We start from the raw sequence: 57,671 nt of genomic DNA, 5'->3' as shown, positions 1-57,671 counted from the left end.
AGAACTTGGTTATTCTTGAAAAACGTAAATTATATACAATATTAACCTCTTTATTGCAGCGTAATTTTACATTTGTCAATGAGATTTAGTTGTATATTCTAAAATAAGGAGTTGCCAATCTTATTTTGCGGAGTAAATATAGATATAAAGTATCAAAATACAATAAATATACTATAATATTTTTAAATACTAATTTCTACTTTTTCCCCTTCGGCAATTAACACCCACCAGAATCCCTATAGAAGTGCCTGTAATGTATCCAAGAACTGAGTTCTAAGAGAACTTAGCTTATATGTTTTTCTACTCGCCCAAGATGGGTTTGAGATGTATATGTCATTTCTCCGATTAACTTCAGCCATAAGGTTTGATCACTATTTACAAGTAAAAGTTCTATCCATACTTAAAAGCTTAGAAAAGATTCCTTATTTCTTTTTTGAATATAAAACCAATATTTATTTACTAACTACGAAAAACAATCAATAGATTTCTACCCAAACAGGATATTACAAATGTAATATCTAACCGAAATCAAATATTATAGCAAATATGACAGTCAAATATAGCTATCAGACTTTCTTTAATTGACCAGACAACCTACAGAAAATAGGCATCTAACTTGAGGAAAGGGCAAAAAAACAAGGACCGCCCCGGTTTACACCGGGAACGGTCCTTATCCACTCTATAACAATACAACTTTTAAACGTTATGCCGGTTCTTCACATCTTTCTACATAAGCCAATGCATCTCCCTTATTGACCAAAGCACCCTGTTTGGCACACACCTCAATGATACGTCCGCTAAAGTTGGCCAATACCCTGTCATAAGTATGCCACGGAGTGGCAATATAACAGAATACATCATCCGGCTCATACTTATGCCCTACTTCCGGAGGCATAGAAGGTGACTCCACATCAATTTCCCAAATGATTCTTCCTTTTTCCATCGCGGTTATTGGTTCCGCCTTGGCACGCTTCATTCTCTTCACGTCTTCTTCAGAGAAACCTTGTTTGACTAATGCCGCATCTTTGGCACGTTGCAAATCCTCTTCAAACCTTTTTTTAGCTACCCCCGACTTATAGTCACGATATTGCCTGTCATGCATAGCCAGTTCAAAAAGTTCTTCGTCGTCAGGTCCGAATTCCCATCCGTTCTCCAGCATTTCTTTCCGGTACTCTTCAAGCTGATCAGGGTAATTCTTCTGTGGATCTTCATCCGTAAATTCATATCCTTTTTCTTTTGCCAAAGCTATAATTTCGGGATCCAAAGGTCCGGGCAAACGTCCGCTTTTCCCCAGAATCATCCCCCAGGTATTATTATCTATCATACTCCAACGCTCCTCACCCTTCACATGTGCCATTACGTTCATCAATGCCACGTTCTTCACGTACTGGCTGAATGGAGTCACCAACGGAGGATAGCCCAACTTGGGCCACACATATTCTACTTCGTCGAACAGCATCACAAGCAGATCGTCGATGCTGAGCTCAGGTTGATTATTATTCCGAAGTATCATATTGATACCGGCATGTACTCCTTTCAGATCGGCCATCATAGACCCCATCATCCCACCCGGTAAACCACATTTCAACAATAATGAAGACATATGCTTGTTGGTCGGATCCATGAAATAGCCGAGGAAATCATCAATGAATTCCTGTGTCATGGCACGTGCTTTCATATATGCTTTCATGTTGATCTCAGGAACACGGAAACCGGCATCTTTCAACATGGCCTGTACGGAGATCACATCCGGATGAACTTTACCCCAGGATATGGGTTCCATGGCTACGTCAATAATATCAGCACCATTCTCGCAAACTTCAAGAATGGAAGCCATTGATAATCCGGGACCACTATGCCCGTGATATTGAATCAAGACTTCAGGATGACGCTCTTTTATAGCTTTCGTCAATCGCCCTAACATGACAGGACGTCCTACTCCCGCCATATCTTTCAGGCAGATTTCAGGAGCACCGGCCTCAATCAGTTTGTCGGCAATGGCTGTGTAATACTCCACCGTATGTACCGGCGAGAAGGTAATACACAAAGTCGCTTGTGGAATCATTCCCCCCTCAAGCGCATAGTGTATAGAAGGAATAATATTCCTCACTTCATTCAATCCACAAAAAATACGGGTTATATCTACCCCTTGAGCATGCTTGACTTTATACATCAACCGACGGACATCGGCAGGAACGGGATACATCCGCAAACCATTTAGTCCCCTGTCGAGCATATGGGTTTGTATTCCGGCATCATTGAAGGGTTTGGTAAAAGCCCGTACTGCTTTGTTAGGATTTTCACCATAGAGCAGGTTGACTTGCTCAAAAGCTCCTCCATTGGTTTCCACACGGGCAAAACATCCCATTTCAATAATCAAAGGTGCAATTCGTACTAACTGGTCGACACGGGGTTGGTATTTACCGGACGACTGCCACATGTCCCGATATACGAGACTGAATTTAATTTCCTTTTTCATTGCCGTAAGTTATAAGTGATTTCACATTCATAGGTTAACTTGTCATTACAAATATACTGAGATATCTGACATAAAGACAAAAATCAACCTTAAAAAGTTTCCATAAAAGATATGTTATATATCATATTGTCACAAAAACAAAGGAGCAAGGAGGGGTTCCCTCGCTTACTCCTTCTTTTGCACAACTAAAAATCTACACTAAATCAGTATCTAAAAATCAATCTTTCTAATTATAATCAGTATCACCTTAATTAAACGAAGTCCTTCAATTCCTGTTGCAGTCTCTGCCGGGTAAAAAAGATCCGGCTCTTAACCGTACCGAGTGGCAATTCTAATTTTTCAGCTATTTCACGATATTTAAATCCGGAAACATGCATTGAAAACGGTACTTTATATTCTTTAGGCAACGCATTTACTACACGGTGCATTTCTTTCAAGTCATAGGCTCCTTCGGTACTTTCAAATCCGGAGTCTTGCGGGAGATTCAGATGGAAGAGGTTGTCGGTTTGGTCTACATAAGTTTGGTCACGCACAACTTTGCGGTAATTATTAATAAAGATGTTGCGCATGATTGTATACATCCAGCCTTTAAAATTAGTATCCGGCATAAATTTATCTTCATTATCTAATGCTTTCAATGAAGTTTCTTGTAACAGGTCATTGGCTTCTTCGCGATTGGCTGTGAGTTTATAAGCAAAACGGAGTAACTCTTCTTGTACTCCTATCAGGTCTTTTCTAAAACTTAAACTTTTCATACGTTGCGGTTTTTAAGCGGTTAATATTTCGTTTCTTTCTCGATGATGCAAGTTTAAGGCTTATTTTAGATTTCAGTAGGGTAAATTTCACCAATCTTTGGGGTAAAAACTATCATTTGATAGTTTTTGGGTGCTATTTGACAGTTTTTGGGTGTTATTTCAGGAAGGATTCAATACACTTCGAGAGGTTTGTTTGATAATTAATGTTTTTTATTATGCGCTTTTTGTAAATAGAGACTGAATCACATACCTTTGGATCAAGTTTAACAACGTTAAGAATCAAAAGAATTATGAACTTACTTATCATTTTGGGGATTGTAGTCATCCTCGCCATTATCATTGCTTCCATGTACAACTCGCTGGTAAAACTGAGAAACAACCGTGAAAATGCATTTGCCGACATCGATGTACAGTTAAAGCAACGTCACGACCTTATCCCGCAATTAGTAGATACAGTAAAGGGATATGCATCTCACGAAAAGGATACACTTGAACGCGTCATTCAGGCTCGCAACGGAGCTGTCAGTGCCCGAACAATCGATGAAAAGATTACAGCAGAGAATCAACTTAGTTCCGCCCTCGCGGGATTGAAAATCACCTTGGAAGCTTACCCCGATTTAAAGGCTAACCAAAACTTCCTCCAGTTGCAGGAAGAGATTTCGGACGTAGAAAACAAACTGGCTGCAGTACGCCGCTACTTTAACTCAGCTACCAAAGAACTGAACAATGCAGTACAGACATTCCCTTCCAACTTGATAGCCAACATGTTCGGCTTTCATAAAGAAATGATGTTCGATTTGGGTACTGAACAACGTGCCAATCTGGAAGAAGCCCCGAAAATCAAATTCTAATCCCCAGGAAAGTATATACACATGCAATACGTCGGAATACAGACACAACAGAGCCGGAATAACCTACGTTCCGGCATCTTACTGTTCCTTTTCCCTTGCCTGGTGGCAGTACTGACTTATTTGTTCAGCTACCTGCTCATCACTTTTACCGTGACAGATGATTACGGGCAATACGACACATTGGCAATGACCAATCAAATGTTTATTAACCTGATTCCTTATATTATAGGAGGCGTTCTGGTCTGGTTTATTATTGCCTACTTTGCCAATTCCAGTATTATCAAAGCAGCTACAGGGGCACGACCATTGGAACGTAAAGAAAATAAACGCATCTACAATTTAGTGGAGAATCTCTGTATGTCGCAAGGGATGAAAATGCCTAAAATCAACATAATCGATGACAATTCACTCAATGCGTATGCCAGCGGAATTAACGAACGTACTTATACGGTCACCTTATCAAAAGGAATCATCGAGAAACTCAATGACGAAGAACTCGAAGGGGTCATTGCACACGAGTTGACACATATCCGTAATCACGATGTCCGACTGCTGATTATCTCCATTGTATTCGTAGGCATCTTTTCGATGTTGGCACAAATAGCACTGCGCTCCGTTTATTACTCTTCGTGGACACGCAGCCGGAATGATAAAAACAATGGTGCCATCCTCATCTTGGTTTTAGCCATGATTGTAGCCGCCATCGGCTATTTCTTTGCCACGCTGATGCGCTTTGCCATCTCCCGCAAACGTGAATACATGGCCGATGCAGGAGCAGCAGAAATGACAAAGAACCCATTGGCTCTGGCCAGTGCTTTAAGAAAGATATCTGCAGATCCCGATATAGAAGCTGTGGAGCGCGAAGATGTAGCGCAGTTATTCATACAACATCCTGGCAAACAGGCTAAAAGCGCATTGAGCGGGCTAAGCGGGCTCTTCGCCACCCATCCGCCAATCGAAAAACGAATTGCCATTCTGGAACAGTTCTAACAGAAATATCCTCCCCATATAGACTCAAAAGTCTTCTTCGCCACAGGTTATACAGATTAAGCATTATGTAAACGACGATTTAAAATTCATTCTGTGTTAATCAGTGCAATCTGTGGTAAGTTTTGACATGCCCTCCTTTTTTATTCTTTGTGAAATCCCATCCGGTAAACACGAAATAATATTAAATCATTTGTCTGCTTTATACATTTTATCTCTTCCGACCGTTATCTTTATGTAAACATCCGAAAAACAACCATTGATATGAAAACAAGCAAATGTATCATCCTTCTGATGTTGCTCATCATCGGAACAGGAGTTTGCCCGCTTCAGGCCCAAAGCCGGAAAGAAAAGAAAGAGCAAAAAGAGCAAACAGTAAAAGAGCTGATCGAATCGGAAAACTACCGGATTGACGTATCTACAGCATACCCACGCCGAGGGCATATGATTCCACTGACCTCAGTTTATTCTGTGGTAGTTCGAAACGATTCGGTCTTTTCACAACTACCCTATTTCGGGCGTGCTTATTCTATTCCCTATGGAGGAGGGCAAGGACTGATGTTCAAGGCTCCGATTGACAAATATAATATGGTCATGGGCAAACGCGGAGCAGCAAAGATAAACTTCACCGCCAGAAACTCCGAAGATCAGTTCAAGTTTAGAATCACTATCTATTCTAATGGTTCGTCCAGCATAGATGTCGATATGCAGAATCGTGAATCGATCAGCTTCTCCGGTGATCTGATACTGCCGGACTAAAATTAGTATAAGTCTACTCCCCTTTCAGGATAGGCAAACAGATCTGATATTTCACAGCCAATGCGCGTACCACAAAAATGCAACAGCCACTGATGACCTGTGTTAAAGCAGCATCAACACCCAGACGGTCGAGTCCCCAATAAATGACTCCGCCAATAACGCATGCCATGGCATAAATCTCTTTACGGAAAATCAACGGAATCTCGTTGATAAACACATCGCGGATTACGCCACCGGCCGCTCCGGTCATTGTGCCCATAATGATGGCCACCCAAAAGGCATAGCCCAAATCGATCGTTTTGCTGATACCAACTACCGTAAATAATGCAAGCCCAATGCTATCGAAGATAAAAAACGTGTTGTGCATATGAATCAGATGCTTCCGGAAAAAGATAACCCACAGAAGGGCCAGCGCCGAACAGATAAGATAAATGGGATTCGTCATCCAGAACGGAGTAACGTCCAGCAATACGTCACGTATAGTACCACCGCCAATGGCAACAGCCACACCGGCTACATAAGCACCAAACCAGTCAAACTGTTTGGCAGATGCAAGACGAATGCCACTAATGGCAAAAGCAAATGTCCCGATAAACTCCAGAATCTGGATAAAGGTCGGAATCTGAAAGATTGTTGGCATATATCAAGTTTTTTGTGTGCAAAGAAACAAATAATTCCGCAAGAAAGTGTACATTTGTTCCTTGAAAATTGTAAGAATACGAAGATGAAGATAACGATTGTTGCCGGGGCTCGCCCTAACTTTATGAAAATCGCCCCTATCACCCGGGCTATCGATGCCGCTAAGGCACAAGGTAAACGCATTTCTTATCGCCTGGTTTACACAGGGATAGAGAATGACACCAGTCTGGATGCATCCTTATTTGCAGATCTGCATATGAAAGCTCCCGATGCCTATCTGGGCGTAAACGGCAATAACCCTACAGAACTTACTGCGGGAATAATGATCGCCTTTGAACGTGAACTGACGGAAAACCCTACGCACGTAGTTCTGGTAGTCGATGACCTCACTGCAACTATGAGTTGTGCGATCGTAGCCAAAAAACAAAATATAAAAGTGGCACATCTCGTAGCCGGCACCCGTTCGTTCGATATGTCCATGCCCAAAGAAGTCAATCGTATGATAACAGACGGACTTTCCGACTATCTGTTCACAGCCGGCATGGTGGCCAATCGCAACCTGAATCAGACAGGAACAGAAAATGAAACAGTCTACTATGTAGGCAACATCCTGATCGATACAATACGGTATAACCGCAACCGCCTGATAAAGCCAATATGGTTCTCTGTCCTGGGACTGAAAGAGCATGAGTACATCCTGCTGACCCTCAACCGCCATGTGCTGCTGAACAACAAAGAAAATCTGCGGAATTTGATAGAGACCTTACTTGAAAAGGCAAACGGCATGCCGATTGTGGCACCACTGCACACTTATGTACGCAATGCGATCAAAACTCTCGATATCACAGCTCCTAACCTGCACATCATGCCCACACAAAGCTATCTCTCTTTCGGGTATCTGATGAACCAGGCAAAAGCCATTATAACAGATTCAGGCAATGTGGCGGAAGAAGCGACCTTCCTGGGAATTCCCTGCATCACCCTCAACACCTATGCCGAGCATCCGGAAACCTGGCGCACAGGCACCAACGAACTGGTTGGTGAAGATCCGGCAGCATTGGCTGCCAGTATGGATAAACTGATGAACGGAGAATGGAAACAAGGCACCCTGCCCGAACGCTGGGACGGACGGACCGCAGAACGAATTGTACAAATATTATTGGGGGAATAATGCCGGATTCCCCCTCCTTACAGGACTCAAAAGATACACAAAAAAGGTTATATAGTCCGTTCAATCAAAAGGAATTTATTACCTTTGCAGTCTCACGATGAGATGAAGTGTGTATGAAACAACAATATTCTAAACTATTAATAGTAGTCTTCCTTATACTCTCTGCACCACAGGCTTTTGCACAGTTGAAGGGAGTAATCACTGATTCTATTTCACATGAGCCGCTAATGTACATTTCCGTTTTCTATGAAGGAAAAGGCGTAGGCGGTATATCCAATGCTAACGGAGAATATCAGGTAGAAACCCGCAAAGGTTGGAACGAACTGACCTTCTCTGCAGTGGGGTATATCACCAAGAAAGTGAAAATTCCGGCAGGTGCCAAAGAACTGAATGTGGTGCTCTCACCAGATGATGTCATGCTGGACGAGGTGGTGATAAAACCTAAAAAAGAAAAGTATTCCCGGAAAAACAATCCCGCTGTGGAGTTCATGCGAAAGGTCATCGACCACAAGAAAGCTCAGAAGCTGGAAACCAACGACTATTATCAGTACAACAAGTATCAGAAGATGAAGATGTCACTCAATGACGTGACACCCGAAAGCCTTGAAAAAGGAATCTATAAAAAGTTTTCTTTCCTCAAAGACCAGGTTGAGGTTTCGCCTGAAACCAACAAACTGATTCTGCCTATCTCAGTGCAGGAAACGTCTTCCAAAACCATTTACCGGAAGGACCCGGAAAGCAAAAAGACCATAATCGAAGGTATGAACTCCAATGGCGTGGAAGAATTCTTCTCAACAGGTGATATGCTGGGTACCATCCTCAATGATGTATTTGCCGATATCAATATCTATGATGATGATATCCGCCTGTTGCAACGCCGTTTCGTAAGTCCAATCGGAAGCGGAGCCATCTCTTTCTATAAATTCTACCTGATGGACACTGTGATGGTGGATAAAGATAAATGCGTGCATCTCACCTTCGTCCCACAGAACTCTCAGGACTTCGGATTCACCGGACACCTGTATGTACTGGACGACTCTACCTATGCAGTGAAAAAGTGCACCATGAATCTGCCTAAAAAGACAGGAGTAAACTTTGTAGAAAATCTGGACGTCGTACAACAATATGAACAGCTTCCCAATGGCAACTGGGTGCTGACAGACGACGATATGACTGTGGATCTTTTAGTCATGAAAGCTATTCAGGGCATCCAGGTAAAACGAACAACCAAATATAGCAATTATGTCTTCGACCCCATCGAACCACGACTTTTCCGTTTGAAAGGAAGTGTGATCAAAGAGGCGGACATGCTGACCAAAAGTGACGAATATTGGGCCGGAGTACGCCAGGTGCCTCTAACAAAGACCGAGAGTAGCATGGATCTTTTCATGAACCGGCTGGAACAAATACCCGGATTCAAATATGTGATATTCGGAGCAAAAGCGTTGATAGAAAACTATGTGGAAACCGGAACCAAAGAACATCCGAGTAAGTTTGACTTCGGACCGATCAACACCATGATATCGAGCAATTATGTGGATGGTACCCGTTTCCGTCTCAGCGGCATGACTACCGCCAAGCTGAATCCCCACTGGTTCTTCAATGGATACGGAGCGTACGGACTCAAAGATAAAAAATGGAAATATGAAGGCAATGTGACCTACTCTTTCCGCAAATGCGAATTCTTCCCCTGGGAATTCCCGAAGCATTACATCTCGGCCTCCTACCGCTACGACGTCATGTCGCCAATGGATAAATTCCTCGACACGGATAAGGATAACGTATTCGTAGCGTGGAAAACCACGACCGTCGACCAGATGTCATACGTACGGGACGCCACACTGAGATATGAAATGGAGACTTTGTCGGGTTTCTCGGTTGCGGCCATGGCGCGACACCGGGAAGATACTCCGGCAGGCAAGTTGCAATACATCCGCAATGACGCAGCCAAAACCATCGTACCCGATATAACTACCGCCGAATTGGGGCTGACCTTACGTTATGCGCCGGGCGAGACCTTCGTCAATACAAAGCAACGCCGTCGTCCGGTATCGCTGGATGCTCCCATCTTCACCCTCTCCCACACTACCGGATTTAAAGGTGTTTTAGGAGGAGAATATAATTTCAACCTGACGGAGGCAAGTATCTGGAAGCGCTTCTGGCTCTCGTCCTGGGGTAAAGTAGATGTTACCTTAAAAGGAGGTGCACAATGGAATACCGTTCCGTTCCCATTACTTATTTTGCCAGCCGCCAACCTATCGTATATCACACAGAAAGAAACGTTCAACCTGATCAATAATATGGAGTTCCTCAACGACCGTTATGCATCGCTGGCACTCACATATGACATGAATGGTAAACTTTTCAACCGCATCCCGCTGATTAAGAAACTGAAGTGGAGAGAGGTATTCCGTTTCCGCGCTCTATACGGCAACCTGACGGATAAGAATAACCCGTTTAAGAGCAATAATCCGGAACTGTTTGATTTCCCGCAACGGGACGGCAGCTACACCAGCTATGTGATGGATCCGAAAGTACCTTACCTGGAAGCCAGCGTGGGCATTTACAACATCTTTAAATTGTTGCATATCGAATACGTACGCCGTCTGACTTACCTGAACCACCCGGGAATCAATAAACAAGGTATCCGGTTTATGATTCAGGTAGTATTCTGATCCGCCTATCATTCACACTATAAAACCCAATACGATGAATTTCACAGTACACACCTGCAATGGCATGAAGCTATGGTTGGTTTTTCTTATGTTAAGCAGTGCAATCCATGTTTGCCGGGCGGATTCTCCACGACAAACCATCAACTTCAACCGGGAATGGAAATATTGCCGGGGAGACTTCAAGAGTGCTTCCCGACCGGATTTTGACGACTCCGGCTGGGAAAGGACGGGACTTCCCCACTCTTTCAGTACTCCATACTTCATGTCGAAAGATTTTTATGTAGGTTACGGATGGTACCGTAAAGCCTTTCCGATAAAGAAAGAAGTGCTTGGCAAAAGGAGCTTTCTTGAATTCGACGGTGTATTTCAGGAAGCAGAAGTTTTTGTGAACGGACATCGGGCAGGAACCCACCAAGGAGGATATACCGGATTTTCCATTGATATATCGAACTATCTGAAAGAAGGAAAAAACCAGATAGCGGTTCGGGTTAACAACTGCTGGCGGCCTGACCTCGCTCCACGTGCAGGCGAACATATATTCAGCGGAGGCATTTACAGGAACGTACGCTTAGTGATCAAAGAACCGACCTATATCGATTGGTATGGCACATTGGTCACCACACCGGACTTAGGAGAAAAAAAGGGAAAGTCAGGGAGCGTCCACATACGGACAGATGTATGCAATCGTTCCGGAAAAACAGAAACTTACCGACTTCTGACCACTGTTATCGATTCCCGAGGCAAAGAAGCGGCTTCTGTTTCTACATCACAATCATTGCCGGACAACGCAACCTACACATTTGAGCAGCAAACCCGCGAAATTCAAGCACCGGAGCTGTGGCATCCCGATCATCCTGCACTTTACAAGGTGGTCAGCTCGCTTTACCACGGAGAAAAATTGATAGACCGCTATGAAACGTCTTTCGGATTCCGCTGGTTTGAATGGACACCGGACCGGGGATTCTTCCTGAACGGGGAACATTATTATTTTAAGGGAGCCAATGTTCATCAGGATCATGCCGGATGGGGAGATGCCGTGACCGAAACCGGTATGCGAAGAGATATCCGTCTGGTAAAAGAAGCCGGCTTCAACCTGATACGAGGTTCGCATTACCCCCATTCACCGGCTTTCTCACAAGCATGCGATGAAATAGGTATGCTATCCTGGGCAGAGAATGTATTTTGGGGAATCGGAGGTCACAAAGGAGATGGCTACTGGAACGCAAGTGCATATCCCGTAAATGAAGCAGACAGGGCAGGATTTGAGAGTAGTGTAAAAGCCCAACTGAAAGAATTGATCCGCATCCACCGCAACCATCCTTCTATTGTTGTATGGAGTATGAGTAACGAACCGTTCTTTACCGCACCCGAAACGATCGACCCGATGCGCAAGTTACTGTCAGAAACCGTCAAACTCTCCAAGCAACTCGATCCAACCCGTCCGGCGGCCATTGGCGGTGCTCAACGTCCGTTGGGAGAGAAACGAATTGACAAGTTGGGTGATATAGCCGGATATAACGGCGATGGCAGCTACATCCCCGAGTTCCAGCAACCGGGCATACCGACGGTAGTTTCAGAGTATGGCAGCACGACAGCCGACCGTCCGGGAGAGTACGATCCGGGCTGGGGAGACTTGGCAAAGAATAATGCGCAAAATGGCTTTGCCTGGCGTAGCGGACAAGCCATCTGGTGCGCATTCGACCACGGGAGTATAGCCGGAAGTGCTCTTGGGAAAATGGGAATTATCGATTACTTCCGGATTCCCAAACGTGCCTGGTATTGGTACCGCAATGCCTACAAAGGGATTGCTCCGCCGGAGTGGCCAGAGGCAGGAACACCTGCACGCATTGCCCTGACAGCCGATCAAACGAACCAGATAAAGACAGACGGGACAGATGACGTTATGTTGTCGGTAACCATTCTGGATGCAGACGGTAAACCGGTCAACAATTCTCCGGCAGTCAGCCTCAACATCATATCCGGTCCGGGAGAGTTTCCTACCGGTACCTCGATCCTATTTGAAAAAGAGAGTGATATCCGTATTCTCGATGGAAAAGCTGCGATTGAATTCCGGTCGTACTATGCCGGAGAAACCGTGATACGGGCTACCTCGCCGGGACTCGAGCCTGCCGAGATCACACTCCGGTTCATCGGAAGCACTCCCTATACCGAAGCCTTCAAAGTGAAAGACCGACCTTATACACGTTTTGAGGTTCAGGATAAAACAGATAACCTGCAAACCTTCGGGCCCAATAATCCGACCTTCTGCAGTTCATCGGCCGACGGACACTCGTCCGCATTTGCTGCCGATGGAGATGGAGCCACCTATTGGCAAGCTGCCGGCAACGACCCGGAACGCTCCTGGACATTGGACACAGAGAAAGGCTTGTCCATACGCCACATCCGAATCGCATTTCCGGATACGGACCATTACCAATACAAAGTGGAGGCATCGATGGATAGAGAACACTGGACACTTATTCCGGATCAGACCAACCATAAACAAAACGAGAACATTCGGATGATCCAGGTTGTTCCGGGTATACAGGGACGTTTCATACGTATCAGTTTCATCGGAGAAAAAGCCGCTATCACAGATGTACAGGTGATGGGGACGGTGATCGACTAATAAACAGATTCATTACAAATAGATATGCAACCATTAGCGGAAAGGCTACGGCCAAAGACATTAGATGATTATATCGGTCAGAAACACCTTGTGGGACCGGGTGCTATCTTGCGCAAGATGATTGATGCAGGACGTATCTCTTCATTTATCCTGTGGGGGCCTCCGGGAGTCGGTAAAACAACACTGGCCCAGATAATAGCCAACAAGCTGGAAACCCCCTTTTATACACTGAGTGCCGTAACATCGGGCGTGAAAGACGTACGCGAAGTGATAGATCGCGCCAAAAGCAACAAATTCTTCACTCAGTCCAGTCCCATCTTGTTTATCGACGAAATACACCGATTCAGCAAATCTCAACAGGACTCGTTGCTGGGAGCTGTCGAGCACGGAACAGTTACTCTGATAGGTGCCACCACGGAGAACCCGTCTTTTGAGGTAATCCGTCCACTCCTCTCCCGTTGCCAGCTCTATACACTGAAGTCTCTGGAGAAAGAGGACCTGCTTGAATTGCTTCAACGTGCCATCACTACCGATACCGTACTGAAAGAACGTAAAATAAAACTGAAAGAAACCAGTGCCATGCTTCGTTTTTCGGGAGGCGATGCCCGCAAGCTGCTGAATATACTGGAACTCGTAGTAGAGTCGGAAACGGAAGAGACCGTAGTTATCACTGACGATCTGGTAACCGAACGCTTACAGCAGAATCCGCTGGCTTATGATAAAGACGGCGAGATGCATTACGATATTATTTCGGCATTTATCAAATCGATCCGGGGCAGCGATCCCGACGGTGCCATTTACTGGCTGGCACGTATGGTAGAAGGAGGAGAAGACCCGGCATTCATTGCCAGGCGTCTGGTCATCTCGGCTTCGGAAGACATTGGCCTGGCCAATCCGAATGCACTGCTATTGGCTAATGCCTGTTTTGACACGTTGATGAAAATAGGCTGGCCGGAAGGAAGAATCCCATTGGCGGAAACCACCATTTATCTGGCAACCAGCCCTAAAAGCAACTCAGCCTACAATGCTATCAACGATGCACTGGCATTGGTGCGTGAAACCGGTAGCCTGCCTGTACCTCTGCACCTGCGCAATGCTCCCACCAAACTGATGAAGCAGTTAGGATATGGCCAGGAATATAAATATGCCCATAATTATGAAGGTAATTTCGTAAAACAGCAATTCCTGCCGGACGAAATCAAGAATAAGCAAATATGGCAGCCCCAACACAACCCGGCTGAACAGAAACATGCCGAACGAATGAAACAACTCTGGGGGAATGAAAAGAACTATTAAACATCTGTAATTGTTTTATTAGATAAAGAGTTATTAATTCAGTATTCAAGTACACAAACTTAATACTTAACACCTAATAATTTATGAAAATAGTAGTTTTAGACGGTTATGCCGCCAACCCCGGAGATCTGAACTGGGATGAATTGAGAACTTTAGGTGAGTGTGAAATCTATGATCGCACAGCCCCCGAAGAGGTGCTTACACATGCGAAGGACGCCGAGGCCATCCTTACCAACAAAGCCGTGATCACCGCAGAGCACATGGCCTCTTTGCCTAACCTGAAGTATATCGGCGTAATAGCCACCGGATATAACATTATTGATATTGCGGCAGCCAAAGAACGCGGTATTGTGGTTACCAACATCCCGGCTTACAGCACTCCATCCGTCGGACAGATGGTTTTTGCCCATATCCTGAATATCACTCAGCGAGTGCAACACTATGCAGACGAAGTGCGTGGAGGGCAGTGGACCCGGAATCAGGATTTTTGTTACTGGGATACCCCGCTTATAGAGCTGTTAGGAAAGAAAATCGGTCTTATCGGACTGGGACAGACCGGATATAATACAGCCCGTATCGCAATCGGGTTCGGAATGAAAGTATGGGCCTATACCTCCAAGTCACGGCTTCAGTTGCCTCCCGAAATCAGAAAAGCGGAACTCGACCAGATTTTCCGTGAATGTGACATCGTCAGTCTGCATTGTCCGTTAACGGAATCAACCCGTGATCTGGTTAATGCCCGCCGCCTTGAACTGATGAAACCAAACGCCATCTTAATCAACACCAGTCGCGGCCCTTTGATCAATGAACAAGACCTGGCAGACGCCCTGAATAATTATAAGATTTATGCTGCCGGATTGGATGTACTCTCCACCGAGCCTCCACGTGCGGACAACCCATTGCTGACTGCCAGAAATTGCTATATCACCCCGCATATAGCCTGGGCTACTTCCGCCGCCCGTGAACGTCTGATGACCATTCTGGTTGACAACCTGAAAGCATACATCGGTGGAAAACCCATAAACAACGTAGCCAAATAAAGTCAGATATCAAAAAAGACAGGAATACTATCGGGATTCAGAATATATCCCGATAGTTTCTTCAACTCTTCTTCCGCATCCATCACTGCACAAGAATAACCGGCAACTGACATCATCGGCCAATCGTGCATCGTATTACCTACCACCAGAATCTCCCGCAAAGAGATTCCCAACCTCGAACATAGAGTCATCAGTCCATTCTTTTTTCCCGCCCTGCTGTCCACCACTGTCAGCAACCGGCCTTCCTGATACAGTTGATATGCCTCCCCCTCCAATCCGGCCGACAGCCGAGTAGCTTCCCGGACAGTAGGCGCAAGCACGGCATACTTAAAGATTTCCCCTTTCCAAGTATAACGAGTGATCCGGCAACCGGGGAAATCAAGAGCCACAGGATGTTCAACCGGAACACATTCAACGGTATCTTCATAACACAGAAAGCCCCCATCGGCAAAAACCCCTCCCGAAAACAAGTCGAACACATCACCAAGCCGCTTCTTGGCGTGTGCCATCGGCAAGGCAGTACTCAGGTACAGAGGTAAGCGACCGGACATATATTTTAGTGCAGAAACGGTACGCCCCGGAATCCTCCCCTGCACATCTGTCAATGTACCGTCAATATCAAAGAATACAGCCCTGACCTTTTTCCTCTCCGGTATACGCCACAATGCCCCTTCTCCCATCATTCTCCTCAGAGGCGTATCCCGCAGATTGCTGAAAGCAATATAGCAATCGCATACTTTACGGAGACAAGAAGGCTGAAGGAGCGAAGCAGAATCATCGTAGAAATTCCCTGTCCGCACCCCACTTCTCGGGCAGGCATACATCCCCCCTTCCCGATCAACAAACAGACTCTCTCTACCTCCGGAACAATTATTCAAACATGCTTTTGCGTTCCGCCGATCATAATCGAACAGATTATCCATCTCGTTAAAAAAGCGGACATCTTCCTCCGAAAGCGGCTTCCGTAAACCTTGCATTGCGTTCACAAACAAGTAAACCGACGGATCCAGCAGCAGTCTCAACCTCCGGATCTGTTCCTTTGCCGAAGGATCACCAACCACTCCTGCACAGACCTCAATACCAGCCGCATGCAGTTTTTCTATTTTAGACGCAAAATCTGTGACATCCGCCATCTCAGGATGGTAGCTCGCCCAGAATTTGATTTTGGTGACATCTGCCCGAGCCTCTTCAACTTCATCCAGAAAACGGGAAACTGAAAAGGACAGGTTGGTCTGACAAGAAACCCCGGCCACATGGGGCATGGCAGCCAGACGAATGATACCTTCTCTGTAATACCGATGTATCATCGCTTCTCCATAAGGGATAATCAGAATACGCAACGCCCCATGCTTCCACTGACCGATACGTGAAATAAAACGGTGCAGCGCTTCCCGGTCACCGTCCGTATCGGCAGATGCGGATTTCCTGCCAAACGGACAATACGAACATGTATAATTGCAATATTCCAGACTGCCCCTATAATAGATATTCCGGATAGTACTCAAAGCCCCCATCGTGCAAAGTTGATCAAGGATATATATACTCGGACATCAGTCTCCTTACGGCAGGTGAAACAAAAGACTGGCCGATGTAATCGGAGTAGGCCATTCCTTCTTCCGTAAGAAGCAGAACCCGGTTTTTCTCTTCAATCCACCCCCGGTCTGTAAATTCCCGGAAGAGCGTTCTGTCCGGCACCTTACCAAAACGTCGTTCATACTCCGCCGTGTCCAGCCCCCGATAATACATCAGGTTCTTTATAATAAACCTTATTTGTACCTCTTCCGCGGAAAGCAAATAACCATTGGTTACCGTCAAAAAATCAGCAGTCCGGATATAACGGTCTATCTCTCCGGCTATGGCTTCCTGCCGCACAGCGTATGGAGTGGCATAATGTAAATCTCCCAGATAGCTCCGTCCCCCGGAACCACAGGACAGCATGGTTTCATCGCCACAGGAGAACTCCAGTTCCACTGTTTTCCGTTTAACAAAGCGACGCATGGAAGTCTGCACAAATCCCTGCTCCACCAACAGTTCACGAGCTGACCTGTAAATAGCATAGCACATGTCATCCGTTGAACGTACATCGATACGTGTACCCGGCCGGACATAAAGAGGATAAATAAATAATTCGTCGGGGCGATAAGTAAGCGCAGTGGTAAGCGAGTAAATAAAGCTATCCACCGTCTGTCCCTCAATGCCATAAATCAGGTCGAGGTTCAACTGCGGGAAGTCCGCTTCCCGAATATTTTGAAGTGCATCGATCACGGTAGCAAGCACAGGCCTCCTTTTCAGTTTTTTCAACTCCGCATCATTGAAACTCTGTACACCCATGCTCAACCGTTCCACCCCCCTCGTCCGCAATTGCCGCAAAACTTTCTTGTCGGCATACTCCGGTGAAGTTTCGATGGAAGTGAATACCTCCGAAGGACGTACGCCGAACAGCTCGGCTATGCAAAACAGTTCATCCAACTGTTTTTCGTTCAGAATAAGCGGAGTACCTCCCCCAACTGCAAACGAAGTAAATTTCAGATCTTGTGCCGCCACGGACAACTGTTCTGCCTGACGGCGCATCGTACGGAGATATGCCGAGATACGCCCTCCATCACAGCTCTGCTGTGAAAACAGATTGCAATAACCGCACTTATGGGCACAGAAAGGGATATGAAAATATAGACTTGCCTGCCCCCCTGCCAACCGTTCAAAATAAGGGGCAAGAGAGACCGGAGGATTAAAAGTACGGTAAGCCGTCTTATGCGGATAACTGTACATATAGCTGATATATCGTGAAATCTGCTGCTGATCGTTCATTTTCTGAGAATAAAATGTTTATAAGGCACCGTATATACCTTCTCGTGGGAAATGCAGTGATACTCGTAACCGTCCTCACCATAACAGGTGCCATGATCGGACAAAGCAATGACCAATGTATCCGAACGTCTTCTGAAAGCCTCGAACAAGCGGGGCAACTGACTGTCAACGTATCGTAAAGCCGCAGCATGCGACTCTTTGTCGTCTTTCTTCTTACCCTCTACATAATGGCAGTTGGGATAATGGATGGCCGAGAAATTGATATACATGAATACTCTCCGGTCCGCCGGATACTTTTCCAGTTTACTGACAGCAAAGTCCACCTGATTGGCGGCACTGTTCTTATCCGTGCAGCCAAAAGCAGGCAGCCAGTAACTTTTATTGAAATAACCGGGAAATACCCTTCCGATGTCATTCCGTTTACTGAAAAAGCTGACTCCGCCGATACAGATGGTTTCATAACCGATATTGGACAGGCTCTGTACGAATGTAGCTTCTTTAAAAGCATAACTGCCCTCCGGAGGTATGCGCCCCGTGCCGGCCTGAAAAGGGAAAAAAAGCCACTTCCGGCTGCGCAACACATGGGGTTCGGCAGGTGAAGGCAAGAATCCGGCAAAAATGGCGAAATGCGAGGGATAGGTAAAATTGCCGGGAGCATGCCTCTTCTCCCAGCCACTGCCATAGCTATTCAGTACGGGAGTTCCCCCGGAAGCCTCTTCGGCCACACTGACGTCATAGCGCAAGGTGTCGAAACAGAGCATCAGTATGTCATGCGTGCCCACAATTCCATTCATATCTATATCCGGTTTCCGGTCTTGCTTACCGGATGGCAGTTCATCTATTTCCATTGAAAAGTGATTCTATCGTTCTTATCTGATTGGTGTATATCTTATTCTCCGTAAACATATCCTGATAGATATGATCTCCCTGTCCGTTCACCTCTATAATATAAGGTGTATCCGTGTTCCGTGCAATCAGCACATCTATGCCTGCATACCGCAGTCCCAGAGCCCGCGTGGCGGCAATGCTCCGGCAAAAAAGCTCCTCACGGACGGAAGGTGCAAGCGAAAGCTCTCCGAACAGCCTTGCTTTGTTGTTCAGATGAAGATTGGTTATGGTACCTTTGCTACAACGTACCACGACATAGTCGACTTCATCTTCCCTACAAACAACACGCAAGTCATAATTCTCCCCTTCCAGTTTTTCTTTTACCATCCACTCTTCAAGGACAGCTCCGCATCGCATGACTTCTTCTGCCAGCACGGCAATCTCTTTCCGGTTTGTCAACCGGCAGATACGTTTTTCATTACAAGCATGATTTCCCGCCCAACGCATGGTCGTATAAGCCACCCATTCGTCCCGGCGATGATTGTATCTGACAGCCATTACCCCTCCGGCTCCGGAGCCATAGCGAGGTTTAAGAAACCCTCCCCTCTTCTGCCGGTAAAGCAGTTCGGCCAGTTCATCAAAAGTGCGTAGTGCCGCCGAGAACAACGGGGTTGTTTTCAAGCCTGCCCCGGCCAGTTTCTGCTGAGTGCGGACCTTATCCAAAGCACAGAGAATTGCACTCGGCTCGTTCAGAAAATGCACGCCCTCCGGTCTATCCACAGCGGCTAAGCGCCTCAACATTTCCCTGTAATCCCGGCAAAGCAAATTGTATTTCCGGAAGTCCGTTTCCTGAAACACCGGAGGTTCCAGCTTCACAACCGTATCACGATACTCCGGAAGAGTAGCCATCAACTCATCGTATGTGACAAAGCAGGTATCCGCCCCAAGGCTTCTACCCGCTTTGATAAAGTAGTCCGTACGTTTTGAAGTCGAATTACTGACAACACATATCTTCATTCATTTACTCCGTAATCATTGGGAAACTGTAATCATCATCATACTCCTGTGAGTCGGAAACGTCGATCTTCACCGGCAGTGCCTTCTGCAACTCCTTTTTCATCTCGTCACTTAGGTAATTGTATTTCATATTGATAAACTTCAAGTGGCTGATCTTGTCCACATGATCCAGCAACAGTTGTGCTCCCTCGTCTGTCAATACTCCGGCAGAAATATCCATCGTCTCCAGTTGCGGAAGAATATCCGATTCGAGGAACATCTCCACAACAGCATCTTGTTCTTCCGCATCGACAATGCCCAGCCATTTCAGTTTAGGAAAACGGTCTTTGGAGAAGAGAGGCTTGAATACAGCCAGATCACCCTCAAATCCGTAGTCTTCCACTCCTACATAAAGGACCAGCTTTTCAAGGTTAAAGAGGTCGGACCCCAGAATGTCCTCCACCACCGAATCGGGCAGGCCACCACTGATAATCTCAAGTGACTTCAGGTTGGGACGAGGTTTCTTGCCAATGCTCAGATTATTGGTGCCTTTAATCTTGAGATTGTTCAGCAAGGGCATCACGTCCAACACCGGACCTAAATCCACCTGCTCAATCCAGGAGATCTCCTGTTCTTCAGAATCCATGTCTCCCCAGAACAGGCCCTCAAGATGGGCAAACTTTTCCTTATTCGCCACAATGCCGTCGGCAATAGCCGAGCAGTCCTCTCCGTCGTACCCCCAACAGCCGATCGTGATCTGCCTGAGCGACGGCAGCTTTTTATCCTTCAATATCCTATCCATCAAGTTCACGCCCTCTTCTGCCTCGTCATAGCTCAGCGCATACTTTTTAGCTTCCACCTTCATTTCCTTGGCAACCTCTTCCCGGGTTTCCACATATCCTTTCTTCGTCTTCTCCGCCACTAATTTGGCAGCGGCCTTTTCGGCCTCTTCGACCGACGAGAAATTCTTTACTTGTGTTTGTCCGTCTGTTCCCAACTTGCCATAGTTCACAACAACATCGGTTCCCCGAACATCGATGCTCCAGAACTTCTGAGACTTAAAGTCTTGAAATACAAATACTCGTTTCATAGTATGTCTGTTTAATTACTGATAAAAACAATGCTTATCCGCCTTCGTTTGTCAAGAGCAGATAAGCATCGCTACAAAAGTAATAAAATTCCGATATCCTGTACTTCTATCTGATAAAAATCTTAGTAGGCATGTCCGCCTTCGTCCATTTCCTTTGCATCGATCTTACGATTGTCGATGCTGCGCCAGGCGTAGAAGATGTAGGCGATGACAAACGGAACCAAGATAGAAACGTAAGCCATGGTTTTCAGCGTAAACTGGCTGGAACAACTGTTGGCAAGGGTGAGAGAGCTTTGTATATCCGTGTAAGACGGATAATAAGCTGTATTGTTATATCCGGCAGTAAGCAACAGTGCCAGGACGGTGAGTACCGTACCAATGCCGGCAAACCAGATCCCTTTATCGAATGTCTTCTTCAACATTGTTTTGCCAATGCCGAACAGCACCAGCACAACCCCTGCAAGGAATATAATCAGCACTACCGGCATTTCGATAAAGTTATTGAAATACTTATAAGGTTCCATATAGATCTCCTTTGTTTCCGGATTGACAGCATATCCGTCGGCCAACAAAGTGCGGATCACAAAAGTTAGGAAGAACACCAGAAACAGAGCTGTATTCGCAATCAACGAACGACGGCACTTGCCGACGAGTTCCTTATCGGCTATGTTATTGATGAAATAGAGAGCTCCCAGGATGCGTGCCAGAAAAAACACGGCCAGTCCCAGAATCACATTCCAGATATTGGTCAGCGCATCGAGCCCATGCCAGCCGTTGCCCCAATGGCTGATGACAGGCATAATCTCGTTCACCATATTGCCCTTATTGATATAAAAATCGGACCCTGTGAAGAAGGTAGCTACCGCACCTCCCAAGAGCAGAGGGCCGACCACACCGTTGATCACCAGAAAAGTCCGGTAAGTCTTCTTCCCGAGCAGGTTGCCCGCTTTGCTCTGAAATTCGTAGCTGACAGCCTGCAATACGAAGCTGAAAAGAATGATCATCCAAAGCCAATAGGCGCCACCGAAACTGGTACTGTAGAACAGAGGAAATGAAGCAAAAAACGCGCCACCGAAAGTGACCAGTGTGGTAAACGTAAATTCCCACTTACGTCCGGTGGAATTTACCATCATCTTGCGATGCTCCTCCGTTTTACCCAAACAAAACAGCAGAGAGTTGCCACCCTGCACAAACAGCAAGAATACGAGTATAGCCCCGAGCAGTGAGACTACCAGCCACCAATATTGTTGTAGAAAAATGTATGTACCCATAGTTTAAATGATTAATGGTTCGTGATTAATGATTAGCCGCCGGTCCCTTCTTGATCTCCCGGACCATGATGCCGATTTCCGCAATCAGCATTACCGTAAACAGAATAAGGAATATGAAGAATGTGGCCTGTACAGAGCCTACATCCAACTTTGAGATGGCTGCCGACGTGGGCAGCATGTCCCGTATCGCCCAAGGCTGGCGACCACATTCGGCCACTACCCATCCTGCCTGTCCGGCAATGTAAGCAAACGGAATGGTCCATAGTCCGATGTATTGCATCCATCGCATTTGCGACAGGTCTTTCTTATAGACAAAGAAGAGAATCGCAATGAAGAACAGGATAAAGTATCCACCCAAGATCACCATCACGCGGAAGGCATAAAAGTTGAGCGGCACATTGGGAACCAATTGGTTCACATCCTTAATATAACCATAACCAAAATAGGCAACATTCTCTTTCAGCGTGGCGGATGCCTGCTGCATAGCAGCCTCGTCACCGTCTTTTTTAGCCGCACGATAGGTGCCCAATGCAGTAATCGCTTTTTTACCCCGTTCTATTTTCTCGGCAGCCGAAAGCGCTTTCGTGCCGTCTTTCAGTTCGTATCCCCCCTCAATGATATTTTTGATGCCCGGCACAAAAGCATCTGCTTTACGCTCGGCCAGGAAGGAGAGCATCTTTGGAATCTCTATACGGAACAAAAACGGATTCTGACCGTCGTCATAAGTCTTCTTATCAGGATTCAGCACCCCGACAGCTACCAGCCCGGCTCCGTTCTGTCCTTCGTAATATCCTTCTACCGCTGCCAGTTTCATCGGCTGTGTTTGCGCAACGGCATAACCGGAACCGTCGCCGGTCCACACCGTCAGCACCGAAGCTACCAACCCGAAGATGGCACCAATCTTAATGCTGGCTATGGCAAACTCCTTGTCTCTCTTCTTCAGCAAGAACCAGCAACTGATGCCTATCACGAAAACAGCTCCCAGCACCCAACTCGAGAGCACCGTGTGGCAAAATTTATTAACGGCGACAGGCGAAAAGGCAACTGCCATGAAATCGACCATCTCGTTGCGCACTGTATCGGGATTGAACTCCATACCTACCGGATGCTGCATCCAGGCATTGGCTACCAGAATCCACCAGGCGGAGATCGTAGCTCCCAGTCCTGTGAGCCAGGTAGAAGTCAGGTGGAAACCTTTGCTGACCTTATCCCACCCGAAAAACATGACGGCAATAAACGTGGCCTCCATAAAGAAAGCCAAAATGCCCTCGATGGCAAGCGGCGCGCCAAAAATATCACCTACAAACCAGGAATAGTTACTCCAGTTGGTTCCGAACTCAAACTCAAGGATCAGTCCCGTGGCTACACCTACGGCAAAGTTGATACCGAAAATCTTCATCCAAAACTTGGCTGTCCGTTTCCAGAACTCATTGCCTGTTTTATAATAAAGGGTTTCCATGATACCCATAACGACTGCCAAGCCGAGAGTGAGCGGCACAAAAATCCAATGGTACATGGCTGTCAGAGCAAATTGGGCTCTCGACCAGTCAATAAGTGAAGTGTCAATACTTTCAATCATATCATTAGTAGTTAGAGTTAAACTTCAGCCGTTTATTGCCCGCGTTGTATCAGTTCGCCTGCAACGTATTCTTCCTTGTCCTTGTCGGTAGGCTGGCTGCTCAGAAAGTTAGGAAAGAAAAAGAGGCGGAGAATGAAGAACATGATGAAGAGTTTCACCAGTATAATCAGCCACAGGGTGCGGCCCAGAGTCATGCTTCGAAAACCTTCGACATAGAAGTTCCAGATATGGAGCAGTGTATTCTTCATAATACAGGGTAATTTTATAACATATCAAAATTAGTGTCTATACAAATAATAACAAAGATAATCTTAAAAATGTTGATGAAACAAGCAAAATAAACGGTTCTTACTCACCACAGAGGACACAGAACGACACAGAATCGAATCTAAGTTTCTGATTATTACAAAGATAGTCAGGCAGCCACTCTGATAAATCATAGGAATGGGATTGCCCACATTGGCACGGTCATCGTTCAGCGAAGTGGAGGGCACTTCGATTCCTTCCATCTCCCGTAAACCGAAATTGGTCTTCTGCAGCATTTCCACCAGGAAAGCAGGGGTTCCGCCGGTGAACCAATAGTCGCCAAACGAGTTTATCGTACTCGTCGATAAGCAGTTTTTCGAAACTTTGTATCCCTATCGGGAGTTTCCGCAACGGAATGGTTACGGGTGTATTCATGACTCTATTGTGTTTTTAGATACGTGCAAAGATAACATTTTACGACGGATACCCATCCGGGCACCCCCTCACCGACAGCCGGGCTACATCCCACCGACAGCCGGGCTACACCCCACCGACAGCCGGGCTACACCTCACCGACAGCCGGGCTACACCTCACCGACAGTCAGGGACCAGATCTCTGACAGCCGGAGGCCCTTATTTTCCGATCGCCACTTCTTCCGGACACTCCAAGCAAGTGAGGTAGACAAGAGATAGATCTGCAATCCTCCCGCCAATGCCTCGTACCGATAGGGATATGCCCGATACAGCATTGCCTGTCGATCCGCGTTTCGTCCATCCTTATCCGCCGGTCTGTCCGGAAGCCAAACAAAGATTGTATGTTCTCCCCAACAACGGCAGTGGTGGCAGCAATGGCGGCGGCAACAGGAACAAGCACGGAGGTTTCGCTTTTACTCTTTTCTGTTGTTTCTGTTGTTGTATTGTATTGTTCTGTATTGTTCTGTATTGTATTGTAGGTTTTTCTGGGTTTTTCTTCCTCAGCCACAGCAAGTTGCAAAGGTTCTTCCGCAACAGGTTCCGTAACCTCTTCCATCACTTCCGGAATCACATTATGCACAGTACGAGCCACCTTTGGCGGACGTCCTCCTTTCGCTCCATTACGACGGCTGTTTGCACATCTCCGGTCCATAGGTTCCATCACTCGGTCCAGATAAAAAGAATGAAACTCCGGCTCCTCTCCTTCACCAAAATCAAAAAGCCCGAAGTTGAGCAGCACATCTCTGAACAACTCAACAGTACCGTTATTGCAACGCGCCAACTGGCTCAATAAGGAAGGTCTGTAACACGTCGTATAGGCAGGCTGATGACGCAAGTAGATCAGAATTGCCATATAGGCTCCCACTCCTCCCGGTCCGAGAGCTTCTATCAAGTCTCCCACTTCCCGTGTGTTCAGGAAATCTTTCTCAAGAATAAAAAATTGTTTTCTTTCCATTTGTTTTTGAGTTTAATTCACCACGGAGGACACAGAGAACACAGAGAGTATCTTTCTCTTAAACATCTTAATAAACAAGAGATTAAAACTCTGTGTCCTCCGTGTACTCTGTGGTGAATCGTATTCATTTCTATACAGTTCATCGTTCTAAACGTTCCGGCTTACAAAAGTAAATATTTACCTTTTAAGAAGTGTGACCTGACAGGTCACACTTCTATCAAAGTTCCTGAAACACACCTCCTTTTTACCTGTGAGGGCAGTTACCGGTCACCGGGACATTTCCCACTCAGGAAATCTTAAAAAAGATTCTCTGTGGAACTCTGTGTCACTCCGTGGTAAACTTCATTCATCGATTATAGTTCATCTTTTATCGTTAAAACCTCCGCTCCCGTCTATCGCTTTTGCGCCTCTTTCTTATACGCTGTACCTTTGTTTCAGTAAAATCAAAGAACCAAGCGTATGACAAACGTAAAAAGAATCACCCTGATAGCCCTCTGCCTGGCAGCCACCCTGCCCGAAGGCGGATTGTGGGCGCAACAAACCGGAACCTCCGGACAAATGCAGGCCAGCGACTCGGTGGCAATACCTGCCCGGTGGGACCTGCAAAGCTGCATCGATTATGCTTTGCAGCAAAACATCAGCATCCGTCGCAACAGAATCAACGCACAAAGCACACAGGTGGACGTGAAGACAGCCAAAGCGGCCCTCTTCCCCAGCCTTTCATTCTCCAGCAGCCAGAATCTGGTGAACCGCCCCTATCAAGAGTCGAGCAGCATCATCAGCGGATCGGAAGTGCTGAAGAGCAGCAACAAGACAACCTACAACGGAAACTACGGGCTGAATGCACAATGGACCGTATACAACGGCAGCAAACGCCTGAAGACCATCGAGCAGGAAAAACTCAACAACCGGGTGGCGGACCTCGACGTGGCTACTTCGGAGAATGACATCCGGCAGTCCATCGCCCAGACCTACATACAAATACTGTATGCGGCCGAGTCGGTGAAGGTGAACGAAAACACCCTGCAAGTATCCGAAGCCCAGCGGGACCGCGGCAAGCAACTGCTGGATGCGGGAAGCATCGCCCGGAGCGACTATGCCCAACTGGAAGCACAAGTCAGCACCGACCGCTATCAACTGGTCACGGCACAGGCCACGCTTCAGGATTATAAACTGCAACTGAAACAACTGCTCGAACTGGACGGCGAACAGGAGATGCAGATATATCTGCCTGTGCTGGGTGACGAAAATGTACTGTCGCCCCTGCCCACCAAAGCAGACGTGTTTCAGGCTGCCGTGGCCCTACGGCCGGAGATCGAGGCAAGCAAACTCAGTGTGGAGGCTTCGGAACTGGGCATCGGAATAGCCCGGTCGGGATATCTGCCCAGCGTCAGCCTGACAGCCGGAATAGGGACAAACCATACGAGCGGAAGCGACTTCACCTTCGGGGAACAGGTGAAAAACGGATGGAATAACTCCATCGGACTCAGCATCAGCGTACCTATCTTCAACAACCGGCAGACGAAAAGCGCCGTAGAAAAGGCCAAACTTCAGTATCAGACCAGCCAACTGACGCTGCTCGATGAACAGAAAACTCTGTATAAGACCATCGAAGGGTTGTGGCTCGATGCCAACAGCGCACAACAACGCTATGCGGCAGCTGTAGAAAAGTTGCGCAGCACGCAGACCAGCTATGAACTGATCAGCGAACAGTTTAATGCCGGCATGAAGAATACGGTAGAACTGCTTACGGAGAAGAACAATCTGCTGCAAGCACAGCAGGAGTTGCTACAGTCCAAATATATGGCCATTCTAAACACTCAACTGCTGAAGTTCTATCAGGGAGACGAGTTGACAGGACTCACCGCAGAGAACAAAAACATTTAATACGTATAAACGATATGAATAAGAAAAAGATCATCCTTATCGCCGCAGGCATCGTCGTACTGGCAGGCGGAGGGCTTTGGCTCTTCGGAAGCCCGACGGCCAAGCACAAAGTGACCTATACCACGGCGACCGTGAGCAAAGGCGAGATATCCGAATCGGTGACCGCCACAGGAACCATCGAACCGGTAACGGAAGTGGAAGTCGGTACACAGGTATCCGGAATCATCGACAAAATCTATGTGGACTATAATGCGGCAGTGACCAAAGGACAGCTGATTGCCGAGATGGACCGCGTGACGTTGCAGAGTGAACTCGCTTCACAACGCGCCACTTACAATGGAGCGAAAGCGGAATACGAATATCAGAAGAAGAACTATGAACGCAGCCGGGGACTGCACGAAAAGGCGCTGATCAGCGATACCGACTACGAGCAGTCGCTCTACAACTATGAAAAGGCAAAAAGCTCGTTCGAGAGCAGCCAGGCTTCGTTGGCCAAAGCGGAACGCAACCTGTCGTATGCCACCATCACTTCACCGATCGACGGCGTGGTCATCAGCCGCGATGTGGAAGAAGGACAGACCGTAGCTTCGGGATTTGAAACACCGACCCTATTCACCATTGCCGCCGACCTGACTCAGATGCAGGTTGTGGCCGATGTGGATGAAGCCGACATAGGCGGTGTGGAAGAAGGACAACGGGCTACATTCACCGTAGATGCCTACCCGAACGACGTATTCGAAGGAACGGTCACGCAAATCCGACTGGGAGACGCAAGCAGCACCAGCACGAGCAGTACGTCGACCACCGTAGTCACTTACGAAGTAGTGATCTCCGCCCACAATCCGGACTTGAAGTTGAAACCCCGCCTGACAGCCAATGTCACCATTTATACCCTGGACCGCAAAGACGTGCTCTCCGTGCCCGCACGCGCACTGCGCTTCACCCCGGAAAAGCCGCTGATAAGCGACAAGGATGTGGTAAAAGACTGTGAGGGCGAACATAAACTGTGGACACGTGAAGGAAATACATTCACGGCACATCCCGTACAGACAGGTATCACCAACGGTATCAATACCGAAATCACCGGAGGAGCCTCCGAAGGAATGGTAGTAGTGACCGAAGCAACCATCGGAAGCATGCCCGGTGGAAACGTAGCACCCGAAGCCGGACCGGACGGTGGCGGAGAGCAAAGCCCGTTCATGCCAAGCCACCCGGGCAGTAAGAAGAAAGGAAAATAAGTATGAGCAAAACAGTCATCGAACTTCAGAACATCAAACGCAACTTCCGGGTGGGAGACGAAACGGTACATGCGCTGCGCGGAGTTTCGTTCACCATCACCGAAGGGGAGTTTGTCACCATCATGGGTACTTCCGGTTCGGGAAAGTCGACGTTGCTAAACACGTTGGGTTGCCTCGACACACCCACCAGTGGAGAATATCTGCTGGACGGTATCTCGGTGCGTACCATGAGCAAGCCGCAACGCGCCGTATTGCGCAACCGCAAGATAGGCTTTGTCTTTCAGAGCTACAACCTGCTGCCGAAAACGACCGCCGTGGAGAATGTGGAGCTCCCGCTGATGTACAACTCGGGAGTCAGCGCCTCCGAACGGCGCCGGCGGGCCATCGAAGCCCTCCGCGCGGTAGGGTTGGGCGACCGGTTGGAACATAAATCCAACCAAATGTCCGGCGGACAAATGCAGCGTGTAGCCATCGCCCGCGCGTTGGTCAACAATCCGGCAGTCATCCTCGCGGATGAAGCGACGGGTAACCTCGATACACGCACCTCTTTCGAGATTCTGGTGCTGTTTCAGAAACTGCATGCCGAGGGGCGTACCATCATCTTTGTGACGCACAACCCGGAAATAGCCCAATACAGCAGCCGCAACATTGTGCTGCGCGATGGGCAGGTCAAGGATGATAGTGTCAACCCGAACATTCTTTCGGCAGCCGAGGCACTGGCCGCACTGCCTGTACAGGAAGAATAATACAGTTTAGAAACGAATACGATTCACCACAGATTACACGGATTCTCACAGATTAGTAATTTATTTTACTGAGAGTTAAACTAAAATATCTGTGTTAATCTGTGTAATCTGTGGTGAACTCAAAACCATTACCATTATGAATGGAACCAATTTATTTAAAATAGCCCTGCGTGCCCTGAACAACAACAAGCTGCGCGCATTCCTTACGATGCTTGGAATCATTATCGGTGTGGCATCTGTCATCACCATGCTCGCCATCGGACAGGGATCAAAGAAAAGCATTCAGGCACAAATCTCCGAAATGGGCTCCAATATGATCATGATCCATCCGGGAGCAGATATGCGCGGAGGAGTCCGTCAGGACCCCAGTGCCATGCAGACACTGAAACTGACCGACTACGAATCATTGCGGGACGAAACCAGTTTTTTAGCTGCCGTCAGCCCGAATGTTTCCAGCTCCGGGCAACTGATAGCCGGTAACAATAACTATCCGTCATCCGTCAGTGGCGTGGGTACGGACTATCTGGAGATACGCCAGCTCTCGGTCGACAACGGCGAGATGTTCAGCGAAGCCGATATCCAGTCCAGCGCCAAGGTGTGCGTGATAGGAAAAACCATTGTAGACAATCTTTTCCCCGGTGGAGAAGACCCCGTGGGACGCATTGTCCGGTTCAATAAAATCCCGTTCCGCGTAGTGGGCGTACTGAAGTCCAAAGGCTACAACTCCATGGGTATGGACCAGGATGACATCGTACTGGCCCCCTACACCACCGTGATGAAGCGCCTGCTGGCACAGACCTATCTGCAAGGCATTTACGCTTCTGCCCTCACCGAGGATATGACGGACAATGCCACGGAAGAAATCACAGAACTCCTCCGCCGCAATCATAAACTCAAGGAAGGGGACGATGATGACTTCACCATCCGCAGCCAGCAGGAACTGAGCAGCATGCTCAACTCCACCACCGACCTGATGACCACCCTGCTTGCCTGCATCGCCGGCATCTCGCTTGTGGTAGGCGGAATCGGAATCATGAACATCATGTACGTCAGCGTCACCGAACGTACCCGGGAAATCGGCCTGCGCATGTCAGTCGGTGCACGGGGAATCGACATCCTGAGCCAATTCCTGATAGAAGCCATCCTGATCAGTATCACCGGCGGCCTTATCGGAGTAATCATCGGGTGTGGTGCCAGCTGGCTCGTGAAAAGCGTTGCCCATTGGCCCATCTTCATCCAGCCCTGGAGTGTATTCCTGTCGTTTGCTGTGTGCACCGTCACCGGGGTCTTCTTCGGATGGTATCCGGCCAAGAAAGCAGCCGACCTCGACCCGATCGAGGCAATCCGATACGAGTAATCTATCACAGAGGACACTGAGAACGTAAAGTAAAAAAAAGTATAAAGAACGACGAAAGCCCGATATTCTATCAGTAAAGCCTATGATGCTGATTGCTTTCATTGCCTATTATATATTCTTTATACATTATATATATAGTAAACTCTGTGTCCTCTGTGGTGATCCCCGTTTATCGTTCATTGTTCAAAACGTCCCAAACGTAAACTAAAATTAGTATCTTTGTCCCCATGAAACAGTCTCTGACATCAGCCCGCCGCCCTCTGGAAATACTGATACATATTATCAGCTGGGGGATCGTGTTTGGTTTCCCTTTCTTCTTTATCGATCGTGCGGGAAACAGCATCAATTGGAGTGCCTATCTGCGCCACTCTGCCGTACCCATCTCCTTTGTCACCGTATTCTATCTGAACTACTTCCTGCTGGTCCCCTTCCTCTTGTTCCGGGAACAGAAGAACAAGTACATCATCTATAACATCCTGCTGGTCTGCATAATCGGCCTCCTGCTGCACATCTGGCAAAGCCTGAATGCCCCGATCCCCCCCATAAAAAAACCTCACATGCCTCCCGGATGGATCTTCTTTGTACGGGACATCCTGAGCCTTATCTTCACCATCGGCCTGAGTGCCGCCATCCGCATGAGCGCCCGCTGGGGAGAAGCCGAAGCCGCCCGCCGCGAAGCGGAAAAAAGCCGCACCGAAGCCGAACTGAAAAACCTGCGCAATCAGCTCAACCCGCACTTCCTGCTCAATACGCTGAACAACATCTACGCACTGATTGCCTTCGACAGCGACAAAGCGCAGCAGGCTGTACAGGAGCTCAGCAAGCTGCTCCGCTATGTGCTTTATGACAACCAGCAGAACTACGTCCCCCTCTGCAAAGAGGTCGACTTTATCCGCAACTACATCGAACTAATGCGTATCCGCCTCTCTGGAAACGTAGAGGTCATTACGCAACTCGACATACAACCGGACAGCCAGACGAAGATCGCCCCGCTGATCTTCATCTCCCTTATTGAGAACGCCTTTAAACACGGCATCTCCCCTACCGAACCGAGCTTCATCCACATCCTTATCTCTGAGAATAAAGAAGAGATCCGGTGTGAAATACGCAACAGCTGCCATCCCAAAACCAATATGGATAAAAGCGGATCGGGCATCGGCCTCGAACAGGTGAGCAAGCGCCTCGAACTGTCTTACCCCGGACGCTACCGATGGGACAAAGCCATCTCTGAAGATGGCAAAGAATATATATCGAAATTATTAATATTTAATCATCCACAGCCGTGAAACTACATTGCGCCATAGTAGACGACGAGCCTCTGGCACTCAGCCTGCTGGAGAGTTACGTCAACAAAACCCCTTTCCTTGAACTGGCAGGAAAGTATTCCAGCGCCGTACAAGCCATGAAAGAACTTCCGGGACATCAGATTGACCTGCTGTTTTTGGATATCCAGATGCCGGAGCTTAACGGCCTGGAATTCTCTAAAATGGTAGATGCCCGTACCCGTATTGTCTTTACCACCGCCTTCGGTCAATACGCCATCGACGGATACCGGGTCAACGCACTGGACTACCTGCTCAAGCCCATCTCGTATGTCGACTTCCTGCAGGCCGCCAACAAGGCATTGCAGTGGTTCGAACTCGTTCAGAAACCCGAGGAAATAGACAGTATTTTCGTGAAGAGCGACTACAAACTGGTACAGGTAGAGCTCAAAAAGATATTGTACATAGAAGGTCTGAAGGACTATATCAAAATCTATACCGAAGATGCTCCCAAGCCCATCCTATCACTTATGAGTATGAAGTCCATGGAAGAGCTGCTTCCCCCCACCCGCTTTATACGTGTACACCGCTCTTTCATTGTCCAAAAGGACAAAATACGCATCATCGACCGCGGCCGCATCGTATTCGATAAGACCTACATCCCCGTCAGCGATAGCTACAAACAAGCTTTCCAAGCTTTCCTTGACGAACGAAGTTGAAAGGATTTGCAGCTGATTTATCGGTAAAATGTGAGCATTTGTCGATTATTATTTATATATAAACAAAAAAATCTCTATCTTTGTAACAAACAGAACGGAAGTTGTGAAACTTCCAAGAATAGAATAGTTTAGTTAAGTCTAGTTTAGTTTTTGTGTTGAAGGGCTTCTACCTCAGAGGAGGATTTAGAAGCCCTTTCTATTTATACCTTATAATTCTAATAAGAGACATCTACACTTGTTTGAGTCTGAGCGTATTCATCATTCTCTCTATAAATGGTTTTTCGTATGTCAGAGCTTCAAGGAATACATCTGGTAAAATTCCAGGGGTAATTGTATCCAATGTTGCCAATAATGTACTATATTTAGGTCTTAATAGTTCACACCCTTTATTATAGCAGCTATTTACGTATTCTTGCCACTGTCTGACCAACATATGCCCCCGTTGCTCCTCTAAATTCGGGATACTCCAGTTATCTCCACACCCCAAATGAGTAGCAGTAGCAGGCATACCTGAAGCTTCCATAAAAATACTACACGGAATGCACGAACCAATCTTAGAAGTTCCGGAACTCAAAGCAAACTCAACACACATCTCCTGCCTTTTATCCATAGTATTTCCAAATTGCATTATAGCCTGAGTCATCCCATGATTACTTTTGAATAAAAACTTTCCATCTAAAATGTCTAAAGATTCTAAGAGTTCTTTAGTAACAGTATCTGGAGTTTTTTCGCCACTTAAATATCCTGTAGGGATGTAGTGCCTTAATGACTTAAATTGTTCACTTACTTTTTTTATGCACTCTAAAGATTGATTAGTAGTTTTAGCCGCATCTTTGTAAGCAGTACTAATTTTTTCTTGTTCGTAAGTGTCAATTTCTCTATAATGGGGAGAATAGATTTCTAATTTTGAAGCTCCTATAAAAGATATAGTTTTCTCTACTATCTTATATAGCCCTCCTATATATGCTCCACGAAGAGGATTTTGGGCAGCTTTTTGTAATTGATCTACAACAACCTCAAAGTCTTTTGCCCATTGACTAAACTCTTCTACCGTCATTCCACCATGTTTAGCCCCAACAAAAGGCAAGTGAGATGACGGAAGTGCTTCTTTTATATCTACATTACACCCCACATTAGCCAATAGTTTTTGGATTTCCTTATGCTCTTGAACGGTTTTCGCATTTTTATCACTAATTTTTGCATTTTCTATAACGATCCTCTCTTTTTCTTGCACAGTCATCGTTTTACTTTCTTGAACTAACGATTTTTGTTCATATATAAGCTGCGTCCTTTGTGGTTTTCTTTCAACAATTGATTGGTGAATAAACCCCACTGCAATGGCAGTACATAGAACATCTGCATTGTTTGAATTTAAAATAGCCATAATATTCCTGTTTTTTTAATTAAAGTTAGTGTAAGCTTACGATACAAAAGTATGCAATAGGAAGGTTGGAAGCAATTATAAATTTCTGATAAGGAAAATAACCTTTCGGATGCAAGAGGATTTCTCTTAAATGAGAAAGCCCCGATTCCTAAGAACCAGGGCCATAAAAGTAGAAATTAAGTTGAAAAGCTCACTATTCCTTCACAATCTCACCTTTCTCATTCAAAAGAACAGTGATATCTTCTGTAGATTGATCTTCCTTGGTTACAGTCACAATCACTTTATATACCTTACCGGCTTCTCTTTCCGAAACGAAAGCCTCCTTTATAGAAGCACCTTCATAGTCTTTGGCCAATGCATTGATGACAGGAGTAGGAAGTTCCTTTGCGGCAACTTTTGTAAATTCGTCCTGAGGAGTTTGCAGAGTTTGTTCTACTGCTAAAGTGTCACCCGATACACCGGCAAATGCTACTGAAGTGCCTAATCCCATAATCATTGCTAATGCTGCTAATACCTTTTTCATAATCGTAATTTTTTAGTGTGAATAATTAAAACTAACTCTTATGCTAAATAAAAGACAAAGGACATGCCAGAATACTAACAGGCCACAAAGCAACTATAAAACAGCAAGTTACATTCAATATAATAAAAAAAAGATTGGGAAATAAATGGGGAATAGACACACACTTTGGGGAATAAATACACAATAAGCTCCGAATCTTTCGATCCGGAGCCTTACACGGTTATAAAAAAACAACGAGGAGAATCGCGTAGTTTTCCGTTTACACAATATTGGAGATAGTTACTTTAGGTGCCAGGGTTACCGATTTACTACTCAAGCAATATATTTCCATACTACCTCGGATATTTCTTCCTACCCTGTGATCACTTTTCAGAACCCGCCCATAACATTCAAAGCACATCAACTAAAGTACCGGACAAATAAAGAATTCCTTGGTTTTGCTGCTTTGTGCAAGTATATAACATGCTTGATTCTCTTTGAACGAAGTAACCGTATCATAAAACGAATCAAGATTTCCATTATTTAAATCTTTGTCTGTTTTTCTATCTGTAGAAAGTTCCCACATAAACCAACGTCTATCTTTCTCGCTGTGGAAATATGCAATAGGTTTGCCCAAATGCACAAATGCAGTCACACTTGGGTAATAGCGTGCCCAATTGCCACATCTCAATTCTGATTGACCGTTCCATTTTGTAGATAACTCAGAAACAAACCATCGATTGTCTTGTGCACTATGCGCAAACAAATAACTACGCCCATTTTCGACAAAAGGTATCAAGACCTTGTAAAAACGTGCCCAACGCCCTTCTTTAATTCTGTTCTTTCCATCCCAATTAGTGGACAACTCAGTCATAAACCAACTCTTATCCGAACTGCTATGAGCAAAAATATAATTTTTACCGTTTTCATTAAAAGGGATCATAACATCATAGTCTTTGCCGAATCCCTGGCCATTTTTTATTTCTTTCTGTCCATCCCATTTAGTAGATAACTCAGAAATAAACCACCGATTTCCTCTGTTACTATAACAGAATATGTAATTTTTTCCATTCTCAACAAACGGAACCTGAGAATTATAATACCAATGCCATTTATCATCGATAAAAACCTGACCTTCTCCCTCTGACGTCAGAGATGACAACTTAATCTTATTTCCATCAACACTATGAGAAAAAAGAAAATTCTGACCATTCTCCTCAAATCTCACCATTAGTGAAAAGAAATAACTCCAATTTCCTCTCTTCATACCTTTCACATTAAGCAGGTTGCCCGCTTTTCCGTTACCCGCAATATTTCCTATGTTGAAACCTGCTGTATCCATCTTTTCATTCATAACCCTAAAAATATTATTCTACTCTATCAAAGGCTTTTCGAAACCCGCCTATACATTTTAACTATTTCTGCAAGCTTACGATACAAAAATATGGGATAAAAAGAGCGGAAACAATTATGAATTTCTGATGAGCATATTGGCCTTCCGAAAACCGGGAGATTTCTTTTAAATCGAAGAGAAAAAAACGAAATAGCATCAGTCAGATGGATACCGGAAAGGTAATATTACCAATATCATCTAACATATTTGTGGTATTTTTCATATAAATTTTAAAAAAAAGCAATGAAATGTGTTTGTTTTCCGGCATAGAATAATAGTTTTGTAAAATATAGAAGTACCTATTTTAATCAAAACCTGAATATATATGAAGAAATTTAAAGTTTATAGAGATAATCAGATGTAGGCGAATTCTTTCCACAAGGAGAATTCGCCAAGTGATATTTCAATCATAAGATACCTGAATATGATTGAGCATGCTATGGATCTGAATAGCATAAAATCCCATTGATGATACAGTTCCGTTGCACGTTTCTCGTGACAACATTAATACACAGTCGATACCTGTTCGTATTATACCTAATTTAATCCACCATAATTTACTTATTCGAACCACAACATCCGTTTGGTTCTTTGTTTAATTTAAACATTAATTTTATGAAAAAACAAGTAGCAATTTTCATTCTGTTAGGAATTATAACAATTCCTTCATCTGTAAAAGCACAGAAATTAAAAGTTAGTTTGGATGTCGGTATCTCCAGGAGTATTTTAAGTAGCGACGTTTCCAATCTGGTCAATACACGTTACAATACCCAAACAGGGGTTGCAACCGGTGTAAATCTTGAATATAACTTCTTTAAAGACTTTATTGTGGGAACAGGTCTGGGATTCATACAAAGAAACTATGAATATAAAAAGACGGATAATATTACGGGAACACATACACTGTATAAAAACAACTTTATGAATGTACCGCTGAATGTAGGGTTATATATTTTCAATAACCCTTATAAAGAGAATGGTGTATGGCTCAAAATTCAAGGCGGTGTTTACTATGAATACTTTACAAGAATGCACCGGAAAGGAGAATACCCGATCTTTGCACAATTACAGAAAGACGGTTCCTATATCAGAGCTCAAGTGAATGAAACGTATGATTTCAAGCGAAATGAAAATAACTTGAAAAGAAACCTGTTCGGGATAGAGGGCACAGGAGAAATCGGTTATTCTTTTAAGAAAATCGATGTTTTTGCTTCATACACCTATCAGTATGGTCTAACCGACATATACAAAGCAAAAACTTCTTCGAATCGTAAATCGAGAAGAATCTCAAACATAATATCATTGGGCGTCGCCTATAAATTCTAAAACTATAGATTATGAAAACTAAAAAATATAATTGGACATTACGTCACTTCTTTCTTTTATTTCTTGTGCTCTTTATTTCTGGAAGTTGCGTTGAAGACGTTACAGAATCAACCAAAGAACCAACACGGTATACAGCAAGTGATATAAAATCATATTCTGACCTGTTCGATGTGTTTTGGAATACAATGAACCAGAAATACAATTATTTTTACGAGCAGAGTAGTTTGAACTGGGAAGCGATATATAAAGAATATACTCCAAAGTTCAAAGAATTAAAAACGTTTAACAGGGATAAACAGTATACCAAAGCTGAAATATCAGATGATTGTAACAAAGCAATAGAATACTTTACAGAAATCATTGATCCTATCATAGACCGGCATTTCTATGTAAAAATATCACTTCCCGTGTCACATAGTTATTTCAAAAGCGCCATTTTTTATGGTGGAATGAAGAGTAAAGACAAGATATATGCTTATCCTTTTGATCTAAAGTATGAATATATGAAGTCTAAGATACAACCTGACACAGGAGTATTCGGACATAAAAATGATATGTTAGGTGGCTTCTTATCAGACAATCCCGACATATACTATTTCGGTTTTAAGTCGTTTACAATAAGTAATGATTATATAGTTTCTTTTGGTGATGAATACTTGGTTATAGATGATAAAAGCCCGTATTATTTAACAGGAAAAGAGATAAGAGATACCATTGAAGCGAAAATAAAAGACCCTGCTGTAAAAAGTGTCCTGATTGAGAAGTCTATAGAGTATATAGATAAGTTTAACTCTTTTATGATGTCCGAAATCGCGCAAGATGCAATAAAAAAAATAGAGAACTTTAAGCAGTCTGAAACTATAGACGAGAGTTTTGTCGAGGCATTACTCAAAGCCAAAAAGAATGCACCCAATATAAATTTAGAGCTATTACAGCTAAGCGGTCTGGAAGAGTTTAAACTAAATCCGAATTATACCAAGTGGTTTAAACAACGCTCGACCGAGCATTTACAATTAGCATGTGAGTATACAATTTTTCTCTCGGATATAGATAATGTTATCAACAATCAATATAAGATAGATTTCTATAAGAATTTCCTGGTACCCCTCAAAAACGGGGATATAAAAAAGATAATACTGGATCTTAGAGGAAACGGTGGCGGTATGGTTCTTGATGCAAGAACATTTACAGATCGCTTTATCACCAAAGACGCCATCTTTGGCTACCAGAGGTTCAAAGAAGACAATAATCCATTCAGTTATACCCCATGGACACCCTGCATGACAAAGCCAACAGACATTGGGATAAAAAAAGAAATACCGGTAGTTATTCTCTTAGACAAGAACAGTGCAAGTATGTCTGAAATCAGTACCCTAATGCTAAAAAGCCAGGGGAAACATGTCACTGTCGTAGGACATTATAGTGCCGGTGCAACTGCCGGATTAGGAGATTCGGATCAGTTTAACGGAGGGCTGAGAGGTAAAGTCGGTGATTACTTAGAGTTTTATATGCCTTTACTTGCAATGCAGGATGCAACTCATACTGTAATAGAAGGAATCGGGATTAAACCGGACTTCCTAATGGAACCACTAACCGAAGAAGAAATTTATGAAATGGCCCTTTCACCTTATACCCATATTGATCGCACGTTAAAACAGGCTGTAGAAATATTAACCAACAATTAACAGCCCTTTTACGATTAAGACCGGAGAGAGCCGGGAATCGACTAAAAATTAATTGCCGCATTGATGTTCCGGTCATGATGTGCCCTGTATTCAGTGTACAATCATTGACGGGATATCAAGCGGCATCCCTCCCGGCATAGCAAATTTGAGAATGTAAATCGAATCCAGTTGATTTCATCCTTCTCTTTTTAAACTATATTTGTGACCCAATAATAAAAAAATGAATATATGCTTATATTAAGAACTATTTTAGTCTTCATACTTGCCGGCATTTGTGAAATTGGTGGCGGATATCTGGTATGGTTATCGGTTAAAGAGGGTAAGTCGGTATGGAGATCCATCTTTGATCCAAACCAAACATAAATTCAATTTATTTGTTAATTATATAATCATAATAACGAAAACAGATATGACGCAACTAATCAAGAAATTCTCGGTAATTATTATTTTATTCCTCCTGCCCTTCTCTATCTATGCCCAAACAGAAAGCCATCAGCTAAGTACACACATACTTGATATTAGTAAAGGAGAACCGGCACAAGGAGTTGACATCACCCTCTATAAATTAAATCCTTCCACTCCAAGCCAATGGAAACAGATTGCAACCGGCAAGACTGATGTAAATGGAAGAATCTCCAATTTTTTACCAGGCATAGAGGATAATACAGGTATATATATGCTTAAATTTTATACAGAGCCTTATTTCCTGAAACAAGGCTTAAAATCAATCTATCCGTTTGTCGAAGTTATATTTAGAATTGAAGGCAAAAAGCATTATCATATTCCCATTACTATGTCAGCCAACGGGTATTCTACATACAGAGGGAATTAATATATTCCTTATTACAATTTATAAAGTAAGGCAGCTTTATGAGGCTGCCTTACTTGTTATCTTTCATTTCTGTTCTTCTACATTATACATTACTCTTTGTATTCACTAATACTCTTTCTCAGCACGAAGTTGCCAGAAAGCGATGGCAGACGCAGCAGCCACATTGAGCGAATCGACCCCATGTGACATAGGGATGCGAACGACATAGTCCGCTTCGGCAATCCTCTCATGCGAGAGCCCGTCTCCCTCGGTACCCATCACAATAGCCAACTTGGGTTCGGTTGTCAGCACAGGATCATCGATGGAAATAGAATTATCCGTAAGCGCCATGGCAACCGTACGGAAGCCCCACCGAGCCAGATCACTGAGAGGACCATCCAGCCAAGTCCATGGTACAAGGAAGACCGCCCCCATAGACACCCGGATCGCACGTCGGTTTAATGGACTACAAGAGTTGCGCGTAAGCAATACCGCATCTATTCCGAGAGCGGCCGCCGAACGGAAGATGGCACCGATATTGGTAGTATCCACCACCCCGTCTATGATCACGATGCGCCTGGCTCTCCGGCATACTTCCTCCATACTTCGCGGAACCGGAAGACGCATGGCACAAAGTACACCACGTGTCAAAACGTATCCGGTCAGCGTAGCAAGCAGTTCTCTGTCACCTGTATAGACGGGTATATCACCACAGCGTTCAATGATATTCGCAGCATCCCCCGTGATATGTTTTTGCTCACACAAAATCGCTAAAGGTTCATAGCCTACATCCAAAGCCACTTTAATGACTTTGGGACTTTCCGCTATAAACAACCCCTTTTCAGGCTCGAGGCGATTACGCAACTGAGCTTCGGTAAGGGTACTGAATATCTCTACTCCGGGATGGGACAAGGATGATATTTCGATAATAGGCATATTGTTATCCTTTATAACATTTGATTAAAGCATTCATATTTCACAGGCTTTATTCCGCTTTTAATCCCTTCTTATCCAGATAGGCTTTAAATTTATGAAGATATTCGTCCGATGGTCCGTCAAAGAAAGAGACACCGGACGCGCCATTATCAAACGCCTCATCCAATGCTTTCTCAAAATCATTTTTTATATCAGGAAACATCAATCCTGCATACACTTTCGCACGTCCGTCAACCGTCTTCACACTCTCTTGAACCGAACGTCCGATCCACTCCGGTCCTTCATAATAAAAGCCGTTATAGATCATCGGGAAATAAGCATCCAGTGTCCAATTTCCCCAATCCTGACGTACCATCTTCTTGGCCATAGAAGGTCCCGGGAATACTGCGGCAGAAATTGCTTTTCCGTCAGCTTTCACCGCTTCAGTAATCCGGTCTACAACACGGGTAATGGCATCCAAACGAAAATTGATCCATGACTGATCTTCCATCGGATACTTCAATTCCAACGGATCACGTCCCGTCTGCGCCTTAAACTTGGCACGACAAACCTCACAATAGCAATAATCATATTCAGGATGTTCACTCGTCTGCTCTATGCCATAATTTTTCCACAAACTGACAGGCAGAACCACATCCGGAAAACGAACATAATCCAGATGTACCCCATCTACATAAGGCAAATGAGCTATTTTCACATAATCATCCGCCAGGTATTGCGCCACTCCTTCATGGTTAGGACAGAGAAAACGGTAATAATCCACATAAGCAGGTTTATCATGCGTAGATTCCCCCTTGCGGTTCACCGCAAACCAATCGGGATGCACGTTCAGCAGTTCCGCACGATTCATTGTCCATTTCCAGAAATGGGCCTCAAGACCGGCTTCTTTACACATGCGATATAGATTTTCATCATACCCTTCAAACATCACCCCACTGATTCCGCACTCCTTAAGCAAAGCAAACCACTGACGGTAATCTGCTTCACTTTTATTCTTATTTATACGTGTCCATACCCAGTTCTTCACCTGACGCGGAGCAATCTTCTCTGTCCAGAAACGTCCTTCATTATTAATAACGTAACGCTTGTTTTCACCCGGAACAGTAATAGCTATCTGGTATGTATTCCGGGTAGCCTCAACTGAGATTTGCGCACCCTGCGGGAGTCCTTTCAACTCCGCATCCGTCAGGAAAAAATCTTTTTCCGTACGTAAATAGTTTTTCTCTTTTGCATATCTCTCCTGCTGTGCATAGAACATAGCCCAAAGCAGTTTATACACAGCAGTATTATACGGTAGCGCAACAGTACGTTCGGGCGCTCCTACTGCCTCGTCAGCGAAAAACAAATATCCCCAACGATCCGGCATGTGCATATCCACCTTTCCCGTAGGTGTCCAAACCCAATTTTCTTCAGGCCCTCCGGCTTTCAACCACTGTACCCGTGAGAAGTTAATTCGCCAGCAATTGCCTGCTTTCAACGGGTTGTTAAAATTCATAGTCAATGCCTTATGAGGAATAGCCATCTCCACACTCCAATATTTATCTTTGTCTTTCGATTTATTCAACGTACCTTCACGATGAATAGCCAACTTTAATCCCGGACAATCCCATTGCACCATAAAGTTGCCTCCCGACCGATAAGGCTTGTCCAGCATCAAATCGAATATAACACCCCGGGCATTGGTCTCTATTTCAAAATAGTTGTGTCCATCCCAATCAGGATCTATAAAAACCTCAAAATCATTATCATAGTAAATAATGGTATCCCGCTGAGTAAGACGTGCCTTGATGTCGTCTTCCTGTAAAATTGCCCCGACATACAAATATTCATCATCCCACAACATCTTAGCTGTAGTTTCATATTTAGGCGTGGGGAATCCTTCGCCACTGATATCTACAAACGGAGCTGTCGATTTTGCCTTCTGCCATGAAACTTCATCCAGTTTACCATCTATTTTCAGTTTACCGTCCACACGATAACACACGTATGAACGAGGTTCCGTCAGGAAACGATCGTATTTCTGAAAAATGCTCTGTGCCCCGGACGGCAAACTAAAAAGAGAAAAAAAGAGAAACAGCTTCACTGCCAGGCAATCTAAATGTATTTGCTTCATTATTGATTAGTTTTAGTTACAGCTTCAAAGATATGAATTATTCTGAAACCCGTAAATAATACCACCCATAATTATAACTTCCATAAAGTAGATATGACTTTTTTATTTACTTTTTTGATAAATCCGACAAAACGGGCAGTGAACAAATGCCGCCATTAATTCACTGCCCGTATAATCCATGACTTATCGTTGTCCGCCTTATTTCAGACCCGGAATTTTAGATAAATTCTTAGTCATTTCTTCTAATTTTGAATTAACTACATTCCAGTCATTCACTAACACAGTAAGTATTGATTCTGAGAATTCTCCTATGCAGCAAGCTCTGCCGGAAGTTCCCTCACAATTACACCACATAGCTCTGATCGTAATATCTTCTTCCAACGAAGTAACATCAACCATTGCCTGTAAAGTAATGGGAACACGTTGCCCATCCATTGCCACGGAATACAATCCCCGTGCTACAATTTTATTATTAACTTTAATAGCAAACCATGCTCCGTCACCGGCTTTCTCACACCAAGTATCCAAAACAGTAAGCGTAATAAGCAACTGATTCCCCTTACAAGCTTTAATAGAAATTGGGGCCATTTCCTTTATTTCCTGAAAACAAGAGTCATCATTATTATTGTAGTAATGACCTTGAATTTTAGCAACAGAACCATTGTTTCTCTTTTTAGACGACATACATACTTTCATATTATAATACCCTTAAGCTTTTCCTACTCTATTCAAGGCTTTTCGGAATCCGCCTATAAAACACGGCAAAATCACTGAAAAGGATTCAACACAATGTTTAAGCCAGAATATTCATAAGGAGGTTTTCCCACTGATTCAGGATCGTAATACATATTTTCTCCACTCGCGACTTTTATATCGCCAATAGCAATCCAATGCATTCCTCCTTCCACCAATGCCAGAGAGTTCATGATAGAAAAATTAGTAACATTTTCAACAACTGGTATTCCCGAAGAGACTATCAGAGATATCTCTTCCCCTATCAAATCATCAACATTAAATTGTTCTAAACCTATATTATTTATTACGGATACCAGATTCTCTTTCAACTTTGACTCATTATAACAGACTCTCGGATTCAATCCCATATTTTTTGCATACATAGAGACCGAGGAAGGCAGAGAGTATGTACCTTCAATATTCCGATCATGCAAATATCGAGTCATCCTATCAATAAAACATTTCCTGTTATTATTGAGAGTTGCACGCTGTATGGCCTGAATCTGATCATAAATACTTTTACCATACGGTTTATCCGGAGTCAGTGACGAATCGAACAAATTAATCATGGCCGCCAAAGCATACCCGCCGCAATAAGCATTTTCTAACCGATCCTGATAATTTATATATCGAATTCCCATATTTAACCCCAATATGTATTCAATTCATCATCTATTGAAAGCGCTTCTACCATTCTTTGGTTCTTCCCATCAACTTCCCAACGGCACCACGCCATAACATATAACTTATTATCGCTATTCTTTTGTCCAATAATAAAAGAAAATAATTCGTTATCTTCAGTAATAATCCCACATATATTGGTTTCTATTTTAACAATGTATCCTAACTTTTTGCAAGCATTTTGATAATCATCCCCCCATTTTGGCAGATTAATGATCAAAGATGGCTTAAAAGAAATATTATCAGGAATTAACTTATTAACCTTTGCAATACATTCACCGTTAACTATATCGTCTCCATTCGCGATATGACAAATAATTTGTTTATTGACCGGCAAACCATATACTGTTTTATTTAACCAAAACGAACTCATTAGACAACCAGTGAATTGAGAACTCATAGCACACTGTCCCATTTTATCTAAAGTCACATATGAAATATTACCAGGTACATAGCATAACGGCACAATTTCTTGAGGCCAAACAGTATTTATACAACTTCTCACGACACTCTCTTTATTCATGAACGTTTCTTTTTCACTACCACTACCACACTTACCTAATACAACAAACCAATCAGGTAGCGCCGTAATCATACCTTCTGTCAAAAAATTCCCTACTAATTTACCATTGATTCTCGCCATAAAACTCTTTTTTTGTTCTTACTCTTTCTATCAGGCTTTTCAGAATCCGCCTATAAATCTCCTGTCTCTTGTAAGCTTACAGTACAAAAGTATGAAAGAGAAAAGGCGGAAACAATTATTAATTTCAAACCATTCTATTTACCTCTCAAATACAGAATCATTTCTCCTGAACAAAAAAATAGCCCCGGTTCTTTCGAACCGAGGCTTAACATAAATTCAGTTGTGTGCTTTCTTCAAAGATTGGGAAACTATCTATTCAGTATATTCCCTCTTTCATTCAAGAACACTGCCTGTTCATGAAAATCGCTCGATAATATAATCACTTTGTAGAGTTTGCCTTCCGAACGACTATAGGCTATAAAAGCCTCTTTAATCAGTGCTCCCTCACAGGATAACTCATCAATCACTGCCTCAGGAAGATTATTAACCTCGATTGGCGTAAAATCTTCCCGTGAATCCCTCTGTTCCACTTTCGCAGATTTTTTCTTTAGAGGTTCATCTGCTTTTACTACTGAAAATCCCAATCCCATTACTATTACCAATGCTACTAATACCTTTTTCATAATTCTTGAAAACTTAATTGTTCTAGATCTACTAACTATAACTAAACATCTGAATATTATAATGCAATACACATGCCAGACATATGCCAATCCAGATCGGCAACTCATTTTCAAGTAATTATATAAAAACAGCTTTCATTTGGAATAGTGGAATATAAAGGAGTATTCCACATTTATTGTGGAAAAATTCCACAGAATCGCAAATTGATTACATACTTTTAAGTCACTTACTCATATCCGGAAGTCACTTCTCCTCCAGCTTCTCCTTGATACGATACAGGCGAGTAATAGCAGGATTGTAAAAAGCATCCGGATAGTGAGCTCTGATGCAGGATAAATCAGATTCCACACAAAGCTTCACATCAAAAATACGCTCTGCCTTACTCAGTTCCAGCTCTTGAGGCAGCTGTGCAGCTTGCGCCCATTCCATTAATTCTCTCACACTCTGTTCGTCAAACTTATATTCCATATTACTCTTGTTTTTCCGCAAATTTACAACTTAAAGAGCATAAAACAAAACACACTCCTCCTTTCCGCCCGGCTCAATCCCTACTTATAGTGATAACCCTCTTCACAATACCTAAATCGAGTGATTGTCCCAAAGCAAAAAACCACCTATCTTTGCCATACATTAATTAGTCATAATTATTACGTAAGTCACATTTAAGTGAGATAAGCCAATCCGGCCGAAGTGATTCTCCCGGATTCCATTTTGTTGAGTTGTTATTTTAATTATCATACTGTTTAATTGTTGTATGTAAATAACGTATTCAAAAATAGAACAAAAACCGTCCGGCCTGTGAAGGTCGGACGGTTTTTGTTTTTTATCTGCGGATAATCTTTTCCGCCGCCGCGTTATCCATGAACAGCTCCACATTGTCAGCATGATGGGCTATGTAAGCAGCCGGACCCGTATCTCCCGAATAAAAGATGTCTTCTACAACCGGCCCCTTCACTCTTCCCGTTATCAGGAAGATGATTCTACGCGCATTCAAAATCGGCATTCCTGTCAGAGCTATCCTCTTTTGCCCGTTATTCGGATTAAAATTCGCCTCATATATATGATCTGTCGAAAGCAGTTCTTCTTGCCCCGGAAAAATAGACGATGTATGCCCGTCATTACCTGCTCCCAACAATATTACATCAAACACCGGAAAACCGTTCTCCACCGGCACCTCCTTCATTACCAGTTTCGAATAGCGGGCAGCCTCTTTCTTTGGATTATTCTCTCCCTGGATACGAAACACATTCTCGTACGGAATAGGTACGATACTCAGCAGCAACGACCTCATCATCCCATAATTACTATCCGAATTCTCAGGAGGCACACAACGCTCGTCGACCCAAAACACTTTCAATCGTTCCCAAGGAGTGATATCCGTATATTCATTCGCCCATAAGTCAAACATCAGTGCCGGAGTGCTTCCGCCACTGAATGCAATGCAGAAGGTTCTGTCCGGTTCATCTAACATCAGTTTCACCAAATGTAATATCAGTGCGCGTGCCGTCTCTATGGACGAAGGGAAAATATAGGGTTTCATAATTCGCAGTATTGATCTGTGTTTGTTAAATTCTTACATGGATTGGTCCAATCGGCACCATGTTCATGCATCATAGCTTCACTTTCCAAAGGTCCCCAAGTTCCTGCCGGATAGCCATATAGCGGTGCCTCGGGATGTTCATTCCAATAACGCAAAATAGGGTCAAAGAAATGCCAGGATGCTTCTACGGCATCACTTCGTGTAAAGAGGGTCTGGTCACCCAGAATACAGTCTTCTATCAGGCGGGCATAAGCATCTCCTCCGGGTACCCCTCCCAACTGATCATAACTGAAATCCATTGTAACCTGTTTGACCTCAAATCCCGGTCCCGGCACTTTCATACCAAATTTCAATACAATACCTTCATTGGGCTGCAAGCGAAGAATCAGTTTATTTGCCCTCGGACAATTACCGCCCGCACAATGGAACATCTGATGCGGAGTTTCACGGAAGTGTACGACAATCTCCGTCACTTTCGTCGGCATTTGTTTGCCTGTCCGGATATAGAAAGGCACTCCGCTCCACCTCCAGTTACTGATCCCCAGTTTCATGGCGATATAAGTTTCGGTGCGCGAGTCCGGTGCTATATTCTTCTCTTCCCGGTACCCTCTTTTGTTTCCTCCGGCTGTATATTGTCCCCGGACAATGTGTTCGTTCAGATCCGTTTCAGTCAAAGGAGTCAGAGACTCATATACTTTTACCACTTCATTACGGAAGTTATCTGCATTGAACACAGCGGGAGGCTCCATGGCAGTAAGTGCCACCAACTGGATCAGATGATTCTGCACCATATCCCGAAGAGCACCCGTAGTATCATAAAAACCGCCGCGTTGCTCGATTCCGAGATTTTCCACGGCGGTTACTTCCACATAATCTATATAGTTACGGTTCCATAAAGGTTCGAAAATACCATTGGCAAAACGAAAAGCCAACAAATTCTGAGCAGTTTCTTTACCTAAGAAATGATCGATTCGGTAAATCTGATGTTCATCAAATACGGAAGCATAAATTCGATTCAGTTTCTCGGCCGACTCCAGATCATACCCAAAAGGCTTTTCAACAATAATCCGCGCACGACCTTCATTCAGATGTACTGATTTCAGATGCAACGGAATCACGCCATACAATGATGGAGGTGTAGCCAGGTAAAACAACAAATCGTCCGGCCGGCTGTCCCCGCTCAGTTCTTCAATTCGCAGCCGAAGTTGTCCGTATCCGCTTTCCAATGCCGGGTCTATTGCCAGATAGTGAAGATGTCCAACGAAAGCGTCCATCTTCTCCTTATTCTGCTCTTCCGACTTCACAAATTTCTCCATCTCACTATAAATGTAAGTCCGATAGTCCGCATCCTCATAAACCGTACGTCCCACCCCGAGAATTTCAAATTCTTCCGGAAGACGCTTGGCTACATACAACGAATACAACGCCGGCATCAACTTACGCTTCGTTAAGTCACCCGAAGCACCAAAGATAGTCATTACAAATTTACTCATATTTCTTTTTTTGCTTATACATTATACGTACCCGACTTTGTATCTCCTCCATATCCAGTCCAGTTTTCATGGAAAAAGACTCCTCGTAACTCATCTTTCCGCTCAAATGTATGAGCACCGAAATAATCGCGCTGTGCCTGTATCAGATTGGCCGGAAGGTCAGCCGACACTAACGAATAGAAATAATTCAAAGCTGAGGAGAAAGCCGGAACAGGTAGTTCTTCACGCATAGCCTGCGCCACCAGATTCTTCCATCCGGACAACAATCCTTTGATTTCCTGCTCAAAATATGGAGCCAGCAGCAAATGTTCCGGTTTTTCTTTTGCCTCAAATGCAGCAGCAATATCATTCAGGAAAATACTACGAATAATGCATCCACCTCTCCACATCCGTGCAATCGAAGCCAAATCGAGGTTCCATCCAAATGCATCGGAAGCACGCTGCAATACCGCAAATCCTTGTGCATACGAAACCAGTTTCGAAGCATACAACGCCGCAAATATTTCTTTTTCCGTATCCTGTTTATTATATACAGCCATCGAATGCTTACATTGGTACTGACGGGCAGCCGTCTCACGGAGTTCCTTCTGTGCCGACAGGCTACGTTCAAAAACAGCCGTAGCAATCAATCCTAATGGCATACCTAATTCCATGGCGTTGATCACCGACCATTTGCCTGTCCCCTTCTGTCCGGCAGCATCCAGAATTTTATCGATCAGATAGGCCCCTGTATTATCTTTATGACGGAGTATATTGCCTGTGATTTCTATCAGATAACTCCGCAACTTACCTTCATTCCAACGAGCAAACACAGACGCCATTTCTTCATTAGGCATATCCAGTAATTTCTTCATCACCCAATAAGCTTCAGCAATCAACTGCATATCACCATACTCTATTCCGTTATGGATCATCTTCACAAAGTGTCCCGATCCGGCAGGTCCCACCCACTGGCAGCACGGACTTCCATCGGGAGCTTTGGCAGCAATACTCTGCAAAATAGGTTTTACCTCCTCCCATGCCTTTTCCGAACCGCCCGGCATAATAGAAGCTCCATTCAAAGCCCCCTCTTCTCCGCCCGACACACCGGCACCGACGAACAGAAATCCCTTCGATTCTGCCAGTTTCACTCTGCGGTTTGTATCTTCATAATTTGAGTTACCTCCGTCAATCAATATATCACCCGGAGAAAGGTATGGGAAAAGTTGCTCCATCAATTCGTCCACCGGACTACCGGCACGCACCATCATCATAATCTTACGAGGTACAGCAATTGATTTCACAAAATCTTCTATGTCCGTAAACCCCTCTATATGCTTATCTTTAGCCCTTCCATTCATAAAACGTTCCACCACGCCTTCTTCCACACCGGGCACCGTACGATTATACACCGATACGCTCCATCCTCTACTTTCCATGTTCAAGGCTAAATTTTCTCCCATTACAGCTAAACCAATCAGGCCTATATCTGTTTTATTCTGAGTTGCCATAATTGTAATATTTATCTAAATCAGTTGATATTTTGTTCTATTTCTTATTATCTATAACACATATCGAAAATATTTGTTCGGATAGTTTCAGAATAAAATATTACTTTTGTAACAAACTTCTAAAAACTCGTAATGAAGAAAATACACATCGGACTTTTACCACGTATCATCATAGCTATTATACTTGGTATCGCTATCGGAAATTTCCTGCCGACGCCTTTGGTACGGCTGTTCGTGACCTTCAACTCCATCTTCGGAGAGTTCCTCAATTTCTCCATTCCTCTTATCATCCTCGGCCTGGTCACCATTGCCATTGCCGATATTGGTAAAGGAGCCGGACGAATGCTACTTGTCACCGCACTCATTGCCTACGGTGCTACTCTTTTCTCCGGCTTCCTCTCCTATTTCACCGGAGCTGCCGTTTTTCCCTCACTTATCACACCGGGAGCACCTCTCGACGAGGTAAGTGAGGCCCAAGGTATTCTACCTTATTTCTCGGTCGCCATCCCACCGTTGATGAATGTCATGACCGCACTTGTCCTTGCCTTTACCCTCGGCTTAGGACTTGCCAGTCTGCACAGTGACGCTTTGAAAAACGTAGCACGCGACTTCCAGGAGATCATCGTACGCATGATCAGTGCAGTTATCCTCCCATTACTTCCCATTTATATCTTTGGCATCTTCCTCAACATGACACATTCCGGACAAGTATTCTCCATCCTGATGGTATTTATTAAGATCATTGGCGTCATTTTTGTACTGCACATCTTTCTGTTGGTCTTCCAGTACTCTGTTGCAGCATTGTTTGTCCGTAAAAACCCGTTCCGCTTGTTGGGACGGATGCTGCCGGCTTATTTCACCGCTTTAGGCACTCAGTCATCAGCCGCCACCATCCCTGTTACACTCGAACAGACCAAGAAAAACGGTGTATCAGCCGATATAGCCGGATTCGTTATCCCGCTTTGTGCCACTATCCATTTATCCGGAAGTACCCTGAAGATTGTGGCCTGCGCTTTAGCCTTAATGATGATGCAAGGCATGCCTTTCGATTTTTCCTTGTTTGCAGGTTTCATTTTCATGCTTGGCATCACGATGGTTGCTGCTCCCGGTGTCCCCGGAGGTGCTATTATGGCTTCTTTAGGCATCCTCCAGTCCATGCTCGGTTTCGATGAATCGGCTCAGGCATTGATGATCGCCCTTTATATCGCTATGGACAGTTTCGGTACAGCTTGTAACGTAACCGGTGATGGAGCCATCGCTCTGATTATAGACAAGATCATGGGGAAAAGAAAAACTCCCGAAAGCCTTTAATGGCTATCGGGAGTTCACCCTGTTTGGTTATTAATTCCGCTTTATAATGTCATAGCCTGCCCACCGATTACACCGGCTACAGCACTTGCCACAGCAATAATCAACTTCAATATAATATTCCATCCCGTTTTCTTCATATTCTTCATACCTCCTTTCATTTGCAATCATTATTATATCTACAATAAACTTTATCAAGCTGTCGGATCATCTACAATATCTCCATCTCCACTACCCGATCCACCATTAATTGCTCCCCCTATCGCACTGACTTTCTGGAATTCCACTCCCTGAAGCAAAGCACGGGTAGTGCCGATAGCTGCGGGACGAGTATATTCCGGAGTAAACAGACAACGAAGAGCCGCCACCTGATTCGGATTCACCTCTTCCTCTTGATCCACTCCATGCCCTTGTGTACAAGCTTTCATCGTGAAAGTGCCTAATCCCTCCAGACGTACCGAACGGCTATTTAACAACTCTTTACGCATGGCAGTCATCAGGTTACGAATCACATTATGAACATCACCCGGTGTCAACGATGATTTTTCAGCTATTACTTCGGCCAACTGTTGTGAAGTTACCATTTTTCCAACTTTCACCAGAGTGAGATGCCACTGTTTCTTTCCCTCTTTAGTTTTCAACTGCGATTGTCTCGCTCTATAAAATAAAGGCATAATTTTTCTCCTTCTTTACTAATGTTACTACTACGTTTCATTCATGTTTCGTTGATCAACACTGCAAAGATGAAGATTTACAAATTATCGGCAAAGAAAAAAACGGTCCGGAAAGCTGTTTTCTCAGAAAAACTTATAAGACACTGATTATCTGTATCATAATTCTAAGCTCTTCGTTCAAAACAGGTTCATACACATGTACCCAATATCAGTTAAGTTTTAGTTCATCCGACAAATGCATAGTTCCAGTATAGAAAGTCTCACAATGGTAGTAATATATAGATATTATTTTTAAAATTTTGCAATTAAATAGTAATATTCCACCATGTATGAGTAAAGCGGACTATATTACCAACCAAGAGATAATGCTACTTTTAGCGAAACGCATAAAGGAGTATAGGCTTGCCGCACGGATGAGCCAAAAGGAAATGGCGGAGAAATCCGGTGTGAGTCTTGCTACTATAAGCCATTTTGAACAAGGTGTCAATCAGAACATGACCCTAAATAATTTCATATCATTGTTGCGGATAATCGGCATGGAGCAACGTATAAGTGATTTACTGCCTGAGTTGCCCATGCCACTAATGGCACTGAAACAACTAAATAAATTCATTCCCCAAAGAGTAAGGAGAAACAATAATGATACAAAATCTTGATGTGTTTTTATGGAATCGGAAAGTGGGTACATTGGTAGCCTATAAGGAGAAATACGTAGACAAGGTAATCAGTGTTGTCAGCAACTACCAGCGATATGCGCACATAGCAGGAGTTGATGCCTATTGGAGCCATCAAATAAAAGAGGAAATCAATGACCGTATTGAGATGTTATAGGCTAAATATAAAAAATGGGAATATCAATGCTATATTGAACATGAATCTTTGTAATTATTAGCTACCCTTTGTTTTGTAACTCTATTATTTTTCGACTGTAACTTCTTTTATTTTTTAGACCATATTAGATCTATGGTAGGAAGCATAATATTGACAATATCACTTCGCTTGATGCAAGCAAAAGAAACGCTTCATAAATAGAATATAGACCAAACTCAGCGCAATAATGGTACCCGACAAATACCCATATTCATTCCCCGGAAATAGAAGATACCCGGCTATAACTACTGCCTGCACCAACATATACACCAATGAAACCACCATGTGAGGAATTTTCAGTTCATTTGCCATAATCTGGTACAAATGTTTCCGATGTGGCAAACCAATATTCTCATGCAACATCAACCGATGAATTATTGTCAGCACACTATCCACCCCATAGACTGCCAACAAGACAATCCAGCTGAAATTTTCCGTACGGATTATCAACATACCGATCAGAAAGAGGATCACGAAAGCAATGCTAACCGAACCTACATCCCCCGCAAAACACTTTGCCTGTTTCCGGAAATTGAAGAAGTTAAAGACCAACACAGCACAAAGCATGGTATAAATCAAAGCCGGCTCTACAAATGGAACATATACCCCATTTATAAATGCTAATGCCGTCAGCACCACCAACGAGTATCCACCTGTAATGCCATTAATACCATCCATAAAATTATAGGCATTGATAATCCCTGTGCAAACAATCAAAGCAACCACAATGGTCCACCAAGGCAGGCTGAACAACCCCCATTGATAGAACATCAAAGCCATCGCCGTAAAATGAAACACCAAACGTAACCCCTGAGAAGTAGAACGAATGTCGTCTACAAAACTGATAAAAGTAATCAATGTCAGAGCCAGCATAAACCAAGGATACTCAAACTGATTCGTCAGAAAGTAAGCTAATGCGCCAAAGAAGAAAATGATTCCTCCCCCTCTCAAAGTGATCCGGGTGTGCGAACTCCGCTCGTTCGGTTTATCGATGATATTGCATTTATCAGCAATACGGAAATAAAAAAGTTCTGCCAGAAATAGCAGAACCAGGATTATTAAATAGTACATAACTTATTTAGTTTCTTCAAATGAACGAATGGTTTTAATCAACCCCTCTTTAGCTGTCACAGGCATTTTATCAATCCCGAGAGCAGCTTTGATCTTAGCATTACTTACCACATAATTCTCTGTCAGTTTACGAAGCCTTTCCGTATTCAGTGGCAAATGGAGTAAAGTTCCCAGTCCGGCACATCCTTCCATAAAGCCCTTATTCATCTTCCAGATATGGGGCTGTTTTCCCATTGCCTCACACATGATGGCAATCAACTCATTTGTTGATAAAGCTTCATCATCCCCCATGTGATAAATGCCCGTAGGTACCTCTTTAGTCAATAATCCCTCAATCACATAGCATAGGTTATCAATTGAAGTAAACGAACGACGATTTTCGAAGTCACCCAATGGCCAGGGAATTCCTTTCTTCACCACATTATACAATAGATTCAGATTTCCTTTATTCCCCGGACCATGAATCATACAAGGTCTTAATATATAAACCTGTTTTTCTGTAACCGAAGTCATCTCCCGAAAAGGAGAACACTCGCAGGAGGAGACAGTGGGAAATGCAAAATGTTCCTTTATATACTCTTCAGCTCTTATTTTACTTTCCCCATAAGGACCAATAGGAGCCGGAATAACATCCTCAGTAAGCATATCTCCCACTACACTATCAGCCGCAGCTTTTACTGAACTAAAAAATATGAATTTCTTCGCAGAAGACTCCAAAAAGAAATCAAATATCTTTTGAGTCAGACCGGTATTAATATCAAAATAAGACTGAGCAGCTGATTGTTTTTTCGTATCATGAGCCTTTCCGGCAAGATGAATGATTGCATCAAATTGGGGGAGAGTTTGTAATGGGAATGACTCTGGATCAATATCTTTCCAACAAAATGTTTTCAGTACACCTTCTCTTGTCGGACGCACGATATCAAGTCCGTAAAGGTTGTGTTTAATTTTTAAATTATTAATCAGATTAGTGCCTACAAATCCATAAGCCCCTGTAATAAGAATATTCATTTAATTCCATTATTAAAATAAATCACTCAGATTGAAAAACTTCTATTAAATTATCAATTATCTTTTTCTTTGCAAAAGATAATTGATAATATTCCTTCCCGGCTCTCCCTTTTTCATACAGCATATTTTTATCCATTCGAGATAATCTTTTCACATTGTTTGCCAACGATTCAAAATCTCCGGCATTAGCTGTAAAGCCGCAGTTTGCCTCCTTTATTATTTCATTACCAATACCATTTATCATAGAAATAATAGGTTTTCCAAAAGCCATATAAGATTGTATCTTTGATGGAATAGTTAAAGAGAAAATATTCTGGTCTTTTAAAGAGACAAGCATTACATCTGCATGAATAAACAGATCCGGCATGTCTTCCAAAGGATAGCGTCCTAATAAAAAAACAGTATCACATAAATTCAACTCTTTAACTTGCTGCTCTACAAACTCTTTTTTTCGTCCATCGCCAACAATTACCCACTTAATATCTTTATACTCTTTGGTCCGAATGGCAGCTTTCAATATTGAATCAAAATCTTGGGCCTCTCCTATATTACCAGCAAACATTACAACAAATCCATCAGGGATCAACGACTTAAAATGTTCCTTATTAATCAAAGAATCATCAGTGAACAAATCTTCAGCCCAGTTAGGAATATAACTAATTTTATGCTTATAATCTCCTTTTTGCAGTATGGACTGACTAAAGGCTTCCGACTGTATACAAATCCCATCGACTTTTTGATAGATACTTTGTACCATCTTAGTTAACATTCGATATACTAAACCAGAATTCATCTTACCCGCAGCGGACACACTTTCAGGCCACAAATCCTGAACCCAAAGATAAGCACGACTACCAAACAGCTTTTTGTGAAGTAGAGCTGCATACACCTGAGTAATAGGAGAAATTGCAAATGTTAAAGAAACATCAAACTTTCGCTTATGAAAAAGTATATATAAACAAGAAAACAATACAAAAGACAAATAATTCAATGCCAAACGCAACCCTGAACCTTTACCACGAGGTATTAACGGAACACGAATCAGTTCAATACCTTTATAATATTCTTTTTTATAGCCCCAAAAACTATATCCCTTATAAATAGCCCCTTGAGGATAATTAGGTTTTCCTGTTAAGACTGTCACTTTGTTACCCCGTAATACAAGCTCTTGCGCCAAATCATTAACACGAAATGTCTCTGGCCAGAAGTATTGGGAAACCAATAATATTTTCATAAATATAGAGTTCGGTATAGCTCCTGTTTATTCTGCATCCAATCATATTGTTCCCGAAGCATCTCTTCATATCCGGGTACAACATAACTAAATCTTGCGGACTTTGCGATCGACTTGTCTATTCCATTTCCATCAAATGGCAGGATCTCAACATCTTGTTTGTGCCATATACGGGAAAACAGATGTAACAAATCATATTTACTTATACCAAGGCCATTACTCAGTTGTATTAAACCGGTTACTCCCTGATCGATGGCCACATCAATGGCTTTCGCCAATTCCAGAGTGGTCACACCTCCCCAAATAGCAGTCTGGAAACCATTCACACAACCATGCTGATGCATAAACCAATGAAACAAGCCTTCCCCATTCTCCTTCAATTCAGGACCTATGATAGAAGTACGGATTGTCAGATCTTTGTCATTGATTATCTCACCGAGTGCTTTGCTACGACCATAAACATCGTCAGCATCCCGGAAATCAGTTTCTGAATAGTTACCTTTTTTACCGGAGAAAACACAATCCGTACTGATATGAATCAACTTTGCTCCCACTTCATCCGACAGTTTCTTGAGCAAATGAGGGAACCATGCATTTATCAGAATAGCATTGTCCGGATGTTCTCTGGAACCTCTTATCAATACGCCAATACAATTCAGGATAAAATCAGGACGGACTTCACGAACGAGCCGACTGACAGCATCCCCATCCGTCACATCCACAACAATACTATCATCAGTCAATTGGGTACGATAAACTACATTCACAAGATCGTATTTCCCCGTACATTGCAGATAATAATAAGCCATATGCCCGGCCATACCTGTGGCGCCGAACAACAGAATCTTCTTTTTAACCATAAAAAATAAAAAACAGGAACTAGATTTCTTTATGCCAAACCGTACGGTTGATATAATCTGTATAGGAAAGAATGATACGGACTACTTTTTTAGATACATTATCCGAAGCATAATCAGGAATAGAGTGAATTACGTCTGCACCTTCTGCATACTGGGAAGTTACAATTTCGATAGACTCCAGAATACGGTCACTATTCAATCCGGTCATGATCAGCGTCCCTTCATCCATACCTTCAGGTCGCTCGTGTGCCTGACGGATAGTTATAGCCGGAAAATGAAGAATAGAAGATTCCTCCGTGATCGTACCACTGTCAGAAATAACACAAAAAGCATTCTGTTGAAGTTTGATATACTCCATGAAGCCAAAAGGTTTCATAAACTCAATCATCGGATTGGAATTAATAAAGCCAATAGATTCCAACTTTTTGCGGGTACGGGGGTGGGTGGAAACAATCACCTTTTTATGATATTTGTCCACAATGGCGTTCAGAGAAGAAAGCAGGTCGGAAAAGTTCTTCTCGGAATCCACATTTTCCTCACGATGCGTACTTACAATAAAGTAATCACCTTTTTTCAACCCCTCTTTTTCTAAAACATCATTCTCTTCTAT

Annotated in this window: 53 protein-coding genes and 1 pseudogene; 21 read left to right on the top strand and 33 right to left on the bottom strand. The window is 43.9% G+C overall.

Going from position 1 to position 57,671, the window contains the following annotated elements; translation table 11 throughout:
* Positions 1–703: 703 nt before the first annotated feature.
* Together ISX59_RS00270 and ISX59_RS00265 are read right to left on the bottom strand one after the other, a co-directional pair.
* Entirely contained in the window at positions 704–2,479 is a 1,776-nt protein-coding gene (locus ISX59_RS00270; protein ID WP_005808770.1) for an oxaloacetate decarboxylase, read from the bottom strand.
* Positions 2,480–2,730: 251 nt separating this feature from the next.
* A complete protein-coding gene (locus ISX59_RS00265; protein ID WP_005776700.1) occupies positions 2,731–3,234 on the bottom strand; it encodes an RNA polymerase sigma factor in 504 nt (167 codons plus the stop codon).
* Between the two features lie 290 nt (positions 3,235–3,524).
* Between ISX59_RS00265 and ISX59_RS00260 the strand changes: the two genes are divergently transcribed.
* The 3 genes from ISX59_RS00260 (at position 3,525) to ISX59_RS00250 (ending at position 5,831) form a co-directional block, all read left to right on the top strand.
* Positions 3,525–4,085, top strand: a complete 561-nt coding sequence (locus ISX59_RS00260) for a LemA family protein (RefSeq protein WP_005808774.1) — start codon at positions 3,525–3,527, stop codon at positions 4,083–4,085.
* A 21-nt stretch (positions 4,086–4,106) separates the two neighbouring features.
* The gene (locus ISX59_RS00255) at positions 4,107–5,075 is read left to right on the top strand and encodes a M48 family metallopeptidase (protein ID WP_032531373.1); all 969 of its coding nucleotides are present in this window, start codon (positions 4,107–4,109) and stop codon (positions 5,073–5,075) included.
* A gap of 261 nt (positions 5,076–5,336) precedes the next feature.
* On the top strand, positions 5,337–5,831 hold the full coding sequence (locus ISX59_RS00250; RefSeq protein ID WP_005776696.1) for a DUF4251 domain-containing protein: 495 nt from the start codon (positions 5,337–5,339) through the stop codon (positions 5,829–5,831).
* A gap of 13 nt (positions 5,832–5,844) precedes the next feature.
* Here ISX59_RS00250 and ISX59_RS00245 read toward each other — a convergent pair whose 3' ends face one another.
* Positions 5,845–6,471: a trimeric intracellular cation channel family protein gene (locus tag ISX59_RS00245; protein WP_005776695.1), complete on the bottom strand. Its 627-nt coding sequence runs from the start codon at positions 6,469–6,471 to the stop codon at positions 5,845–5,847.
* An 84-nt stretch (positions 6,472–6,555) separates the two neighbouring features.
* Between ISX59_RS00245 and wecB the strand changes: the two genes are divergently transcribed.
* The 5 genes from wecB to ISX59_RS00220 all read left to right on the top strand — a co-directional run bounded on the left by wecB (position 6,556) and on the right by ISX59_RS00220 (position 15,281).
* Entirely contained in the window at positions 6,556–7,641 is a 1,086-nt protein-coding gene (gene wecB, locus ISX59_RS00240; RefSeq protein ID WP_032543915.1) for a non-hydrolyzing UDP-N-acetylglucosamine 2-epimerase, read from the top strand.
* 113 nt (positions 7,642–7,754) lie between these two features.
* Positions 7,755–10,316 (top strand): DUF5686 and carboxypeptidase-like regulatory domain-containing protein, encoded by a 2,562-nt coding sequence (locus ISX59_RS00235; protein ID WP_005808780.1) that lies wholly within the window; start codon positions 7,755–7,757, stop codon positions 10,314–10,316.
* A 34-nt stretch (positions 10,317–10,350) separates the two neighbouring features.
* Positions 10,351–12,945: a glycoside hydrolase family 2 TIM barrel-domain containing protein gene (locus ISX59_RS00230; protein ID WP_220575522.1), complete on the top strand. Its 2,595-nt coding sequence runs from the start codon at positions 10,351–10,353 to the stop codon at positions 12,943–12,945.
* A 24-nt stretch (positions 12,946–12,969) separates the two neighbouring features.
* Positions 12,970–14,241, top strand: a complete 1,272-nt coding sequence (locus tag ISX59_RS00225; protein ID WP_220575521.1) for a replication-associated recombination protein A — start codon at positions 12,970–12,972, stop codon at positions 14,239–14,241.
* Between the two features lie 83 nt (positions 14,242–14,324).
* Positions 14,325–15,281 carry a D-2-hydroxyacid dehydrogenase gene (locus ISX59_RS00220; protein ID WP_005776688.1) on the top strand — a complete coding sequence of 319 codons (957 nt, stop codon included), beginning with the start codon at positions 14,325–14,327 and terminating at the stop codon, positions 15,279–15,281.
* 2 nt (positions 15,282–15,283) lie between these two features.
* On the opposite strand, the gene ISX59_RS00215 is transcribed toward ISX59_RS00220, so the two are convergent.
* The 10 genes and pseudogenes from ISX59_RS00215 to ISX59_RS00170 form a co-directional block, all read right to left on the bottom strand.
* Positions 15,284–16,795, bottom strand: coding sequence for an STM4011 family radical SAM protein (locus ISX59_RS00215; protein WP_022012215.1), 1,512 nt, complete (start codon positions 16,793–16,795; stop codon positions 15,284–15,286).
* Positions 16,796–16,808: 13 nt separating this feature from the next.
* Positions 16,809–18,089, bottom strand: coding sequence for an STM4012 family radical SAM protein (locus tag ISX59_RS00210; protein ID WP_122330482.1), 1,281 nt, complete (start codon positions 18,087–18,089; stop codon positions 16,809–16,811).
* On the bottom strand, positions 18,086–18,937 hold the full coding sequence (locus ISX59_RS00205; protein ID WP_005808788.1) for an STM4013/SEN3800 family hydrolase: 852 nt from the start codon (positions 18,935–18,937) through the stop codon (positions 18,086–18,088). The genes ISX59_RS00210 and ISX59_RS00205 overlap by 4 nt, the downstream gene beginning before the upstream one ends.
* Positions 18,924–19,934, bottom strand: a complete 1,011-nt coding sequence (locus tag ISX59_RS00200; RefSeq protein WP_195316508.1) for an STM4014 family protein — start codon at positions 19,932–19,934, stop codon at positions 18,924–18,926. The genes ISX59_RS00205 and ISX59_RS00200 overlap by 14 nt, the downstream gene beginning before the upstream one ends.
* 4 nt (positions 19,935–19,938) lie before the next feature.
* The gene (locus ISX59_RS00195) at positions 19,939–21,003 is read right to left on the bottom strand and encodes an STM4015 family protein (protein ID WP_220575520.1); all 1,065 of its coding nucleotides are present in this window, start codon (positions 21,001–21,003) and stop codon (positions 19,939–19,941) included.
* A gap of 122 nt (positions 21,004–21,125) precedes the next feature.
* Positions 21,126–22,274: a cytochrome d ubiquinol oxidase subunit II gene (gene cydB / locus ISX59_RS00190; protein ID WP_005776682.1), complete on the bottom strand. Its 1,149-nt coding sequence runs from the start codon at positions 22,272–22,274 to the stop codon at positions 21,126–21,128.
* A gap of 25 nt (positions 22,275–22,299) precedes the next feature.
* Positions 22,300–23,853 (bottom strand): cytochrome ubiquinol oxidase subunit I, encoded by a 1,554-nt coding sequence (locus ISX59_RS00185; RefSeq protein WP_005776681.1) that lies wholly within the window; start codon positions 23,851–23,853, stop codon positions 22,300–22,302.
* A 32-nt stretch (positions 23,854–23,885) separates the two neighbouring features.
* Complete coding sequence (locus ISX59_RS00180) at positions 23,886–24,101, bottom strand: DUF4492 domain-containing protein (protein WP_005776680.1); 216 nt, start codon at positions 24,099–24,101, stop codon at positions 23,886–23,888.
* 162 nt (positions 24,102–24,263) lie between these two features.
* Positions 24,264–24,443, bottom strand: a pseudogene (locus tag ISX59_RS21045) (AAA family ATPase); the annotation flags it as partial.
* A 257-nt stretch (positions 24,444–24,700) separates the two neighbouring features.
* Positions 24,701–25,528, bottom strand: a complete 828-nt coding sequence (locus ISX59_RS00170) for a DUF4373 domain-containing protein (protein ID WP_005776678.1) — start codon at positions 25,526–25,528, stop codon at positions 24,701–24,703.
* A gap of 459 nt (positions 25,529–25,987) precedes the next feature.
* Here ISX59_RS00170 and ISX59_RS00165 point away from each other — a divergent pair, with 459 nt between their 5' ends.
* From ISX59_RS00165 to ISX59_RS00140, 6 genes are all read left to right on the top strand, one after another.
* The gene (locus tag ISX59_RS00165) at positions 25,988–27,415 is read left to right on the top strand and encodes a TolC family protein (protein WP_005808797.1); all 1,428 of its coding nucleotides are present in this window, start codon (positions 25,988–25,990) and stop codon (positions 27,413–27,415) included.
* A 14-nt stretch (positions 27,416–27,429) separates the two neighbouring features.
* A complete protein-coding gene (locus tag ISX59_RS00160; protein ID WP_005808799.1) occupies positions 27,430–28,653 on the top strand; it encodes an efflux RND transporter periplasmic adaptor subunit in 1,224 nt (407 codons plus the stop codon).
* A 2-nt stretch (positions 28,654–28,655) separates the two neighbouring features.
* A complete protein-coding gene (locus ISX59_RS00155; RefSeq protein WP_005776674.1) occupies positions 28,656–29,399 on the top strand; it encodes an ABC transporter ATP-binding protein in 744 nt (247 codons plus the stop codon).
* Positions 29,400–29,535: 136 nt separating this feature from the next.
* Complete coding sequence (locus tag ISX59_RS00150; RefSeq protein ID WP_005776673.1) at positions 29,536–30,756, top strand: ABC transporter permease; 1,221 nt, start codon at positions 29,536–29,538, stop codon at positions 30,754–30,756.
* Positions 30,757–30,983: 227 nt separating this feature from the next.
* The gene (locus ISX59_RS00145) at positions 30,984–32,042 is read left to right on the top strand and encodes a sensor histidine kinase (RefSeq protein WP_005808802.1); all 1,059 of its coding nucleotides are present in this window, start codon (positions 30,984–30,986) and stop codon (positions 32,040–32,042) included.
* Complete coding sequence (locus tag ISX59_RS00140) at positions 32,039–32,737, top strand: LytTR family DNA-binding domain-containing protein (protein ID WP_005819743.1); 699 nt, start codon at positions 32,039–32,041, stop codon at positions 32,735–32,737. The genes ISX59_RS00145 and ISX59_RS00140 overlap by 4 nt, the downstream gene beginning before the upstream one ends.
* A gap of 229 nt (positions 32,738–32,966) precedes the next feature.
* On the opposite strand, the gene ISX59_RS00135 is transcribed toward ISX59_RS00140, so the two are convergent.
* From ISX59_RS00135 to ISX59_RS00125, 3 genes are all read right to left on the bottom strand, one after another.
* The gene (locus ISX59_RS00135; RefSeq protein ID WP_220575519.1) at positions 32,967–34,121 is read right to left on the bottom strand and encodes a hypothetical protein; all 1,155 of its coding nucleotides are present in this window, start codon (positions 34,119–34,121) and stop codon (positions 32,967–32,969) included.
* 193 nt (positions 34,122–34,314) lie between these two features.
* On the bottom strand, positions 34,315–34,644 hold the full coding sequence (locus ISX59_RS00130; protein ID WP_220575518.1) for a hypothetical protein: 330 nt from the start codon (positions 34,642–34,644) through the stop codon (positions 34,315–34,317).
* 403 nt (positions 34,645–35,047) lie between these two features.
* On the bottom strand, positions 35,048–35,977 hold the full coding sequence (locus tag ISX59_RS00125) for a hypothetical protein (RefSeq protein WP_220575517.1): 930 nt from the start codon (positions 35,975–35,977) through the stop codon (positions 35,048–35,050).
* Positions 35,978–36,607: 630 nt separating this feature from the next.
* On the opposite strand from ISX59_RS00125, the gene ISX59_RS00120 reads away from it, so the two are divergent.
* The 4 genes from ISX59_RS00120 (at position 36,608) to uraH (ending at position 39,859) form a co-directional block, all read left to right on the top strand.
* On the top strand, positions 36,608–37,342 hold the full coding sequence (locus ISX59_RS00120; protein WP_122330479.1) for an outer membrane beta-barrel protein: 735 nt from the start codon (positions 36,608–36,610) through the stop codon (positions 37,340–37,342).
* An 11-nt stretch (positions 37,343–37,353) separates the two neighbouring features.
* Positions 37,354–39,027, top strand: a complete 1,674-nt coding sequence (locus ISX59_RS00115) for a S41 family peptidase (RefSeq protein WP_220575516.1) — start codon at positions 37,354–37,356, stop codon at positions 39,025–39,027.
* Between the two features lie 228 nt (positions 39,028–39,255).
* On the top strand, positions 39,256–39,390 hold the full coding sequence (locus tag ISX59_RS00110) for a hypothetical protein (protein ID WP_005819730.1): 135 nt from the start codon (positions 39,256–39,258) through the stop codon (positions 39,388–39,390).
* Between the two features lie 46 nt (positions 39,391–39,436).
* The gene (uraH, locus tag ISX59_RS00105; protein ID WP_005819729.1) at positions 39,437–39,859 is read left to right on the top strand and encodes a hydroxyisourate hydrolase; all 423 of its coding nucleotides are present in this window, start codon (positions 39,437–39,439) and stop codon (positions 39,857–39,859) included.
* A 105-nt stretch (positions 39,860–39,964) separates the two neighbouring features.
* On the opposite strand, the gene ISX59_RS00100 is transcribed toward uraH, so the two are convergent.
* The 10 genes from ISX59_RS00100 to gnd form a co-directional block, all read right to left on the bottom strand.
* The gene (locus ISX59_RS00100; RefSeq protein WP_220575515.1) at positions 39,965–40,774 is read right to left on the bottom strand and encodes an RNA methyltransferase; all 810 of its coding nucleotides are present in this window, start codon (positions 40,772–40,774) and stop codon (positions 39,965–39,967) included.
* Between the two features lie 49 nt (positions 40,775–40,823).
* Positions 40,824–42,887 (bottom strand): sugar-binding protein, encoded by a 2,064-nt coding sequence (locus tag ISX59_RS00095; RefSeq protein ID WP_220575514.1) that lies wholly within the window; start codon positions 42,885–42,887, stop codon positions 40,824–40,826.
* 198 nt (positions 42,888–43,085) lie between these two features.
* The gene (locus ISX59_RS00090) at positions 43,086–43,583 is read right to left on the bottom strand and encodes a hypothetical protein (RefSeq protein WP_005819724.1); all 498 of its coding nucleotides are present in this window, start codon (positions 43,581–43,583) and stop codon (positions 43,086–43,088) included.
* 71 nt (positions 43,584–43,654) lie between these two features.
* Positions 43,655–44,263, bottom strand: coding sequence for a hypothetical protein (locus tag ISX59_RS00085; protein ID WP_220575513.1), 609 nt, complete (start codon positions 44,261–44,263; stop codon positions 43,655–43,657).
* Positions 44,264–44,265: 2 nt separating this feature from the next.
* Complete coding sequence (locus ISX59_RS00080; RefSeq protein WP_220575512.1) at positions 44,266–44,946, bottom strand: hypothetical protein; 681 nt, start codon at positions 44,944–44,946, stop codon at positions 44,266–44,268.
* Positions 44,947–45,194: 248 nt separating this feature from the next.
* The gene (locus ISX59_RS00075; protein ID WP_005776657.1) at positions 45,195–45,509 is read right to left on the bottom strand and encodes a hypothetical protein; all 315 of its coding nucleotides are present in this window, start codon (positions 45,507–45,509) and stop codon (positions 45,195–45,197) included.
* A gap of 244 nt (positions 45,510–45,753) precedes the next feature.
* A complete protein-coding gene (locus tag ISX59_RS00070) occupies positions 45,754–45,978 on the bottom strand; it encodes a hypothetical protein (protein WP_220575511.1) in 225 nt (74 codons plus the stop codon).
* Positions 45,979–46,333: 355 nt separating this feature from the next.
* The gene (gene pgl, locus ISX59_RS00065) at positions 46,334–47,050 is read right to left on the bottom strand and encodes a 6-phosphogluconolactonase (RefSeq protein ID WP_022012975.1); all 717 of its coding nucleotides are present in this window, start codon (positions 47,048–47,050) and stop codon (positions 46,334–46,336) included.
* A complete protein-coding gene (gene zwf, locus ISX59_RS00060) occupies positions 47,047–48,543 on the bottom strand; it encodes a glucose-6-phosphate dehydrogenase (RefSeq protein ID WP_005819720.1) in 1,497 nt (498 codons plus the stop codon). The genes pgl and zwf overlap by 4 nt, the downstream gene beginning before the upstream one ends.
* Before the next feature lie 14 nt (positions 48,544–48,557).
* Positions 48,558–50,033 carry a decarboxylating NADP(+)-dependent phosphogluconate dehydrogenase gene (gene gnd / locus ISX59_RS00055; protein WP_032530627.1) on the bottom strand — a complete coding sequence of 492 codons (1,476 nt, stop codon included), beginning with the start codon at positions 50,031–50,033 and terminating at the stop codon, positions 48,558–48,560.
* 132 nt (positions 50,034–50,165) lie between these two features.
* Here gnd and ISX59_RS00050 point away from each other — a divergent pair, with 132 nt between their 5' ends.
* The gene (locus ISX59_RS00050; protein WP_022012978.1) at positions 50,166–51,344 is read left to right on the top strand and encodes a dicarboxylate/amino acid:cation symporter; all 1,179 of its coding nucleotides are present in this window, start codon (positions 50,166–50,168) and stop codon (positions 51,342–51,344) included.
* A 41-nt stretch (positions 51,345–51,385) separates the two neighbouring features.
* On the opposite strand, the gene ISX59_RS00045 is transcribed toward ISX59_RS00050, so the two are convergent.
* Positions 51,386–51,481: a smalltalk protein gene (locus ISX59_RS00045; protein WP_005786866.1), complete on the bottom strand. Its 96-nt coding sequence runs from the start codon at positions 51,479–51,481 to the stop codon at positions 51,386–51,388.
* 54 nt (positions 51,482–51,535) lie between these two features.
* A complete protein-coding gene (locus ISX59_RS00040; protein ID WP_005776650.1) occupies positions 51,536–52,015 on the bottom strand; it encodes an HU family DNA-binding protein in 480 nt (159 codons plus the stop codon).
* Positions 52,016–52,344: 329 nt separating this feature from the next.
* On the opposite strand from ISX59_RS00040, the gene ISX59_RS00035 reads away from it, so the two are divergent.
* Both ISX59_RS00035 and ISX59_RS00030 read left to right on the top strand, forming a co-directional pair.
* Entirely contained in the window at positions 52,345–52,671 is a 327-nt protein-coding gene (locus ISX59_RS00035) for a helix-turn-helix domain-containing protein (protein ID WP_175636643.1), read from the top strand.
* Positions 52,655–52,846 (top strand): hypothetical protein, encoded by a 192-nt coding sequence (locus tag ISX59_RS00030; protein WP_220575510.1) that lies wholly within the window; start codon positions 52,655–52,657, stop codon positions 52,844–52,846. The genes ISX59_RS00035 and ISX59_RS00030 overlap by 17 nt, the downstream gene beginning before the upstream one ends.
* Positions 52,847–53,005: 159 nt before the next feature.
* On the opposite strand, the gene ISX59_RS00025 is transcribed toward ISX59_RS00030, so the two are convergent.
* The 5 genes from ISX59_RS00025 to ISX59_RS00005 all read right to left on the bottom strand — a co-directional run.
* Positions 53,006–53,956, bottom strand: coding sequence for a glycosyltransferase family 4 protein (locus ISX59_RS00025; protein WP_220575509.1), 951 nt, complete (start codon positions 53,954–53,956; stop codon positions 53,006–53,008).
* Positions 53,957–53,959: 3 nt separating this feature from the next.
* Entirely contained in the window at positions 53,960–54,967 is a 1,008-nt protein-coding gene (locus ISX59_RS00020; protein WP_005786859.1) for an NAD-dependent epimerase/dehydratase family protein, read from the bottom strand.
* A 22-nt stretch (positions 54,968–54,989) separates the two neighbouring features.
* The gene (locus tag ISX59_RS00015; protein WP_005817165.1) at positions 54,990–56,201 is read right to left on the bottom strand and encodes a glycosyltransferase family 4 protein; all 1,212 of its coding nucleotides are present in this window, start codon (positions 56,199–56,201) and stop codon (positions 54,990–54,992) included.
* Positions 56,198–57,061, bottom strand: a complete 864-nt coding sequence (locus ISX59_RS00010; protein ID WP_005817163.1) for an SDR family oxidoreductase — start codon at positions 57,059–57,061, stop codon at positions 56,198–56,200. The genes ISX59_RS00015 and ISX59_RS00010 overlap by 4 nt, the downstream gene beginning before the upstream one ends.
* 19 nt (positions 57,062–57,080) lie before the next feature.
* Positions 57,081–57,671 (bottom strand): UDP-N-acetylglucosamine 2-epimerase (locus ISX59_RS00005; RefSeq protein ID WP_220575508.1); only part of this gene is annotated, 591 nt, incomplete at its 5' end.

The organism is Bacteroides sp. FSHCM14E1 (genome assembly GCF_019633785.1).
Lineage (GTDB): Bacteria > Bacteroidota > Bacteroidia > Bacteroidales > Bacteroidaceae > Bacteroides > Bacteroides hominis.
The sequence above is the reverse complement of the archived record's forward strand: the minus strand, read 5'-3'. Positions and strand labels throughout refer to the sequence as shown.

Bases quoted from the DNA above. Each gene is read 5' to 3' on its own strand.
- ISX59_RS00270 (WP_005808770.1), bottom strand. From the start codon at position 2,479: ATGAAAAAGGAAATTAAATTCAGTCTCGTATATCGGGACATGTGGCAG.
- ISX59_RS00265 (WP_005776700.1), bottom strand. From the start codon at position 3,234: ATGAAAAGTTTAAGTTTTAGAAAAGACCTGATAGGAGTACAAGAAGAG.
- ISX59_RS00260 (WP_005808774.1), top strand. From the start codon at position 3,525: ATGAACTTACTTATCATTTTGGGGATTGTAGTCATCCTCGCCATTATC.
- ISX59_RS00255 (WP_032531373.1), top strand. From the start codon at position 4,107: ATGCAATACGTCGGAATACAGACACAACAGAGCCGGAATAACCTACGT.
- ISX59_RS00250 (WP_005776696.1), top strand. From the start codon at position 5,337: ATGAAAACAAGCAAATGTATCATCCTTCTGATGTTGCTCATCATCGGA.
- ISX59_RS00245 (WP_005776695.1), bottom strand. From the start codon at position 6,471: ATGCCAACAATCTTTCAGATTCCGACCTTTATCCAGATTCTGGAGTTT.
- wecB (WP_032543915.1), top strand. From the start codon at position 6,556: ATGAAGATAACGATTGTTGCCGGGGCTCGCCCTAACTTTATGAAAATC.
- ISX59_RS00235 (WP_005808780.1), top strand. From the start codon at position 7,755: ATGAAACAACAATATTCTAAACTATTAATAGTAGTCTTCCTTATACTC.
- ISX59_RS00230 (WP_220575522.1), top strand. From the start codon at position 10,351: ATGAATTTCACAGTACACACCTGCAATGGCATGAAGCTATGGTTGGTT.
- ISX59_RS00225 (WP_220575521.1), top strand. From the start codon at position 12,970: ATGCAACCATTAGCGGAAAGGCTACGGCCAAAGACATTAGATGATTAT.
- ISX59_RS00220 (WP_005776688.1), top strand. From the start codon at position 14,325: ATGAAAATAGTAGTTTTAGACGGTTATGCCGCCAACCCCGGAGATCTG.
- ISX59_RS00215 (WP_022012215.1), bottom strand. From the start codon at position 16,795: ATGGGGGCTTTGAGTACTATCCGGAATATCTATTATAGGGGCAGTCTG.
- ISX59_RS00210 (WP_122330482.1), bottom strand. From the start codon at position 18,089: ATGAACGATCAGCAGCAGATTTCACGATATATCAGCTATATGTACAGT.
- ISX59_RS00205 (WP_005808788.1), bottom strand. From the start codon at position 18,937: ATGGAAATAGATGAACTGCCATCCGGTAAGCAAGACCGGAAACCGGAT.
- ISX59_RS00200 (WP_195316508.1), bottom strand. From the start codon at position 19,934: ATGAAGATATGTGTTGTCAGTAATTCGACTTCAAAACGTACGGACTAC.
- ISX59_RS00195 (WP_220575520.1), bottom strand. From the start codon at position 21,003: ATGAAACGAGTATTTGTATTTCAAGACTTTAAGTCTCAGAAGTTCTGG.
- cydB (WP_005776682.1), bottom strand. From the start codon at position 22,274: ATGGGTACATACATTTTTCTACAACAATATTGGTGGCTGGTAGTCTCA.
- ISX59_RS00185 (WP_005776681.1), bottom strand. From the start codon at position 23,853: ATGATTGAAAGTATTGACACTTCACTTATTGACTGGTCGAGAGCCCAA.
- ISX59_RS00180 (WP_005776680.1), bottom strand. From the start codon at position 24,101: ATGAAGAATACACTGCTCCATATCTGGAACTTCTATGTCGAAGGTTTT.
- ISX59_RS00170 (WP_005776678.1), bottom strand. From the start codon at position 25,528: ATGGAAAGAAAACAATTTTTTATTCTTGAGAAAGATTTCCTGAACACA.
- ISX59_RS00165 (WP_005808797.1), top strand. From the start codon at position 25,988: ATGACAAACGTAAAAAGAATCACCCTGATAGCCCTCTGCCTGGCAGCC.
- ISX59_RS00160 (WP_005808799.1), top strand. From the start codon at position 27,430: ATGAATAAGAAAAAGATCATCCTTATCGCCGCAGGCATCGTCGTACTG.
- ISX59_RS00155 (WP_005776674.1), top strand. From the start codon at position 28,656: ATGAGCAAAACAGTCATCGAACTTCAGAACATCAAACGCAACTTCCGG.
- ISX59_RS00150 (WP_005776673.1), top strand. From the start codon at position 29,536: ATGAATGGAACCAATTTATTTAAAATAGCCCTGCGTGCCCTGAACAAC.
- ISX59_RS00145 (WP_005808802.1), top strand. From the start codon at position 30,984: ATGAAACAGTCTCTGACATCAGCCCGCCGCCCTCTGGAAATACTGATA.
- ISX59_RS00135 (WP_220575519.1), bottom strand. From the start codon at position 34,121: ATGGCTATTTTAAATTCAAACAATGCAGATGTTCTATGTACTGCCATT.
- ISX59_RS00130 (WP_220575518.1), bottom strand. From the start codon at position 34,644: ATGAAAAAGGTATTAGCAGCATTAGCAATGATTATGGGATTAGGCACT.
- ISX59_RS00125 (WP_220575517.1), bottom strand. From the start codon at position 35,977: ATGAATGAAAAGATGGATACAGCAGGTTTCAACATAGGAAATATTGCG.
- ISX59_RS00115 (WP_220575516.1), top strand. From the start codon at position 37,354: ATGAAAACTAAAAAATATAATTGGACATTACGTCACTTCTTTCTTTTA.
- ISX59_RS00110 (WP_005819730.1), top strand. From the start codon at position 39,256: ATGCTTATATTAAGAACTATTTTAGTCTTCATACTTGCCGGCATTTGT.
- uraH (WP_005819729.1), top strand. From the start codon at position 39,437: ATGACGCAACTAATCAAGAAATTCTCGGTAATTATTATTTTATTCCTC.
- ISX59_RS00100 (WP_220575515.1), bottom strand. From the start codon at position 40,774: ATGCCTATTATCGAAATATCATCCTTGTCCCATCCCGGAGTAGAGATA.
- ISX59_RS00095 (WP_220575514.1), bottom strand. From the start codon at position 42,887: ATGAAGCAAATACATTTAGATTGCCTGGCAGTGAAGCTGTTTCTCTTT.
- ISX59_RS00090 (WP_005819724.1), bottom strand. From the start codon at position 43,583: ATGAAAGTATGTATGTCGTCTAAAAAGAGAAACAATGGTTCTGTTGCT.
- ISX59_RS00085 (WP_220575513.1), bottom strand. From the start codon at position 44,263: ATGGGAATTCGATATATAAATTATCAGGATCGGTTAGAAAATGCTTAT.
- ISX59_RS00080 (WP_220575512.1), bottom strand. From the start codon at position 44,946: ATGGCGAGAATCAATGGTAAATTAGTAGGGAATTTTTTGACAGAAGGT.
- ISX59_RS00075 (WP_005776657.1), bottom strand. From the start codon at position 45,509: ATGAAAAAGGTATTAGTAGCATTGGTAATAGTAATGGGATTGGGATTT.
- ISX59_RS00070 (WP_220575511.1), bottom strand. From the start codon at position 45,978: ATGGAATATAAGTTTGACGAACAGAGTGTGAGAGAATTAATGGAATGG.
- pgl (WP_022012975.1), bottom strand. From the start codon at position 47,050: ATGAAACCCTATATTTTCCCTTCGTCCATAGAGACGGCACGCGCACTG.
- zwf (WP_005819720.1), bottom strand. From the start codon at position 48,543: ATGAGTAAATTTGTAATGACTATCTTTGGTGCTTCGGGTGACTTAACG.
- gnd (WP_032530627.1), bottom strand. From the start codon at position 50,033: ATGGCAACTCAGAATAAAACAGATATAGGCCTGATTGGTTTAGCTGTA.
- ISX59_RS00050 (WP_022012978.1), top strand. From the start codon at position 50,166: ATGAAGAAAATACACATCGGACTTTTACCACGTATCATCATAGCTATT.
- ISX59_RS00045 (WP_005786866.1), bottom strand. From the start codon at position 51,481: ATGAAGAAAACGGGATGGAATATTATATTGAAGTTGATTATTGCTGTG.
- ISX59_RS00040 (WP_005776650.1), bottom strand. From the start codon at position 52,015: ATGCCTTTATTTTATAGAGCGAGACAATCGCAGTTGAAAACTAAAGAG.
- ISX59_RS00035 (WP_175636643.1), top strand. From the start codon at position 52,345: ATGAGTAAAGCGGACTATATTACCAACCAAGAGATAATGCTACTTTTA.
- ISX59_RS00030 (WP_220575510.1), top strand. From the start codon at position 52,655: ATGATACAAAATCTTGATGTGTTTTTATGGAATCGGAAAGTGGGTACA.
- ISX59_RS00025 (WP_220575509.1), bottom strand. From the start codon at position 53,956: ATGTACTATTTAATAATCCTGGTTCTGCTATTTCTGGCAGAACTTTTT.
- ISX59_RS00020 (WP_005786859.1), bottom strand. From the start codon at position 54,967: ATGAATATTCTTATTACAGGGGCTTATGGATTTGTAGGCACTAATCTG.
- ISX59_RS00015 (WP_005817165.1), bottom strand. From the start codon at position 56,201: ATGAAAATATTATTGGTTTCCCAATACTTCTGGCCAGAGACATTTCGT.
- ISX59_RS00010 (WP_005817163.1), bottom strand. From the start codon at position 57,061: ATGGTTAAAAAGAAGATTCTGTTGTTCGGCGCCACAGGTATGGCCGGG.